Source organism: Aliagarivorans taiwanensis DSM 22990 (assembly GCF_000429505.1).
Lineage (GTDB): Bacteria > Pseudomonadota > Gammaproteobacteria > Enterobacterales > Celerinatantimonadaceae > Aliagarivorans > Aliagarivorans taiwanensis.
Window position 1 is genome coordinate 57,672 of record NZ_AUBZ01000017.1, and the last position, 53,262, is coordinate 110,933.

The following is a 53,262-nucleotide window of genomic DNA, read 5'->3' on the forward strand; positions in this document are numbered from 1 at the left end:
AGGCAGTGGCATCAAACATCACGGTAAGCGGCGCATCGCCGGAAGTGACATCGGCGCTGACTGCAGCAACCGGCGCTTGATTGGCAGGCGCGCACACATCGCCGCTTACTTCCGGTATCTCGGCGCTAGCTGTGCCTTTGGTACCGGTGAAGCCAAAGCTGACGCTGCCGCCGACCGGGATATTGTCGTTCCAGCTCACGCCACTGGCGCTGTAGGGGTTGCTTCCTGATAGTGAGACGTTCCAGCTGCTGTTGATGCGATCAACGCCCTGATAGGCCCAGCTGATGTCCCAGCCACTAATGGCAGTGTCGCCATCGTTGGTGATCACGATTTCGGCGGCGAAGCCGGAGTTCCATTGGTTGGAGATAAGGTACTCGCAGGTCGCTGCCTGGGCCGAGCCGAGTGACATCAGCCACAGGCCTCCTCCCACACAAGCGCAGCAAGTACGCCGTAGCGTGCTTAGGTTACGCGTATTACTTTCCATAATTTGCCCTCGTAATATTCCTTTAATTCAGCACACAGCGCGCGCTACCGGTTTTAATCGCAGTGGCGAATGCCTGTGCGATGGGGGAGGCGCGCGTGCTGTGTATTGGTGCTTTGGGCGTTGCCAGAGCAGAGGGAGGGCCTTAGTTTGCCGCTGATGGGCAAATTGCCTTGGTGGCCTTCAACACATGCTCAGTGCAGCCTTTGGCGCCTGTTCGCTCTGCGGATGGTGATAGCAGTAGCAGTAGCAGAAGGGGCTTGGCTGACAGCGCGTTGCTTGACGACCAGATAGAGTCGGCAACCGCCCTCTATCGAAAACCAAGTTAGCGTTGCTTCAAGTAATTACTGATATAAAGCTCACTGTCTATGTCGGAAGAAACAAACAGATAGCTGCTATTGATAAAAAAATTAATTCATTGAGGGGAAAAATGAAACTTTCAGTGGCAGTTTCCTGCAGCGGAAAAAACCTGTGATCTTAGGCAGGCTGGTACTATCTGTTGTGATGGAGGGGGAAGTACTCGATTAGCCAAGTATTTGCCTGACAACCTCCGGCAGCACCAAAAACAGAAACATGCTTCCCAAAACAATGTTGATCGCGAGTGTAACTGCTAAGCCTTTGTTCTCGAGGATGTCGAGCTGGATATGCTGGAGGCGCTCAATACCGCTGAGTTCTTTGTTGCGTAGAGTTTTAACTACCCGTTTAGCAAAGTGCCAAGTCTTTGCGTTTAGTGCCCTGTTGAGTCTGTCATTTGCTCTGTTGTACCTGACCATCGTTATTCCTCTAACTCGTTGTTTTTATTATGCCATAGCAACATCACTTTGCTATCGCAGATTAGTCAAGACGTGAGACTAGCCAGTTGTTTGGTGAGTCGTTCGCAGAGTGCGAAGCCATTTGGGTGCGAAAGGGGAGGGTGCGAAAGAGGAGGGTGGGGAAAGCTGAGAGATAAAAATGTAAGGGCGTTAGCCGCAGGTAGAAAGAAAACTCCCGCCAACGGCAACCACCGTTAACGGGAGGATAGCGCTGTTACAGGCCCTTAAAGCTCACCGCAGGCTCCAGAGAGGCAAGCTGGGCGAGCGATAGCACCGCGATGCCGTTGTCTTCGGCAATCTGCGCGCCATGCTGGAAGCTCTTTTCAATCACAATGCCCAGACCGGCCAAGGTGACGCCAGCTTGCTGACAGATCTCCTGCATGCCCAGCACGGCTTGGCCGTGGGCCAGGAAGTCATCGACAAACAGCACCCGCTCGTTGGGGCTAAAGTGGCGGCTATCCATGGTGAGGGTGTACTGGGTGTTCTTGGTAAAGCTTTTTACCTCGGTGCTTAGCAGCTCGGCGTTGTCCAAGATGGTGGCGGCTTTTTTGCCCACCACTAAGGGCAGCTCCATCGCCAAGGCCACCAAGGTGGCAATGGCGATACCACCAGCTTCGATGGTGACGATCTTATCGATCTGCTTACCCCGATAGTGCTCGGCGATGGCCGTGGCACACCAGTTCAGCAGCTGTACGTCAATCTGGCGGCTGATAAAAGCGCTCACATCCAAAGCTGCCGCGCTTTTCACCACACCCTTGTCGAGAATGGCCTGCTCCAGCGGGTTTAGCGCCCGCGTCGCTGTATCTTGTTGTTGGTATTGCATAGCGTTCTTTTTATTGCAGCCTTACAGCATAACCAGGTAGCCGATGAAGATCAGCGACAGGCCGTAGATCAGAGGGTGAACCTGCTTGCCTTTACCGGCGGCCAACATGGCGAAGGCGTAGCTGATAAAGCCCATCGCCATACCGTTGGCTGGAGAGAAGCTCAGTACGGTAAACATCACGGTAAAGAAGGCGGCGATGCGCGACTCTTTCTGGTCCCACTTGATCTGGCCCAAGCGGCCAATCATGTACACGCCCACGGTGATCATCGCTGGCGCCACAATGGCAGTGCTAAACATTGAGAAGATCGGGTAGAGGAACAGCGATACCAGGAACAACGCCGCTACGGTAACCGCAGCCAGACCGGTCTTCGCGCCTTGGGCCGAGGCAATGCCCGACTCCGAGAAGGCTGTCACCGAGGTGGTGCCTAACACGGTGCCCACTACGGTGCCGCCAGCGTCAGCAATCAGCGCTGAGCGAGCGTTCGGCACCTTGCCGTCTTTGTCGATAATGCCCGCGTCGCGGCCTACACCAACGATGGTAGACAGGCCGTCGAAGAAGTCGACGATAAAGAAGATGATCACCACGAACAGCAGATCAAACAGCTTCTCAGCGGTCATATGGCTGAAGTTGAAGATCTGACCGAAGCCCGCTGCCATGCTCGGTGGCGCTGATACCAGCTGCTCGGGGAAGGCGGCGTTGCTGGTGCCCATAAACAGGTCGGCCAGAACGGTCAGTACCATTGAGCAGATAAATGCGATAAAGGTGGCCAGCTTGATATCACGCACCATGCAGCCTAGCGCGACAAACAAGCTGATGTAAGCAATCGCCACTTGTGGCTGCAACACATCGCCCATGCTCACCAGAATAAACGGATTGGCGACGATAATGCCGGCGTTTTTCAGGCCAAGGAAGGCGATGAACATACCCAGCGAGGCTGTAATCGCTAGCTTAAGGTCTTCTGGGATCGACTCGATCATGGTCTTGCGGATTTTGGTCATCGAGAAAATCAGGTACACCACACCAGAGAGGAAGATGCCAAACAGCGCTTCGTGCCATAGTAGGGCAACCGAGCCCGAGAACAGCAGGCCTTTAAAGAAGCCGTTCATGCTCATCCCCGGCGCCAGCATCACCGGATAGTTGCCAAACACACCCATCACAAAGGTGGCGAAGGCGGCTGCCAGCGCCGTTGCGGTGAAGATAGCGCCGCCATCCATACCCGGAATATCACCCAGAATGGCTGGGTTAACTGCCAGGATGTAGCTCATGGCCAGGAAGGTAAGAAAGCCCGCATATAGCTCGGTGCTAATGGTGCTTCGACGTTCACTGATTTTGAAGGTGGCATCCAGTACAGCGCGGAAGCCAGTCGGTTTGGACAGTGTGGTTGCAGTAGTCACGGTCAGCCTGATTATCGATAGTTAAAGGGATCACTTGAGCTGGACATCAACGGATGTACATCTACCCCATTAGCATCAGAACGGTGAAATTCAGGCATTAGGCAGGTGAGGACTGTAGTCGCAGGATTCGGTCCCGCGGTAGAAACTTCCGGTCCAGATTACCGGTGATATACAGCTCAAAACTTGGTCGCGGATTATAACCATGTGGTCAGAAACTTCAATAATGCGCGCTCTTATCTGACCAAAGATTGGCAAAGTATTGATGTTGATTCGTTTAAGCTGATTGAAAGCTCTGCTTAGAGCAGCACTGAAACGGGCTGCAAGTTAGCTCAACGAAGCCCGCATCCGCTGGCTGCGTAGATAATCGCGCTCGATAAGCGCCAAGGTCAGCAGGGCGATCACCACCAAGGCCACTCGAAAGCCATAGCTTCCCATACCATGGATGATCACCATGCTCAGCGTAACGCCAGTGGGCAGCAGCAGCGATAGCTGGAACAGCAGGCGTGACAGGTGATCACGATACAGCCCGATCCACGGGTAATGAAAGCGCGCATGCTGGGCCATCAGCTTCACTAGATTGTGGTAGTGCATGGCAAAGTAGAGCTGGATAAACACCAGCACCACCACGCCCCACAGGCCGATGAGTTGGCTATCGATGCTTAGGCCAAATAGGTTAAGTGGGGCGTTGTTCTGTTGCTGTTGGGCGAGTAGGTAGCGCTCTAAGTCTGCGTAGCTGGCCGAGGCGAGTAGCTCGGTCACCTGAAACAGCTCAGGGAATAACTCTGCGCTGTTGCGCAGCCCATTTTGATAGCGAGGACTAACTTGCGTGCTCGAGTCCAGCTCTGACAGCAAGGCGTTAATCCAAGCAAATTCATGCATTTCGAACATGAAAGGTAAGTGCAGGGTTAGCGACAGATTGCCGTTGAGCGCATCCGGGTGCTCAACCGGATAGAGGCTGAGCTTGAGTTTGAGCAGATCGAAACTGCCACTAAAGCGCTCGTAGCCGATGGGGTCTTCTTCAAGGATTTGCTGGCTGTTACGGTAATCGGCACGCGAGGCCTTATCGGTGATGATCAGCGCTTGCAGGCTGGCGGTTAGCCGGGTGACTTGGTTTAGATCAAGCTGACTCAGCGTGAGCTCGGCAGGGCGGTTGATCTCGGCGATCTTGCTGCCTTCCACCAGATAACCGGGATCGAACATTGGGTTACGCAATACCTTATCAACCTGCAGAAAACGGTCGACGTACTCGCGCTGCTCGGCCAATAGCTGACCTTGGTGATACATCCAGTGCCCTGCATTGGGGTAGGCCTTCTTGCCATCAAATAGCAGTAGCGAATGGCGCTCAAACCAGTGAAAGTACTCTGGCAGCTCAGCCTCGTAATTGGGGTCATCCAAATACTCGTAGGCATAGAAGTGGAAATGCTCGAACTGGTTGGGAAGGTCGAGGGCTTCGAGGTATTCGTACAGCGCTTCTTCAACCAGCTCAGTAAGGCTCACGGTCGTTGCGGTATCGGAAGGTGCAGAGTCACTGGTAGGCAGGGCTTCAGTCAGGCTCTCGGCGGTGAGCTGTTCGCTTAAGCGATTAATATCGCGCAGCTGCACTAGCGCGGTTTCATACAGCGAGCTGCTGCTACTGAGCCCAAGTAAGATCGCGCCAGCGGTCAGCACCATGGCAAAGTGAATACTGCGTAAGTGTTGGGTAAAGTCTTTGAGCTCGTCCATAGGCTCGCCGCCATTGTTGGGCTTGGCTACTTAGTGTAGCTGGCTATGCGTAGCTCTTTGACTTGAACAGCTGTCGGTTTTAAACACTAAGGGCGCCTCCGGGCCTGCCCAGCCGGGTGGGGTGATGCGGGCTTCGCGCATAAACTCAATCCGGCAGTTGTCATCGTAGTGAATCACGTAGTCGCGCATATCGATGCTATCGAGGCGAGCGGCCACCTCAGGGTGCTCATGCATATAGTCGAGCATGGCGTCTAAGTCGCGCAGGTTTTGATAGTTGGGCGCCAGTGCCGCTGCGCTGTAGCCACTGGTAAACAGCAGTGCCGTAGCAAGCAGTGTCGTCACAAGCGGCATGCCAGATCGCTTTACTCGGCTCATTGGATCTCTCCATGCTCGACCAGAATTAGCTGCGAGGTATCAAAGCCCTTATCACGCGCCATTGTCGTGAAGCGCTCAATTAGCGCCGGGTCAACACTGGGCGTGCGCGCTAGCAGCCACAGGTAGTCGGTATCTGGCCCGGAGATAAAGGCGTACTGGTAGTCCTCTTTATCAAGCTCAAACACCACATACGAGCCATAAAACGGCCCAAAGAACGACACCTTCAAATAGCCGGTTTGGCTGTCTTGCACAAAATAGGCTTTGCCCTCGGCCTCCTTCCACTCGCCTTTCTCTGCCGAGTAGCCCCGGTTAATCACCCGCACGCCGCCGTCATCGCGCAAACTGTACTCGGCGCTCACCTGGCTAAGGCCGCGCTCGAAGGAGTGGTCGAGGCGGGCAACCTCGTACCAAGTACCGAGGTAGTTATCTAGCTCGAAGTCTGTAACCGGCTTGACTGAGTTGGGCATGCCAAGGCAGGCCGTTAGGCCAAAGAGGCTTGCTAGCACTAGCAGCTTAGTTGTTAGAAATCCTTTCATTATGCGCTCCTTGGGTCATTGCGCGGACGACTCTGGTGCTGATTGCGGCGCTCGGTTAAAGACTATGTACCGGTGAAATCTCATTAGTGATAGCGAGTAGCCAAGTTCGCACAACACGGCTGGCACTGTCGCCTTGGCTGTAATCAATGCTCGCTTCAATATACTGGCCTTTGCGTTCCAGGCGATGCCAATGGGTGCTGCCCAGCTCCTCATTAGGGGCGAGCAGTGGCTTGCTGAGCTGCTCATTTAGCGCTTTGTCTACAATACGCAGCACACCACTATCGAAGAACACACATGCGCCATCAGGCAGCACTAAAGGCGCTGACTGTCTTTGTTGATTAAGCGCTACGCCTCGCTCCATCTCACCATTTGGCAGTAGCCTGACTAAATGTGCAGTGTCGCCACTGTTGTGACGCTCCTCCTGCACCCGGATATCATCGTTGTCGGTAACGATGTAGTCGCCATAGCTAGGCCACTCACAGACGACTTCGCCGTCACGATTGAACAGGCGGGAGTCATACCAGTCGTAGCCAGAACGGCCAGTGATAAAGCGTCCGCCACTGAGTGCAGCTGCGCTTTGGCCCATCATTTCAGCGATGATTGAGCCATCTTTCATATCCAATATAAACATGGGGCCGGTGGTGCCCCAGGCGGAGTCGTAGTATCTGCTGCGTGTTGCTACTAGCAGACGGTCGTCGGAGATCCATACCTTAAAAGGGCGCGCCTCGTTCTCTTTGGGCCGTTCGTGAGGCTTACGCCAAGCGCGGCGGTAGCTAAACTCCGACATTAAGTCTTGAGTGAAGTACAAGGAGCGCTGCCACACGACTTGGCCATCCAGTCGCTGCAGGTAAAAAGAATCGTCTGAGATTATGAGTTGGTGGCTACTTGTTTCAGCCAGAATCTCAGGCTGTTGCGAGGTGCTTACTGGCTCAAAGCGGCTTGGCTTTCCGCCGCTTACGCTGTGCTCGATAATTTCACATTTATAGGCCATACCGCTACAAGCCTTACTGCAGGAACGTTGTCTAAACAGTAACTTAACTAGCGGCGAAGGTCACTCTCCGGGTATACCGAAATGTGAGCTCCCATGTGTAACGCCTAGCTGCTGATAAACTTTGCAAATTCCGCACTGGGTTCGCGATCTGAGTAGATATACACCGTGTTGCCGATGGGGTCGATGACCGAGAAGCCACGGTCGCCCCAAGGGTGGTCTTCCAGCGGCATGGCGATGGCAAGGCCCGCGCTGGTTAAGCGCGCATGTTCAGCATCCACATCTGCCACCTTAAAATTGAGCATAACGCCGGCGCCGGCAAACTCAGGCATTTCTGCTTGCGGCTCAATAAAGCTAAGCTCCGGGCCGGTTTGATTGATACTGACCGTGACATACCAGCCACAGTCAAATACCGCTTTACCAGAACACTTGGGATGGAATATTGGTTTAGGTTCTTATCGAGTTCCTACAAAAAGCGGGCTTCAGTCGTCCATAAGGGCGCTAAATAAATAGAAAAACAGCCAAGGGGCACAAACCGCTTGGCTGTTTGTTGTTTCAAATGATAGCGAAGGCTATGCGGTGCGAGCGTAGTCCAATTTGGTACTGGCTAGCTCGGTCTTCAGCCCCATCAGCAGGGTGACGCACATCAGCATTAGCACAAAGGTGAACGGCAAGCCGGTTGAGATGGTGCCGGCTTGCAGCGCCTCGATGGTCTCAGTGCCACCTACCCATAGCAGGGTTGCGGCAATCACGCCTTCGGTGGTCGCCCAAAAGACCCGCTGAGGTACTGGTACATCCACCTTACCGCCAGCGGTGATGCTGTCGATCACCAGCGACGCCGAATCCGATGAGGTGATAAAGAACACCATAATCAGACACACCGACAGCATCGACAGCAACGCACTTAGCGGCAATGCTTCGTAGGTGTAGAACAGCGCTAGGGTGATATCGGTCAGGCCGTGTTGGCCCAGTTCGCCCACTTTGTTGGCGATTTGGTCGATGGCTGCACCGCCGAAGGCCGACATCCAGAACAGGGTGATAAGGGTTGGCAGTACAATCACCGCGATCAAAAATTCACGGATGGTGCGGCCCTTAGAGACTCGCGCAATAAACATACCAACGCAAGGTGACCACGAAATCCACCACGCCCAGTAGAACACGGTCCAGCCGTGCATCCAGGCTTCGTCTTCGCGCCCGTATGGGTTACTCAGCGGGATGGCGTACTCCATGTACGAGCTCCAAGTGGTCGCAATAGAGTCAAAGAAGATGGCAATGCTGGCGATAATTACAAACACCAACAGTGCGAAGGCAGCGCCCAAGTTAATGTTACTCAGCACCTTCACGCCGCCGTGGATACCACGAACCACCGACACCACCGCTAGTGAGGTAACAAACAGCACGATGCCCAGTTGAACCCCAATCGATGACTCAAAGCCAAATACATGACCCAAGCCGCTTGCCGCCTGCTGCGCACCTATCCCCAGCGAGGTCGCCAGACCAAACAAGGTCGCCAGTACCGCCAGAATATCGATGATATGGCCCGCCCAGCCCCAAGTTCTGTCGCCTAGCAGCGGGTAGAACACCGAGCGGATCGACAGCGGTAAGCCCTTGTTGTAGGCAAAGAAGGCGATGGAGAGTGCCACAACCGCGTAGATCGCCCAGGCATGGAAGCCCCAGTGGAACATGGTCGCGCCCAGCGCAGCGCGTTTCGCCTCTTCACTAAACGGCTCTATATTAAGTGGGGTTTCATACCAGCCAGTAAAGTAGGCGGCAGGCTCTGCAACGCCGTAGAAGATTAGTCCAATACCCATGCCTGCAGCGAACAGCATCGCCAGCCATGAAATATTGGAATACTCTTTTTGAGCGTCTGCACCGCCGATGCGGATCTTGCCGTAAGGTGAGAGCACCAGGCCGATACAGAAGATGATAAAGATGTTGCCAGCCCACATAAACAAGCCATCGAACTTGGCAATAATGGCCCATTTGGCACCATCAAGGGCGGCTTTTGCGGTGGAAGAGTCGGCTATTAGCAGCGCTGCGACGAACAGGGCGATAAGCCCGGCGCTAATGCCAAAGACGGGGTTGTGAACGTCGAACCCCCATTTAGTGATGTTATCTTGTCCTACGGTGTAGTCGGTGTTTTCAATACTGTATTTGTCAATGCCTTGACTCATGGGTCCTCAAAGTGCCGATGGCACGTGAAAAATGAGCGCGCATTATAGCATTTGGTTATAAATTATCACCTTATATGATTTATAGGTTATAGAGACTATGTCATTTGAGTCTGAAACCCTAAATAAATTAGGGGTATAGACGCGTTATTAAGAACGTAGAATGCGGCTTTTTTGGGCATGTTTGGGGGGCTACAGGCGAGCCCAACAAAGATATTATTCTGCGCCGTACTATTAGCGCTCAAGCTCAAGTTGCTTCGAACGGTTTGCTGTGCTGCTCACATTTAGCCAAAATGGCCAGCTTTTCCTGATCAGACGCAGCCGACCATCTTACGATCTCATCGATATGGCGATAGCAGCCCAAGCATATGTCCTGCTCGTTGAGGCAGCAGTTCCGAACACAGGGGGACTCGACGGCGCTTGCCTGCTTATCGATGCGTATCTGGGGGAGCTGTTTAGCGTTCGCCGGCTGGCGGTCACGACTATCCATGGTGCGATGCTACAGCGATGCGCCGTCGAACACACTGATTGGCAGCTTGGTGACATCAACACCCTCAAGGCAGCCAAGGTTTGCTCGGTAGTAGCCGGGTTTGCGCAAGGTCTGGTGGAACGGGTAGATACCGCAGCGATTGCAAAAGTGATGCTTGGCGACATTGCTGGCAAACGCATAGGTCGACAGCGCACCTTCAATGGCCGTGATCGTGAGATCGCTTTGCGAAATCACAAACTCCGTCATGGTCGCGCCTTTTCTGCGACAGATAGAGCAGTTGCACGTTAAGCCTGTGGTGATCTCTGGTCCTTCAAACTCGAATGTCACCGCCCCGCAGTGACAGCTTCCTTTATGCTTCATGATTCAATCCCTGTGCAAAGACATTGGTGCTAGAGCAAGGCGTTGTAGAGTAGGCTGCCTGCCGCTAATGCGCTCAAAATCAAGGTGATTAATGTTACACCATTTGGGCCGTATAGGATGTACGAAGTTGTTGTGATAGTGGCTCGGGGTATGCTTTGACGAACACAAGAGTAGGACCATATGCAGGGCGTGAACAGTAGCGTGATGCGTGGCGAGCAAGACGATCACTCACAATCAATGAAAGTCGTTACACATCAAATCAATAGATCTCAAATGGTTTGAGGTCTAACTATTGGATATGTATAGTAATTGCTTTAATTAACCTTCTGCGGATAAGGATGTGCCGTGAAACTCAACTATCTACTCTTATCGTTACTTATTTGTTTTGGTGCCAAAGCCAGCGATTGCGGCCCGATAACCATCGCCGATATGACCTACGCCTCGGGCAGCATTTTCGCCAATATCGACCGCTTTATCTTGGAACATGGCTATGGCTGCGATGCGGAGTTAGTTCCCGGCGACACCATGCCCACAACCGCCGCCATGGTGCAAAAAGGAAAACCCGATATCGCCCCCGAGCTTTGGACTAACTCCATCGCCGATCTTATTGAGACCAATGTTGAGAACGGCGTATTGGTGATTGCTGGCAACTCCTTGTCCGATGGCGGTGAGGAAGGGCTTTGGGTACCTTCATACTTGGTTGAGGCCAATCCCGAACTGGCCACTATGGAAGGGGTAATCAAGCATGCCGAGCTGTTTACCCATCCCGAGGATGACCGAAAGAGCGCCGTCTATGGATGCCCCTCGGGCTGGAAGTGTCAGATCATCGTGGGTAATTTGTTTAAAGCCTTTGATCTCGAGGCTCGGGGCTTTGAATTGGTCGATCCCGGCTCGAGTGCGGGCCTGTCTGGCTCTATCGTCAAAGCCTATGAGCGACAAGAACCCTGGCTGGGTTATTACTGGGCGCCCACGGCAATCTTGGGCAAGTACGATATGGTAAAGGTCGACTTTCAGCACGAGTTCGATGAACAGCATTGGTACGGCTGTATCATCCAAGACGACTGTGAGCTGCCAAAAGTGTCGCCTTTCCCCGCATCTCCTGTACGGACGGTGGTAACCGCCAATTTTGACCAGCGCTATCCCAAGTTGATGGAGTATCTAAACATCCGGGGTATTGGCAATGGGGATATGAACAAGCTATTAGCCTGGAAAGACGCCGAGCAGGCGGATACCGAAGAGACGATGTACCACTTTCTTGAGCAATATTCGCACATCTGGAAGCCTTGGCTTAGTGAAGAGCGTGCGCGAAAAGTCGAAGCAGCGCTGTAGGGAAGGGGAAGCTGAGTGGTGTTCGTTACGGGCGGGGACCATGATATTACTCGGTTCCGTAATGACCGTTTGCCTAAGCACTAGTCGCTTGACCTTGTAAAGCGGCTAGCTACGCCAAAAACACCCGCAGCGTCTACAGCGCAAGCCATGTTTGTAGAAGAACAAAGGAAAGCCCAGTAACAGGAAAACCACAAATGCGGCTTTCTTCCCCTGGGTATAGGGCTCGATTTCGATGGCGCCGCAGTCGGGGCAAACCTCTGCGGTGTCGGGATACTCTTCGGCCAGTACCTCGCACAGCGCGTCAGAATGGTCCTGCTGCAACAGTTCGATAGCGCGCTTGGCATGTTCAGTTGGCGCAAGCAGGCGCACACCTCCAATAGCGTTGGAGTACAGCCACTGCATATTCACGGTATGCTCATCCGCCACAAAGGCTGGAACGCCTTCGCTTTCCAGCATGCTTCTTGCGATATGCGCCTCATGGGGGAATGAGAACCTTGCAACAACGACTAACTGACTCATACAACTCTCCTTGAGGTAGGTAACATCGTGTTGGTAAGACGTAAGTAAGCCAATACATTAACCATCACTGTTCTATGTGACTTGGCCTACCAATACACGACCTAACAGATAGCACCAATCTTGCAACTAAGGCCGGCGCCAAAATCATACATGCGGTCTTAACTGACCACACGATAAGAAGACTATCTAAGTGGTTCGGCGCTGAGGAATCTCCTGCCGGAAAGTAGAAAACAACCAGCCATACGGGGAAGGTGCAAATAGCGGTGTGGAGTTCGAACTTATCGAATACGCCTCGTTGCTTTGCCTTTTTAGCACTCGCTACCAAACCCAAGATACTCACTATCAGCGAAACTGTGGCTACTATAAATAGGGTGAAGCCAATGACCATTCCCACGATTTTTTCCTTTTGACACTACCTTACGCCGCTAGCATAGCAGCTTTATAGTTCCTTGTTTTGTAATGATTTATTCTGGATATCTAAAGTGCAAAAGCCTAGTTAAATCATCTGGAGCTAGCCATTCTCCACTCTTGGCCACTCATCCGGTATACACGCACTGGCCGATTGTGAAACTCCAGCATCGTGTAGTGTGCAAATCCGGTTTTCTCCGACACCCTGACAGAAGCGATATGCTCAGGCTCGATAATTGCCACAATCGATTCACAGCCCTTGTGGCGAAACGCATACTCAAGAACTCAATGTACAGCCTCTGTCGCCAAACCTCGATTCCAGAACTTCTGCGCTAGCCTATAACCAAGGTTGATCTCCTCTACACCCGCAATCAGCTCAGGCCCCACACCACAGAAGCCAATAAGCTCTCCAGTCTCTTTCTCAACCAATGCCCAAGGGCCGACACCATGCGACGAGTAGCATGTTAAACACCAATCGATAAACGCTTAGGTAGCAGCCTCATCGCATACTCCGCGAGCTGAATATTTCATTACCTCGGGATAGCTTAAGATAGCGGTGAGGGCTGAGAGGTCTTGATGAGACAGGGGCCTTATCGATAGTCTTTTAGTTTCGAACAACTGCATCGCATCCGTATTGAGATTGGAGCTGCTAAAGTAGCCGCGAAGGAAGGGTATAACTAAAGCTAGTGAGTCTAGCGGGTAGCCTTACTACCAAGTTGCTACCATGCGTTTTTGTGGTGGTGTTGCTTATGAACGCTCGCAGTTAAAGCTTACTCATGCTTGCCAGCAATAACGGTAACTAGCCCTATTAAAGTGATCTTCGGTCTAAAGGGGATGGGGGTGGCACCGGCTGGTATTGAAGCTAGTAACACTGGGCATCACCATTTGATTGTGGATGCGCCCACGCCCGCTGCCGGAGCACCAATCCCGGCTGATGCCAACCACCTGCACTTTGGTGGTGGACAGACTGAAACCACGATTGAGCTAGCGCCTGGCGAACACACCTTGCAGTTGGTGTTGGGCGATTTCTTGCACCGCCCGCACGATAAGGCTGTGGTGTCGGAGGTGATTACTATAACGGTTGAATAGCTATTGCTCACTCGTGTCTGCTGTCATATCTCTGCGCTTGATTGCAGGCGCATTTGCTTCCCTGCGTTGATAAGGCAATAGCGTTAACTCTTAATGCCAGAGTCCCGCTGATTAAGATATGTCCATCTATGTAGCGACCCCTCACTATGGTGACCGGCGGCTATACAGTCGTCGCTAAGTATTAGAAAATCCTGAAATTGTTTTACCTTATGGAACTTCGTACTGATGTTAATGTTGTTTAAATGGACTTTCTTTGTTCTAGTGAGTTTTGTATTACTCTTCACCCCACTATTTCCTCTGGTTATTGTGCAAATAATCTGTATGGCAACCCAAAACTCGCGCACACAAAAAGCTATGGATAAGGTGAACTCCAGTCTAATTGAAGGAGAGACCTTAGTGCATGTTGCCATTGCTAGGCGTGTATCGGCACTGTATTCGCGCCGAACTGTACTCGCCGTTACTAACAGCCGTGTGCTCGAGCTTTCTCGCGGGTTGTTGGGAGGCTTCTCAATGCGCGAGACGCAGATCAAGAACGTAGAGAGTGTTGAACTTTCACAAAGCTCCCTGCCCGCGATGTCCGGTTCTGTATTGCATGTCAACTTTGATGGCTATGATGAGATTAGCTTGCGTACCTTTTGCGATATCGCCTCTGCCATGTATTCCACCTTGCAACGCGAAGTTCATGCCTGGGAGGAGCGTAACCGAGTTCGGAAGTTGGAAGAAACGCGGGCAGAATCAGGTGGTACCTTTATCAATCAAGCAGCGAGCCCCGCGCAAGCAGGAGGAGCCAGTGGTAGTTCCATACTCGCTGAGATAGAAAAGGCTAAGAACATGCTTGAAGAGGGCATCATTAACACCGTTGAGTTTGACGAGATAAAATCAAAGCTACTTAGCAACCCCAGCAATAAAATCTAGCAGCTGCTCAATCTCTCATATCCAAACCTGAGTGTGTTCGCTGATAGTGGGCACACCACTAATCCCCGGCATTTTTAACGGGTGAATTAGTGCTATCGATAGTGATTAATCTGATACTTTGATACCGTTGATTAAGCGCGTACACTAGCCTGCATCTTCGCGAGTATCTGTAGTAAGTTCATGAAAATCCTTCACACAGCAGATTGGCATTTAGGCCACCAACTGCATGGTTACAGCCGCTATGCAGAGCATCAGTATTTCCTCGATTGGCTGTTAGAGCAGATTGAGCAGCATCAGGTGGATGCGCTGCTCATTAGTGGCGATATCTTCGACACCGCTAACCCCTCGGCGACCAGCTGGCAGCAGCTATATGGCTTCTTGGGCCAGTTGGCTAAGCAAAGCCCCGGTTGTCAGGTGGTGGTGGCTGCCGGAAACCACGACTCTCCCAGCAAGCTGAATGCGCCGCAGCATCTGCTTACCCATTTCGACCTGCATTTTGTTGGCTCGGTGCCGTATAACGATGAAGGTCATCCGGAGTTGAACCGCTTGTTGCTACCGCTGAAAAAGCGCGATGGCCAGCTGAAGGGCTGGGTTCTGGCGGTGCCATTTTTACGTAGCAGCGATCTGCGTTTAGATGGTGAGATTGCCGACTCCCAGCTGCGCTGGCAAAGTGCGATTAACGAGGTCTACCAAGGGCTGGGCGAGCTGGCGCAATCGCTACTGCAACCCGAGCATTGTCTGGTCAGCATGGGCCATGGCCATGTTACCGGTGGGCAGATATCCGAGCTCAGTGAGCGGCATGTGCAGATCGGTGGCCAGCATGCGCTGCCACTGACCATCTTCCCTGAGCGCAGTGACTATGTGGCGCTGGGGCATCTGCACTTGGCCCAACAAATTAAAGTACGTGAAGGCGAGCTAGGCGAGGTGCACTACAGCGGTTCGCCCTTGGCCTTATCGATGAGTGAGCGCCGCTATCGCCATCAACTCAAGCTGTTGAGCTGGCGCGAAGGCGAGTTCGAGGTCGAGAGCCTGGAAACGCCCAAGCTGTGCCAGATGCTGGTGGTGCCAGAAAAGCCCGCTGGGTTGGAGCAAGTATTGGCTGAGCTTAATGCGCTACCGACCCTCGATGCACCCTTCGAGCAGCGCCCCTTCCTAGAGGTACGGGTTAAGCTCGACCAACCACAAACCCAGCTGCGCGAAAAAGTGTTGGCCGCCATCGATGACAAGGGGCTGAGGCTTGCCAAGATCAGCATCTCTTATCCTGAGAAAGAGGCTGAGCAACACTTTGCCAAAGCAGGAGAGCAGTTGAGTAACCTAAAACCCGAGCAGGTATTTGAGCTTTGCCATCAGCAGCGCTTTGAGGGCAAGCCCTCCGAGGCGCTTAGCCGCGCTTTTAGTGAAGTGATGGAGCAGGTGTATGCGGAGGGCGAGCGATGAAGATCCTGGCAATCCGTGGCGAGAATATCGCCAGTTTAGCCCAACCCTTTGCGGTGGAATTCGAGCAAAGCCCGCTTAAGAATCAGGGCTTGATCGCCATCACCGGTAAGACCGGGGCGGGTAAGAGTAGCTTGCTCGACACCATGTGCTTGGCCCTGTTTGAACAAGTGCCGCGCTTTAGCGGGCGCGAGCGCAGCGTGGAGGTGGGCAGCGAGAGTGAAGCGCAAAAGCTCAAAGCCAACGATGTACGCCACCTAATCAGCCGTGGCAAAAGCGGTGGCTTGGCGGAAGTGGATTTTGTCGGTGTCGATGGCAAAAGCTACCGGGTGCGCTGGTCGGCGCGGCGAGCGCGCAACCAGGTCACCGGTCGCTGGCAGCAATCAACCCGCGAGCTGGAGGACCTGAGCTCCAACCAAGTCAGCTCTGCCACCAAGCGTGAGTTTCAAGAACAGGTCGACGCCTTGGTCGGCCTCGATTACGAGCAGTTTCGTCGGGCAGTGGTATTGCCGCAGGGCGAGTTCTCCGCGTTTTTAAAAGCCCCGGAAGAACAGCGCTCGGCACTGTTAGAGCGCATGACCGGCACCGAGCTGTACAGCCAAATCTCCCAACAGGTCTACGAGAACGCCAAGGGCAAGTTGCAGGCCTGTCAGGATCTGGAACGTCAGCTCGGCGGCACCGAACTGCTCGATGAGCAGCAGCGGGCAGAGCTGGAGGAGCAGCAAAGCGCGTTACAAGCGCAGATGCAAAAGCTCGAGCTGGCGCTCTCTCAGCAGCAGGCTTACAACCGTGGTTTGCAGCAACTCGATGACCTGCAAAACGCACTGAATCAGAACAGCGTCCAGCAGCAACAACTGCAACAGCAGCAAGCCGATAACCTCGCCTTGGAGCAAAAGCTTGCGCGCCTGCAGCAGCTTGCGCCACTGCGTGGTAATGCCGAGCAGCGCAACGAACGCCAGCAAGCACTAACGCGCTATCAGCAGCGCCAAGCCGAGCTGGCCGAGCAACACCAGCAGCTCAGCGTGCAAGCCCAGCAGTTGCAGGCGCAGCAAAGCGAGCAGGCCAAGGACTTAGAGAGCTGGCAACAACAGCAACAGCAGCAAGAGCCGCTTATCGAACAGGCGCTGAGTCTTGAGGCAAGCATTCGTGAACGGCACAAGCAGTTGAGCGAACTAAAGCTACAACATCAGCAGCGGCTGCATGGCTTGCAGCAGTTACAGGTTCGCAGCGAGCAGCATCTGCATGAGATCACTAAGCTAGAACAGCACCAGCAGCAGATCGAAAGCTGGCAGGCCCAGCATCAGGGCTTAGCGGTGCTAGCCCAACAGCCCGGTCAGTTGGAGCAGTTGATTATCAGCGCGATTGAGCAGCTTGAACAACGCGACCAGCTACACAGCAAGCGTCAGCTCAGTGAGCAGGCCCAGCGCCAACGACAAGGGGAGCTTAATCATGCCCAGCGTGCTGAGGTGGATGTGGCGCAGAAGTTGGCCGAACTTAAGCCGCAGTTACAAGCGGTTGATGAGCAAGAGCTGGAGCAGTTACAGCAGCACTACCAACGCGTCGAGCAGCAGCGCCAGCAACTTAACGACAGCTTGTCGGTCAAGCAGCAATGGGCCCAGTGTTTGGAGCAGCGCCAACAGTGTAGCGAGCAGCAGCGAGGCTTGGCACAAGCGGAGCTGCAGGCCCAGCAGCAACTTACCGTCTGTCACGATGCGCTGGAGCAGCTAAACACCCAACTAAAGGAGGCCGAGCTAGCCTACAGCAATGCCCGCTCGGTGCTCGATCTCAGCCAGTATCGTCGCGAGCTGGTCGATGGTGAAGCCTGCCCACTGTGCGGCAGCGAGCACCACCCTTATGCGGCGCAGCAGCCAGCGGTGCAGGATATTTTGCAGCAGCTTACTCAGCGTGGCGAGCAGCTGCGCCGCGAACAGCATCGTAAACTGGCTGAATTTGGCGAACTGCAGCAAAGCCAGCAATATCTAGCGCAGCAGGCCCAGCAGCTTGCCCAGCAACAGCAGCAGCTTGGCGCGGTGATCGCTCAACTGCAGCAGTGGGCTCAGGCGCAGCCCTTAGTCTTGGCAGAAGATGCCGAGCAGGCGCTCAGTGATTACCAGCAGCAGGCCGAGCAACTGCAGCAGCTCAGCAACGAGCAGCTGCAACGCTATCAGCAGATCGTGCAACTCCAGCAGCGCCAGCAACAGCAGCATCAACTGCAGCACCAGTTGAGCCAGCTCTCGGCGATGCAGGCCGATATTGAACAAGGCAAGCAGCTGGCCAAGCAGGCGATGGAACAGCTCAGTCAGCAACTGGATGAGTTAGATAGCCGCCTGCAGCAAAGCGATAAGCAACTGGCCCAGCAAAGTGAGCAACTCGACAGTGCACTGGCGCCACACAGCTGGCAGCAGTGGCTGGCCCAAGGCGGGGTGGGGCATTGCATCGAGCAGGCGCGCTTGCTTGAAAACGAATACCGCTCGGCCCAACAGCACTTAGATGCGGCTGCGGAACAGCTGGTACAGCAGCGTTTAGCCCAGCAGAAGGTGCAGGTAGAGCTGGAAAGCGAGCAGCAACATGTCCAGCAACGCAGCGAGCAGCTTGAACAGTTAGAACAAAGCTACCAGCAAGACACCACCGCCCGCGAGCAGCTGCTTGATGGCCTGCCGGTTGCCCAGTGGAAGCAAGCCCAACAGCAGCGCGGCCAGCAATTGGCAGAGCAAAAGCAGCAGCTAGACAACCAAGCCCAGCACTTGGCCAAGCAGCAAACCTCGGTGGAGAGCGAGCTACAGCATGTGCAGGTCGAGAGTGAGCAAGCCCAGCTACAGCTCGCTCAGCTGCAAGATGACTTCGCCAAACACTGCGCCGAGATGGCGGTGGGAGTCGATGAGGCGCAGGCGCTGCTCAGTCATAGCCCGCAGGAGTTGCAAGCCTGGCAACAGCAAGTGCAACAGTTCAAGCAGCGGGTTACCGAGCTGGCATCGCAGCAGGCTACCTTGAGTGAGCAACATCGCCAAGGCTTGGCGCAGGCCGAGCAACAACTGGCCGAGTTGGAAGCGCAGGCTAAGGCCTTTGGCTTGGCGCACAGCGGCCAGTTTGGCGAGCACAAGCAAGCCTTGGAGGAGCAGATTTACCAGCTGCGTAGTCAGCTGGAGCGCGACCAACTGGCCCAGCAACAGGCCAGCGAGCTGAGTGCTAAGCTGCAGGCGGCCCGAGATGAGCATGAGGTATGGGGGCAACTCAATGAGCTGATAGGCTCAGCCTCCGGCGCCAAGTTCCGCACCTTCGCCCAGCAGCTCACCTTGGAGAACCTGCTGGCCGAGGCCAACAGCCAGCTTAAGCAGATTGCACCGCGCTACTTGCTGCAACGGGTGCCAGAGTCGCAACTGGCCTTGCAGGTGATTGACCGCGATATGGGCGATGAAGTGCGCTCCATATCCAGCATCAGTGGCGGTGAGACCTTCCTGGTATCGCTGGCTTTGGCCCTGGCCTTATCGGGCTTGAGTGCCAGCAACTTGAAGATCCAGTCGCTGTTTATCGATGAGGGTTTTGGCTCGCTCGACCCCGAAAGTCTGGATGTGGCCTTGGCATGCTTGGATAGCCTGCAGGCCAGTGGCCGACAGGTGACGCTGATCTCCCACGTGCAAGCATTGGTGGAGCGGATTGCCGCTAAGATCCGCTTGCGGCCGCAAGGCGCTGGGCGCAGTGATTTGGAGGTGGAGCTGAGCTAGCCAAAAACCGCTTGAGAACAGCTAAAAAAGGGGCCAGCAAACGCTGGCCCGAAAAGAAAAGGAATGACTATTAAGGTATTACAATTGCGTCTTGCATTTCCGATGACAGTTACGCCTTACTTCTTGGCGTAAATGTTCTCGAAACAGTAGTTGGTCGCCTCGACAAAGCCTTCTACGCTACCGCAGTCGAAACGCTTCCCTTTGAATTTGTAGGCCATTACGCAGCCATGTTGGGCTTGCTGTAATAGCGCATCAGTCAGTTGGATCTCGCCGTTTTTACCCGGAGGGGTCTCGCGCAAGATGCTAAAGATATCCGGGGTGAGGATGTAACGGCCAATTACCGCCAGATTAGATGGCTCTTCACCCGGCGCCGGTTTCTCCACCATCGAGGTGACCCGGAACAGGTCATCGCGTAGCGCTTCGCCTTCGATGACCCCGTACTTGTGGGCTTCTTCTTTGGGTACTTCCATCACCGCAACAATCGAGCAGCGGAACTGTTCATACAGCTTGGTCATCTGCGCCAGTACTTCATCGCCTTCGCCAAAACACAAGTCATCGGCCAGTACGACACCAAAGGCCTCTTGGCCAATCAGGGTTTCGCCACACAAGATGGCGTGGCCGAGGCCCATCATCTTCTTCTGGCGGGTGAAGGTGCAGTTGATGCTGTCGATCAGTTTGCGGATGTCGGTCAGGTAGGCTTCCTTGCTGCTGCCGGCAATCTCTTTCTCTAGCTCGTAGCTAATATCGAAGTGATCGGCGATGGCGCGTTTACCACGGCCGGTAATAAAGGCCATATCCTTCATGCCAGCGGCTACCGCTTCTTCCACCCCATATTGCACCAGAGGCTTGTTCACGATGGGCAGCATCTCCTTGGGCATTGACTTGGTCGCCGGGAGAAAGCGTGTGCCGTAACCGGCAACGGGGAACAGACATTTGTGAATCATGGTCATATGACATCCTTGTGAGTTAAAGCGAATCCTGCGAACACCAGTTGTGTGTACCTGCGTTCTTTTTAACCAGTCTCTAAACGTTCATTAGCAAATCTTTCTGTTGGGAAAAGGCAGAGCAAAAGCAGTGCCGATTTGTCAGTTAGTCGTCTAACCCACTGAGCTAGCGCCGTTTTTCTGCTAATTACCGGTTTCAATGAAAATGTGAACTGCACCGCCCGTTGCACTATTTTGCGGCAAGAACTAAATCAGCCAGAGGTAATGCACCGATATGGTGCCATCGGGCTGCTGAGGTGCGGTATCACGCTCTGCTTGTGAGCGCTGATGTTCATAAGTGATTGTAAAATATGGAAATAGTCAGATAACCAAGGTTTGGCTATGGCTGGCATAGATATTGGAAAGCTATTACTAACAAGGTTATATACCCGAGCAACCTCAAGATGCTTGTTCAGCGAGAGTTTCCTGTCCCTCAGGCAAGGCACTGTTCCGCAGATCTAGTGGTCTAAATCAAGGAGCAGTATGAGGGACTGGAAAACTCGCCCTTGGGGAGGCGCTCAATGTCCATATTGCTTCGTTGAAAAAACTTGAAATGGGTGACCATTCCTTCGTATTTTCGCCTCGCCTTATGGACATTGAGCGCCTCTGAATCCTGCATCTTGAGGTAGTTCGGGTATAAACCCGGGTGAGGCTTGTTTACATTCACCCGCGCTTAAACAGATTTATTGCAGGGGAGCCAACTATGCAGCAACTTGAGGCGCTGTTAGCGCAAGTCTATGGCGATAGCGCACTTGCCGCCGACATCCTTGAACGTATCGAGAATATCCGTACCCATCACCGCCCCTGCGAGAGCTACAGCGAGAAAGACGTGGTACTGATTACCTATGGCGACAGCATCCTCAGCGACGCCTTAATGCCGCTACAGAGCCTAAAGCTGTTTTTAGAGCGCTACCTAAGCGACACCTTCAGCGCGGTGCATATTTTGCCATTCTTTCCCTTTAGCTCCGACGATGGCTTCTCGGTGATCGACTATCAACAGGTCAACTACCACTTGGGCGATTGGGAGGATGTGCAGGCGATCGGCCACGATTTTGAGCTGATGTTCGATTTGGTGATGAACCATTGCTCGCGGCAAAGCCTGTGGTTTAACGATTTTGTGAACGGCAGTGGGGAAGGGGCCGAGTACTTTATTCAGGCTAACCCCAGCTTGGACTACTCGGCGGTAACCCGCCCGCGTACCTCACCGCTGATTGTTGATGCCTACACCCGCCAAGGGCTCAAGCATGTGTGGGCGACCTTTAGCTCGGATCAAATCGACCTCAACTTTGCCAACCCCGAGGTGCTGCTTAAGTTCGTTGATATCATCCTGTTCTACATCATGAAGGGGGCGCGCTACATCCGTTTGGATGCGGTGGCCTTTGTCTGGAAGGAGCTGGGTACCAACTGTATCCATCATCATAAGACCCACGCTATTGTGAAGTTGCTGCGCTGGGTGATGGACCAGATAGACCCTAATCTGGTGTTGATTACCGAAACCAACGTGCCGCACCTTGAGAATATCTCCTACTTCGGTGATGGCGACGAAGCCCATCTGGTGTATAACTTCGCGCTGCCACCGCTGCTGTTGCATGCGCTTAACCGTGGTAATGGCCACTATCTGACCGCCTGGGCGCGGGACTTAGGCGCGCTGCCCGCCAACTGTAACTACTTTAACTTTGTCGCCTCCCACGATGGTATTGGGGTGAGGGCAGTAGAGCAGATCATCCCCCGCCACGAGATTGACGACTTGGTGGACTCGGTGCACGAGTTCGGTGGCTTTGTCAGCATGAAGTCCAACGGCGATGGCACCCAAAATCCCTATGAGCTGAATATCTCGCTGTTCGATGCGCTACAAGGTACCCGGACTGGCTCCGATCAGTGGCAGGTGGAACGTTTTTTGGTGTCGCAATGTATCTTGCTGAGTATGCAGGGTGTGCCGGGGATCTATATCCACAGCCTCACCGCCACCGCCAACGACCATAAGTTGATGGAAGAGACCGGCCGTACCCGCTCAATCAACCGCCATCGCTGGCAGCTCGAAGAGTTTGAGCAAGCCTTGGAGCAGCCGCTGAGCGGGCAGAACCAAGTGTTCTCGCGCTACTGTAAGTTGATTGAACTGCGCCGGGCGACGCCAGCCTTCCATCCACATAGCCCGCAGCGGGTCTATGACTGCGGCGATGCGCTGTTTGTGCTGCAGCGTGGCGCCCCGCAGTACCAAGCAGGCGATGAGCCGGGTGAACACGGGGTGCTGTGCGTGTTTAACCTCAGTAAGTTCCCACAAAAACTGGAACATGCCAGCCAGCTCCCAGAGCGCTTCTTGAATAGTTGTGTCGATCTTATCTCTGGAAGTACCCTTGAATTGGCAGAGTTTGAACTGGCCCCTTACCAAGTGCTGTGGTTGGCGTCTAGCCCTGTAGCCGATGAGTGATTAACGATAATGAGGTGAACCATGAGTAAATGCTGCCCCTTGTGTAAACAGGACAATCAGTGCCAGGTCGAGTCTGGTGCTTGCTGGTGTATGCAGCGTACTATTCCCTTGGATCTCCTCAGCTTGTTGCCAGAAGAGCAGCGCGGAGTGGCCTGCATCTGCCCCAATTGTGTTACGGCCTTTGAGCAAGACTCCAAGGCCTTTATCAAGTCGCTCGAGTTGGACGCATAATTTGCCAAGTTGTCTGTGCGCTGTTGGCAAATTGCAGCGCGACCAGCAAACGCTATTTACCCGCTATCAACCTTGTTAACTGCCTATTAACAAAGGGCGTTTCTGTCATTTATTTGAAATAAAAAGTCACCATAACTGTCATTTTTCCTCGGGAAAATCCTCTCACCTTTTCCTGTATCGAATGAATCATGCACATTGATCGTCGTATTCGAACTTCTATCATCGCCATCTTTGCCGATTTAGGCTTAACCCTGCTGCGCATCGGTTTAGCCGTGCTCACCGGTAGTGCGGCCTTGATGGCCGATGCCTACCACTCGGGCAGTGACTTGCTGGTATCGGTGGTGTTCTTTGGTTGTGTCCTGCTGCGGGTTTGGCAAGAGCGAAAGGGCTGCGACAAGGCCTTGCGACGCGCTAAGCGGATTGAGTCGCTGGCGGTGATTGCGGTGGCCAGCGCCATCTTGCTGTTGCCTTATCAGGTGATTATGGAAGCGGGCCGCTTGAGCGCCAACGCTATCGATAATCTGTGGCTGGGTGTGCTGGGGGTAAGCGCGATCATTCTGGCCATCTACTTTATGGCGCGCCTGAAAACCCATGTGGGCAAGCAGACCGACTCGCTGGCGCTGGAGGCCGATGGCTACCACAGCATGGTGGACTTGTTTACCTCGATTGCGGTGTTGCTGTCGCTACTGGGGATGATGATTGGTATCGACTTGGATGAGTTTGTGGCGGTGCTGATCGCCTTGCTGATTGGCTTCTCCGGTTTTGAACTGCTCATCTCTGGGATCCGCAGCCTGGTAAAAGGTGAGGAGTTTGACAAGGTGTCGTTGGGGGAATGGGCGCTGGACGCGCTGCGCAAGGTCGCCTTGGGGCGGATGTGCCACCGGCTTTTTTGCAACACGTTTGGGTGGTTTAAGGCTCATATTGGCAAGCTTTCTGCGCTCGCATTGCTGGCCTATGTCGCCAGTGGCCTGACAGTGATTCCCTATGGCGACCAAGGTATCAAGCAGCAGTTGGGCCGCACGGTACGAAGCGGCATTGAGCCGGGGTTGCACTATCATCTGCCATGGCCGTGGGGACAGATGATCCGCGTCTCCCACCAAGAGGTGCGTTCCTTAACCGTGGGTAGCGAGCGCTCGAGTTACACCCGCAGCAATGGCGACGGGTTGTGGTTCGAGATATTTGGCAGCCGGGCGCATCGCGACAACACCAACTATCTGCAAACAGGTGACGAGAATCTGATCTTTCTCGAGCTGGCGCTGCAGTATCGCTTGCTTAACGCCAGCGACATCTATCACCGCTATGACAACGTCGGCGAGCTGGTGCAGCGCATCGCGGAAGGCGCCTTATGGCAGCAGACGGCGCAGGTTAGCTACGAGCAGCTCCTTGAACAGAGCCATAGCGCCTTCTCCGAGGCCATCGCCGCGGCAATCCACAGTGAACTGGATGGCTTGGGTATTGAGAACCAAATCGTAGGCGTGCAGCTGCAAAAGATTCAGCCTCCCGCCTCGCTAGTGGAGGTGTATCGCGACGTCCTCAATGCCCACCAAGAGAGCCAAGATAGCGTCAACCAAGCGATTGCCTCCCGGCTGAACACCTTGCCGATGGCGCGCGCCGGGATTATTGCTGAGCAGGCGCAGGTGGAGTCACGGGCCGTCGAGCGAACCTTGCGCGCCGAAGGCGATGCACTGCGCTTTAGCCAACTGGCCGAGGTGCATAAGCAAAACCCCCAGGCCTTCCAATTCGAGCAGCAGCTGCGCAGCGCCGAGCTGGCCTTGAGCCAGCGCCAGTTAACGCTGGTTGACCCACGCATCGACCAGCACGATTTTCGGGTGTGGGCGCCTTGGGCGGCTTACTCCGCAGATTCTCCTTTTATTCCCTCTGTTACCAGGTAGTAGAACATGACATTTAACCGTTGGATTTTGGGCTCACTGGCACTGGTGGGTTATTTATTGAGTACCTGTTTGGTGTCGGTGGCTGAGACTGACTATGTGATCATCAGTCAGTTTGGCCGGCCGACCCGGGTTATCGAGCAGGCCGGCCTTGCTTTTAAGCTACCCGCGCCGGTGCAGGTGGCAACGCGGGTCGACAAGCGGGTACAGCTGTTGTCACTCCCTGCGATGGAGTACGGCACCCGCGACCGCCGCAATGTGGTGGTGGAGAGCTATGTGGTATGGCGAGTGAGCGATCCGATGCGCTATCTCACCAGCGTGCGTAGCCAAGATATTGCCGAGCTGCGACTCGAGGCAATGACCAATGCCGAGGTGGGTGCAGCAGTGGCCAGTGTGCAGGTGAACCGGATCTTCAGCGAAGACGCGCAGGAGCATGCAGTAGCTGAGCTTTTTGCCAAGGTATCTGAGAGCAGCACGAAACAAGCGGCCGATGAGTTAGGCATTGAGATCTTATCCGTACGACCAAACCGCTTTGGCTTTCCGGTACAGAACCTACAGGCAATCTATAAGCGGATGGAGTCTGAGTGGGAGCGTTTGGCCAAGCAATACCGGGCCGAAGGTGAAGAGGCAGCCTCGAAAATCTTGGCGGAAACCGAGCGTGAAGTGCGCGAGCTCACCGCTAAGGCCTACCGCGATGCCCAGTTGATGCGCGGCGAGAGCGAAGCAGAAGCGGCGCGTTTGTATAACGAGGCCTTTGCCAGCCATCAGCAGTACTACCAGTTCACCCGTTCGATGGAAGCCTACGGCAAGATCTTCGATGAGCAGACCCAGCTGATCCTCGCAACCGATACGCCGCTGTTCGATGCCTTGCTTAATCCCCCACTGGTGGAGGCCCAATAATGGCCCAAGTGAGCTTAAAGCAGGACTTGCTCGATACTGCTCGAGCGAGCCGCCGCATTTTGCTGGGCGTGTGTTTTGTATTGTTGCCGCTTATCTACCTGCTCAGCGGGTTTTACTCGGTGGGTGTGGAACAGCGCGCGGTGGTCACCCGCTTTGGCAAGATCACCGCCGATAACGTGCTGCCGGGGATGCATTACCGCTTGCCTTGGCCCTTTGAGTCGGTGCAGAAGCTGCGTGCTACCGAGCTGCGCTCGATCACCGTGAATTATGCCAAGGAGGCGCGCCAGCGTTACATGCCGCCGGAGCTCACCACCAAGGAGGGAGACTTGGTGGATCTGGCCTTTGAGCTGCAGTACAACATCCCGCGGCCAGGTGCGTTTCAGAGCTCTGCGGTGGATGCTGAGGCGCTGTTACGTCAATTAGCGGTGAGCGAGGCGCTTTACTATGTAAGCGGCCACGACTTTGAGAGCCTGCTGACCACCGGGCGGAATCAGTTCCAGCAACACCTGCGGCAACGGCTGCAGCAGCAGAGCGAGGAGTTAGCATTGGGCATCAATCTCACCTCGGTGTTGATCCGGCGGATGGAGGCGCCACGCTCGATCAAGCGCGCCTTTGAGAATGTGCAAAACGCCCCCGCTGAGCGGCGTAAGATTATCGAGGAGGCACAGAGTCGCCGCACGACCGCCTTAGTTGAAGCGCGCAGTAAGGTGAACAGCATCGAAGTAGAGGCTCACGCCTATGCCAGCGACACCCTGCAACAAGCGCAGGGCGACGTGGAGCGCTTTGGCGCACGTTTGTCAGCCTACCAGCAAGCGCCTGAGCAAACCTTGCAGCGAGAATATATCGATGCCGTCGAGCAGATTATTTCAAGCAGTCGCTTAAAGGTAGTGCCGATTAATTAGTTTCGATTTCACCAGTATTCAAAGTCACCTTAGGGTGGCTTTTTTTGTGCCCGCGATGTTTATCATCAGTAATAACTTGATGTTGAAATACAACAGGGTAATAATCGTGTTGATAAGGGAAATGGCAATCAATATCAATAACGTATGTTTGCTTAATGTGTAGATTGGTTGCGCTTGTAAAATAAACAAAGCTATTACTGTTATTGTTGGTTTTGATATTTACACATAGGGGTTCACCTAATTTAAACAAAGGTTTCAGCGGGATTAAGTGTTGATGTACCTATTATTAAAACTGCGCTGGATCAATTTTATTAAGCACGTTGCCAGTAATTTCATCTGCGTTTTCAAAACGCCAATGCTTAAGGAGAAAGAGATGAAATTGGCTAAGCTGAACAAACTTACCCTGGCTCTGGGTATGTCTGCGGGTATCGTGCTTACTGGTTGTGGAAGCAGCAGTAGCGACAATGACGGTGACCGCGACGTTCGCGCTAAAAACGTTATTCTGATGGTGACCGACGGTGCCAGTGATGGCGCTTGGGATATCGCCGCCTACTGGCAACATGGCCAGCTGGCAAACAGCGTTGAGCCTTACTCGCTAATCGATACCCGCTATGCGATGACCACCTTCCCACTTTACTCGGGCTCAGATCCTCATGACCGCTGTGATGAAGAAAATGGCAAGCCTCAGGTTAGCTATGATGCTAGCAAAGTATGGGATGACAGCCACTCTGATAGCCTAATCTTCAAAGGCTATGAGTACATCGACCAAGATGCTACTGACTCGGCCGCCGCTGGCACAGCCTTGGCTGCGGGTGTGAAAACCTACAACAACGCTATTTCAGTCGATTACTGTGGCCGTCCACTGAAAATCATTACTGAGTATGCCAAAGAGCAAGGTATGAGCACTGGTGTGGTTAGCTCTGTGCAGTTCAGCCATGCAACGCCAGCGGCGTTTGGTGCTCAGCACGTTACCCGCCGAGATATGGCAGAAATCGGCGACAAGATGCTCACTAGCGGTTACCTGGACCTGATCATGTCTACCGGTCACCCTTACTATGATGCCGATGGCGTTGAGCGTAGCCCAACCGACTACAACCTATACACCATGGGCGAAGAGTCTTGGAGCCAACTGCTTGATGGTGAGCTTTACGCAGCTGGCGCCGAAGAGCCTTGGGCCTTCTTCGACAGCAAGGCTGACTTTGAAGCGCTGGCGAATGGCAGTGCTGATTATCAATATCTGCGCGCACCGCTAATTGCGTTGGCACAAAACGACAGTACCTTACAGCAAGGCCGTACTCACTGTGCAGACACCGACGTGGCGTTTGCCTGCCCGCAAGTGGCCAATGTACCTAGCCTTGAAACCATGACCAAAGGTGCCTTGAACTACTTGTCACAGAATCCAAATGGTTTCTTCGTGATGGTTGAAGGTGGCGCGGTGGATTGGGCTGCTCATGCTAACCACACTGCACGCATCATCGAAGAGCAGATCGACTTCGATGATTCGGTTGCTGCCGTTATCAAATGGGTAGAAGAGAACAGCAGCTGGGATGAGACCATGCTGATTGTGACCACCGACCACGGTAACTCTTACGTGCTAGGTGAAGCGTCAGACCAAGTTGCCTACGCAGCGGTAGAAAGTGCAGGTCAAGGCAAAATGCCGGAAGTGAAGTTCTACAGCACTGACCACACCAACGAGCTGGTTCGTGTTTACGTGAAGGGCGTTGGCGAAGATATGTTCGCCCAGCACTTTGACGGCAAAGATGAGAAGTACGCCGAAATGTACCAAAACGAAGGCGCTACCGGTGACTACTTCGACAACACCAACATCTTCGATGTAATGAAAGAGTTCATCATCGACTAAGCGGATTTCCGGGTGCTTATCCACCCTGAGTCTGAAACGAAAACAGCGGCCTCGTGCCGCTGTTTTGTTTGTATGGAGCGCGTGACTGCTGCTCTTAGGTAGTACTCTCGTTAAGCAAACTTCACCTTGTTTCGACCATGCTCCTTGGCTTGATAGAGCGCGGTATCAGCGCGTGAGCTGAGCGTTTCGAAGGTATCACCGGGCTCAATCATACTCACCCCAAGGCTAGCGGTACGCTTGCCAACATGGGCAAATTCATGCTGCTCGATGGCATTGCGAATACGCTCGGCCAGGCTGATGGCGCGATCTTTACTGGTATTCGGGCAGATCACCATAAACTCTTCGCCACCCCAGCGTCCCAATATGTCGGTCTCGCGCACGGTGTGCAGGAACAGGGCTGCAGATTCTTGCAGCACACTGTCGCCCACATGGTGGCCGAAGTTGTCGTTCACCTGCTTGAAGAAGTCGAGATCAATCATCACCAAGGCGAAGGGCTGCTGATAGCGTTGGTAGCGCTCGAACTCTTTTTCCAGTTCGATATCTAGCTTGGCGCGGTTATAGACATCTGTGAGTTTGTCGGTAATCGACATTCGCTCCAGCTGGATGTTTTTTTCGTGAAGCTCCTCAGTGCGCTCGGCGACGCGTTGCTCCAGGTTTGCGTTTAGCTGAGCCAGTTGATCGCGGGCTTCGGTGAGCTGACCAAAGGATTGGGCCAGTGCCGATTGCATACCGTTGAAGGCATGCGACAGTGCGCCCAGCTCATCGCGTGAGGTGATATTGATCTTGGATGAGAAATCGCCCTTCGATACCTGCTTAACGTGATTCACCAACTGCCTGATGGGCTTAGTAAAGTGGCTGGAGATCGCCACAATCAGCAGCAAACCGACCAAAAATGAGCCCAAGCCGTTGACCAGCATCTGTCGCTGCATCTGCGCGATGGATTGCTCTTGGTTCTTGTAATTAAATAGAAAGTGCACGAAGTATTCTTTGCCGCCGTACTCGCCTTCCATGGGGTAAAGGATGTCGATTACCTCATGGCCGCGGTAGAGGCTGCTTTGGGTTGAGGGCTCGCCGGATTGCATGCGAGCGATGAGTGCCTCGCCTGCGGTTTCCAAATCGCCCACCAACGCTTGGCGCTGGGCAAAGGAGTGCGGAGTCACCACCAGCTGGTTGTGCTCGTTGATAACATAGATGGCTTCGATATCGCGGTTCTTTTGTAAGATGCCGTCCATCAGCGCGAATAGCTCTTGCTGCTGGGGATCGTCGTCTTCGCCATAGTATTCAACGATTTCTTCCGCGTTGTACTCGGCGAATAGTAGGGCATTGAAAAGAATGTCTTCAGCGATCTCTTGTTGGCGGGCGTTAACCAGCGTCAAGCCGTTGATCAACTGGGTGACAACAACCAATAAGGTCATCGCCAGATAAAACTTAGTCTTGACCGATGAGAAGGTCAGTAGGTCTCGCATTCATTCGTCCCTGAATTATGTGATTTGCAGCATTTGGCCTTGTTAGTGCCCATTGCGGCCACGCACTTTGCCTGTTTCGTGAGCGATAATCAACCCTGAGGGACTCAGGGTTGAGGGCTGCGGGTAGTGATATCAACCAACATTGTCAGTTACAAAGTGATTTAGTTTTGCTAGTGAGTTGATGATATGTAACGACTTTCCAGCTGATAGCTGCTCCAGTCGCGCGCTGAAATCGGCATTCCAAAATTTAGGACAAAGCCTGAGTGTTTTATAGCTCTCGATGGAGCCTTTGACTATCGAACTCCCCTCGGGCCAGCCTTCGGGCGTGACAAACAGCCCTTTAGCAAAGCGTTTGGTGACCAGCCAATAGCTGAGTGGGTAGGGCAGGTCGATGTAGATAAGTGTATCGGCATGCTCAAGACGTTGATAAAACGAGTCGATGGGGCCAAAGCCGTCGATGATCCAGCGTTCGCTGTTTAATATCTGCATGTGCGCGGCGTCGTAGTCAGGCCTTGCGACTCTCTCGCCATTGGGCTTAAACACGATGGCGTCGAGCGGGTGCAAGGGGATGCCACTGGCACTTGCCAGTGCTTTACTCAATGTCGATTTACCGCTGCCCGGTTTACCAAATACGGCGACTTTTTTCATACTACCTCCCTGAGATTTACACGTTACCCCGAGGCAGAAACAACAAACCCACCTCTAGGGTGGGTTTGTATTAAGCGTACATAAGCTCCCACCATTCCTAAGGAATGATGATAATTCGTGCTTGCTGTGGCTTAAGGTGTCTGTTCATAAGGGCATAGTGTTACATCGGCCCGCGGCTGTCAACACGTGCTAAGACGCTTGGCGCAGGCCTTGTTGTGGGCGCGCAGCTTCTTGATTGCCCACTCGTAGTGGCTCGATAGTGCCGACACACAGTAACTGCCCAGGGTAGTGCTGCCGGTCCAATCAAAGTATTGCTTGGTGAACAAGGCTTGATCGCTGAAGGTCTCGATATGCTCAAGTGCCTTGGCATGGCTTACTGTCACCAGCTCGATGGCGACATCAAGCGACGTGGCTTGGTGCTGCTGCCAAAAAACAAGATTCATCTCGCCATAGGTCTTCCAGTTGTAGGGCGGCGGGAGAAAAGGGGCGCGCTCTCCGGCTTGATTGCGCTCTATCCAGTTAATCAGCAATTGGTGCCACTCGTACAGATGAGTGAGCACATCGCGCAGGTTGCGATCGCGCTGCCAGTGGGCTTCTTTCTTAGATGGCTGGTCGGAGAAATCGAAAGGGGTACTAAGTACCTGCGGCTCCATGCCATCAATGGTTTGCCATAGCTTATCGAAGCTGGTCTGGGCTGCCTCGAGCAGCGCTGTTTTATTGGTCGGTCTGGCCATGCTCGCGTCCTTGAGCTTACTTGATTCATCCTTGGTAACCTCAAGTTAGCGCGGGGAGCTTAGGTCTGTGTTGATCTCTGATAGCAATTAAAGTGATTGAGTATCTGACTCACCTCATCGATACGCCGCGCCAGGCTGCCCTTGCAGGCGCGCTCGTTTGTGGTAAGCAATCGCTTCCACCCACCGATAAGCCCGTTTGACGGAGTGAAGCTTTACGGCGGGGCGGATGAGTACACCTATGACAACTTCGGTAATCCGAACATCCCCGCGTACTACGCGGTGTTCAGCTACGATCAGGTGCCAATGTACTCCACCCCGGCATTGATTCACTTCAGCACCGAGGAGACACTGGTAATCGAAGGGGTCGACCAGGAAGAGGTTGAGCTGCAAGATGGCGACAAGCCGCAGAGCGCGGGGGATGACTCGATGCGTTAGGTGGATTTGGGTTTGCCTAGAAGGAATAAAAAACAGCGGCTAAATGCCGCTGTTTTTGATGGTTTAGCTAATAAACCACTGTTACTTCGAGTAGTACTTACTCTCCAGCAATTGCTGAGGAATCGAGCTCTGTGGAACATATTTCCCGGAAGCCATTGCGCGTTGCGCGTTGCTGGTTTGATAGGGCCACGTGTTACCCCATTCAGCTTCCCACTCCGCTAGTGCTTGCTCGCCAATTGTGGCAAATACTTGCTCCCACGTCCATGGGTCTTCAACCTCGATTTCATATCCGTCTTCGCGGAAGCCCTCGAGTAAGTCTTCCAGTAGCTGGTCGCGATCAGCACCTTGCTCCTCGGCGTAAGTCATCATGTATACGCCACAAGCTGCTACGCCATTGTCCCAATAGTCTTGGAAGCTGGTGAACATAGCGGGAGTAATGTCGCCTTCCTCGCACATTGCTCCAGTAATCGGGCCTTGTCCGTCTGGATCGACCGGCAACTCCGGTAAGTCTGGTGCGGAAACAAACTGATTGATTTCGTTGACCTGCGCAACGCCGTCGGTGACGACAATGTCGAACACATGCCACAGATCAGTGCTGGTGCCAGAGCTGGCATTTGGCACAAACACGCGTGATACGTTTTCAAGTTCTAAGTTAACCCGAGCTTGGGTATCGATGCTGCCACTGCCCGCAAACAGATGAACATAGTAGCCATAAGTCCCATCAACGGGGAAGCTGGGCAGCGTGATTATCTCTGGACCAAATCCATTCACATAATCAAAATTTAAGTAGAAAACGACACCATTGACGAGCACGGTCTCATTCGCATAGTAAAGCTCTTCATAGACCCCTTCTGATGTAGGGATAAACAAGTGCGCATCGAGGTCACTAGGATTTTGTCCCCAGTTCAATGTGACTGTGCCGGTGGCGCTGCCGACTAAAACGCACTGAACTAAGTCAGTGTCGATGCTGTCTGAGATTACGCCGAGTGTCCCGCTCAATGTGGACGTCGAAGCGCGAATTAACAGCTCACTGTCTTTGCGTACTGGAATGGAGAAGAAACCATTTTCGTCTGTAACTGCTGAGGACCAACCACTATAGCTAACACCCTCTGCTGTGATGTAAGCCCCTGCTATACCTTGCTCGGTCTCATCGATCACGCAGCCGTTCATGACGACAGTGTCCATCTCAATATCGGCATTCCAGGTCGTGAAATGCGCGACATCACCAACGTAAAAGCCGTTGTCTAGAGTCGCTTCGCCCTCTTCAACCCAAAGGCCTGTTTGCGGGTCAAAATAGTAAAGAGGGATGGTTGCTGGCGGATTATTGCCCGCGGCGGGTATACGGATCTGCGCTGTTTCGCCCTCGGCAATGTTAAGCGGGTTGCCTTGCTCGTCATAGAACTCAACGGTGATCGCGCCGAATGATTCAATCGGTACCGTTTCGCCATTGGATGATTCGGTCACCATTTCACCGGGCATCAGCTCGATGTTTAGGCGAGGGTCGATAACGGTAAGGTCGACCTTCGCATTCCCTTCAACAGGGTTGCCTTGGGCGTCGACCAATACGCTGGCGGGCAGTGCAACTAGCGTTTGTCCTTGAACTTGCAAGTCGCTGGCACTGTTAGGGTCAAAGCTGACGGTTTCATGGGCTCGCTGAACTCTTAGCTGGATAGATTGCTCTAACTGCTGAAGAGAAAGGGTCTGAGCGGTCTCACCGTAACCTTGCGCGGTGGCGGACAGGGTTACTCTGCCGTCCAAGGCCGCTGAATCATAATTAATTGAAAAGTCGCCAGCGTTATTGGTCTGGCCTTGGGCGACCAATGAACCGCTGGCATACAAACTGATTTGTGCGTTCGCTACCGGTTGATCGCTATAGAACGCTTGTACAGTCCCTTTTAATGAAGGGCCATTGTCTTCATCACCGCCTGATGAGCTGCCCCCACATGCAAACAAGAGTACACACAGCAAAGAGGCAAAAATGCCCTTTAACACTCCTTTGTTCATATTCAATCCTTTAATGTATAAGTAGAGTAATTAATGAAATATAATGTTGAAAAATAACTTGATTGTCATTTGTGAAGTGAGCGTGTACTAACAGTTGGCTGTTTTGCTGACGCTAGTTTGAAGATTTCATCTGTAAGAAGGGCTAATAGATGCTGCTACAATCAAGTAAGGGCGACTGTTGTACTGAAGAGATTAAAAGGCGCCACCAGGGTAGGCCTGATGGCGCGCTCAAAGAGAGTTTGAATGCTTAACGGCAGTTATCTGCTTCCACCGCTTCGTAGAGCTTCTCCATAAACTCTGGAATGGCGCTTTGTACGCGGTTCCAGCTTGGGATAAACGGTGTCTCCGCGGGTCGCTCTAAGAAAGTTTCGCCAGCGCTCATAATCGCTTTGGCGAACAGCTCTACGGCTTTCTCTTCGGCGTGGCGGTCCAGGCGCAGGCCGTTGATCAGCGCATCGGCTTGGTAGTTCTCGATAAAGTCCAAGGCCATGCGGTAGTAAGTGGCTTTTAGGGTGCGCAGCTTGCCGGGACTGAACTCGTGTCCTTGAGTAGCCAGCTTGCGGATCACCGCTTTGGTGATGTCGGTGGCCATCTTGGCTAAGCCGCCATCAAGGCCCTCATTGCCGAGATCTTGGTGCTTATGGTCGTAAACGTCGGCGATATCCACCTGACAGATGCGGCGAGTAGAGTGGTTGCGATATATCTCCGATAACACCCCAATCTCCAAGCCCCAGTCTGAGGGAATGCGCAGGTCGTTAAGTACATCCGATTGCATGGAGAACTCGCCTGCGAGGCTGTAGCGGAAGCTATCCAGGTAATCGAGGTAGTCGTCATAGCCTTCGATCTTCTTCAGTGCTTTGAGTAGCGGCGTCACCAGCAGGCGGGCGACCCGGCCATTTAGCTTGCCATCGGCATAGCGGGCGTAGAAGCCTTTACAGAATTCGTAGTTAAACAGTGGGTTGGCCACTGGGTAGAGCAAGCGCGCCAGCATATCGCGGCTGTAGGTGGTGATGTCGCAATCGTGCAGGGCAATCGCTTTGCCCTTGCCAGAGGCCAGTGCGTAGCCAAAGCAGTACCAGACGTTGCGGCCCTTGCCGGGCTCGCGTGGCGACAGGTTGTGCTCGTTTAGCTGACCGTCGAGGGCGCGCAGGCGCGGCCCGTCGTTCCAAAGGATACGCACGTGCTGAGGCAGATCGCTAAAATACTGCTTGGCGTGCTCAAACTGCTCGGCAGTGGCCTGATCCAAGCCAATGATAATCTCACTGAGATAGGGGACCTTGGCCAGCTCCTCGACTATCTTCGCCAGCGCAGGGCGCTCTAGCTCGGAGTAGAGGGAGGGCAGAACCAGACTCATCGGCCGGATTTTCGAGAAGCTGATTAGCTCCTGCTCCAGCTCTTCGGTAGAGCGGTCGGTCAGGTTGTGTAAGGTGGTGACTATGCCATTTTGGTAAAAATCAGCCATGATTCACTCCTTTTATGCTCGAATTTAAGATTTGTTCTATGGATTGGGACCAGCCGAATGGCCCGGGATGGGGGGCCAAGATGCTGTGCATGCGGTTAATCTCTAGTGGGGCGTCGTGCTTGCGCGGGATAACAATCGCCACATCGGCATGTTCCAGCATGCGGCGGTCGTTTTCGCTGTCGCCCAAGGCCAGAGAGCGGTAGTTGCGGGCAAAGCTGGTGCTGTACTTATCGACCAGCCAGGCCATTGCGTCGGCCTTATCGAATGCGGCTTTGACGTGATAGAAGCGGCCACCGCGGGTGAGCTCTAAGCCAAGCGCCTTGAGGGCTTGTTTAAACTTGCTGAGGTTTTCGTCGCTGTCGTTCCATAGCAGCGGCTCAGAGGCCAGACGTTGTTTAGCCAGTTTGGCGCGATAGCGGTCCAGCCCGGTGTGTAGTTGTAGCTCTTCATCGCTCATATCGCTAAAGCCTTGGAAGCGGAAGTGCTGCTGGTTTCTGATTTGGCAGAGGTGCTGGCAGATATCTGGGTAGCTGGGGCCGAACAAGGCTATCTTCCAGCGGCCTTTGCCGAATTTGGTTTCGGAGAGTTCGTCGCATTGCAGCGCGCTGTCTGCCGGGATACAGATTGCCGCGCCGTTCTCCACCGCAAAAGGGTGGTGAAGATTGAGGTTGTTTTGAAGCTCGATCACCTCGACCAAGGTCTTGCTGGTGACAAAGATGATCGGCACAGCGAGTTTTTGCAGGCGCGCGATGGTAGGCAGCGCGGCTTCCGCAGAATAGTTATCATGGTCTAACAAAGTGCCGTCAAGATCGGTAAACACGAGCAGTTGCTCGGGGGAGACATAGGAGAATTGATCGTCACTGTTCGCTTTCATGTACATCACTACCGTTAAGCTAAATGTTGCCAAGAGGGTTGCAGTGGCAGTGCCAACTCGTTGATTGATATCTAAACTGGCTTATTAAGTAACTGTTTTAATGACGTTTTTATATGAACGGAAGATAAACCCCAATTCTGTTACGGGAATGTTTACGAACCAAATTGGTGCAAACTTGACTACGCCAACAATGCGCGCACTAATTTGGTGAAAAAATAAATTCAATAAGTCCTTGAATCTTCGTAAAGTCTGTCATAAATCTGTCATTCAATCGCCGCATAATTGCCACAATTCTTTTTGATAGAGATGCAAAAATGCCAAGGAAAATTCTTGTCGTAGAAGATGAAGCACCAATCCGCGAGATGCTGTGTTTCGTGTTGGAGCAGAACGGATACGAGCCTGTGGAAGCCTCCGATTTCGAAGATGCAATCGCTCAGCTAAAGGAGCCTTATCCCGAACTGGTATTAGTTGATTGGATGCTGCCCGGTGGCAGTGGAATCAACATCATCAAACACATGCGTCGTCACGATCTGACCCGCCAAATCCCGGTCATCATGCTGACCGCGAAAGGTGAAGAAGAAGACAAGGTACAGGGCCTCGAAGCCAGTGCCGATGACTATATGACCAAGCCGTTTTCTCCAAAAGAATTGATGGCTCGCGTTAAGGCGGTCATTCGCCGTGTGTCTCCCACCTCGCTGGAAGAAACCATCGAGGTTCAGGCGCTGCGCCTCGACCCAGTATCTCATCGCGTAACCATTGAGAATGAACCCTTGGATATGGGCCCCACCGAGTTTAAACTGCTGCACTTCTTTATGACTCACCCAGAGCGGGTATATAGTCGCGAGCAGCTGTTGAACAACGTTTGGGGTACCAACGTGTACGTGGAAGACCGTACCGTTGATGTGCATATTCGTCGCTTACGTAAGGCGATCGGATATCAGGGCTATGATAAGCTTATTCAAACAGTTCGAGGCAGCGGCTACCGCTTCTCTACCAGAGTGAAATAAATATCAATGTTCGTGCCCTTTTCGTGGCGACGCATCCTATGGCGAGTATGTCTTCTGTACTCGCCATTGTTTATTGCGGGCGCGCTTACCGGCTATCTTCTTGAAAGCGTCTTGGCAGCTGCGCTGCTGCACATCTTTTGGCTGTATCGCCAACAGTACCGACTTCTGCATTGGCTATACAACCAACGCAAGCTCTCACCCCCGCATGGCACCGGCAGTTGGGAAGCGGTGTTCCATGGCATCTATAACCTGCTCAAACGCCGCTTAAACCGCGAACGCGAGCTGGCCCAGCTGATGAAGTACTTCCGCCTTGGCGCGGAGGCCTTGCCCGATTCGATTGTGGTGATTAGTCAAGACCGCACCATCTTGTGGTGTAACCAGCTGGCGAGAAAGATGCTGGGGCTGCAGTGGCCGGGCGATCAGGGGCAACATCTGACCAATCTTATTCGGGTGCCGGTGTTCGTTAACTACATCAACAAGGGCGAGTTTGAGACGCCGTTGGAGATTGAGAGTACCAAGGAGCCAGGCAAGCTGCTGGAGTTCCGGGTGATGCCCTACAGCGACAAGCAACTGCTGCTGGTGGTGCGCGATGTGACCCAGTTGCGCCGTCTTGAGAAGATGCGTAAGCAGTTTGTCTCCAACGTAAGCCACGAGCTACGCACACCGCTGACCGTGCTGCGCGGCTATCTGGAGATGCTTGACGAGAATGAAGTCGAGCCGATGCTATGGCCGCGCGCGCGCGCCACCATGCTCGACCAAAGCGCACGGATGGAGAATCTGGTTAATCAGCTGTTGACGCTGGCCAAGATTGAGGCCTCGCCGATTACCCGTAGCAAGGAGAGCATCAACGTACCGGTAATCCTCCAAGGTATGGAGTCTGAGGCTCAGAGTCTGGCCAAGGACAAACAGCTGGAGATCCGCTTCGATGTGGATGAGAGCATCCATGTGCTGGGCGATCAGGACCAACTACGCAGCGCCTGCGCCAACCTGATGGTCAATGCCATCAAGTACTGCACCGAGCCCGGGGTTATCGAGATCTCTTGGCAGCGCGACGAAAAAGGCGCGATGTTCTGTGTAACAGACAGTGGTCCGGGCATTGGGCCGAAACACTTGGCGCGCCTCACCGAGCGCTTCTATCGGGTCGATAAGGCACGTTCTCGCGAGACCGGCGGCGCGGGCCTAGGGCTGTCGATTGTTAAGCACGCGCTGGAGCATCACAACAGCGAGCTGAAGATCAAATCCAAGCTGGGTAAGGGCAGTAGCTTCTACTTCGTGATCCCCAATAAGCTGCTGGTCAACAACAAGGCTTAACAAAAGGTCTAACCCTTCTTTCTTCGAACGCTCTCCTATACTTGAGGTAATTCAAGCTTTTAGGAGAGCTTCGTGCGACCTGCTCAGCATTACCTGCCATCTTTAACTACACCCTTCATCGCCTTGTTGGCGCTGCTCTGCTGTTGGCCGCTGTGGCTGCGCGCCGAGCAGGAACTGGTTGAACTGCCCTCGGCTGACCCGGAGCTCTATCCCTTTTACGTGGACGATGATTTCACCGGCGATCTTGATGCGCTGCGTGAACGCAAGGTGATCCGCGCCTTGGTCACCTACGGTAAGTCCGACTTTTACATTGCGAACGGCGAGATGATGGGTATTCAGGTTGAGCTGTTGCGTCACTACGAGGCGTTTTTAAATCAGGGGATTCGCCGTGATGTGGACAAGGTCAAGGTGAAGCTGCTGCCAGTCAATTTCGATCAGCTATTGCCCTATCTGCAGCAAGGCAAGGGCGATATTGCGGCGGCCTTTCTTACCGCCACCCCCGAGCGCAGCAAACAGGTCAGCTTCGCTCTGGGCAACGCCCAAGGGGTGAGCGAGATACTGGTGAGCAATACCAGCCAGCCCGAGGTGACGAGTTGGGGGGAGCTATCGGGTAAGGAGATCCACGTGCTTAAGGGCAGCTCTTACGTGGAGCACCTTAAGGCGCTCAACCTAACGCTACAGATAGAAGGCAAGAAACCTATAAAGATAGTGGAGGCCGACGAGCACCTGCTCTCGGAAGACTTGCTGGAGTTGGTTAACGCCGGTGTTATCCCACGCACCTTGATTGATGATTATAAGGCGCAGCTGTGGCAAAAGGTGTATCCACAGCTGCGATTAGATAGTCACCTGCAGGTGAGTCGCGAGCAGAAACTCGGTTGGGCGGTGCGCAAAGACAACCCGCAGTTATTGGATAGCGTGCAAAGCTATGTGGCCAGCAAGGCCAAGCAGGGCAGTCTACTCGGCAACATGTTGCTTAATCGCTACTTTGATCAAACTGCATGGATTGCCGATCTGGATGAGGCCCAAGCGCGTGACCGGATCCATCGCTATTTACCTTATTTTGAGAAATACGCTGAAGAGTACAGCTTCAACTCCTTGGCGCTGATTGCGCAGGCCTTCCAAGAGAGCAAACTGGACAACAGCAAGGTCAGTCATCGGGGCGCGAAAGGGATTATGCAGCTGCTGCCAGCCACCGCCAAGCAGATGGGGATAAATGATCTCAATGACCCGGAGCAGAACATCTTGGCCGGGGTGCGCTATCTCGACTGGCTGCGCGAGCACTACCTGCCCATGGAGGGGGTAGACCCCAGCGATCAGATGGCGATGCTGTGGGCAGGCTACAATGCCGGGCCGAGTAAGTTAAAACAGATGCGAAAGTTAGCCGCCGAGATGGGGCTGGATGCGAATCGCTGGTTTGGCAATGTGGAGATTGCTGCTGGTAGGATTATTGGTTCAGAAACAGTGCGTTACGTGTCCAATGTATACAAGTACTACGTAGCCTACAGCCTGGCCCTGGAAACAATAGGCGACAGTTAGTTGACCTCAGATCAGGGTTTTTTCATCGTGTCACAATTCTGAAATATAAACGAAATATGATTGTCATGACGTTGGCTGATACTTGTTCGCGTTTTTACTAAAACGCGTCATTCATGGAGAACAAAATGACACTGAAGAAACTTGTAAGCGCGGTTGCTATTTCTGCATCGCTTGTAACTACTTCTGTTCTGGCCGCAGGATTGGATGCCAACCTGCCAGAATACACTAAGACTACTGGCGTATCAGGTAACCTATCTTCTGTAGGTTCAGACACTCTGGCTAACATGATGACCCTGTGGGCCGAAGAGTTTAAACGCGAATATCCAAACGTAAACGTTCAAATTCAAGCTGCAGGTTCTTCTACTGCTCCACCAGCTCTGACTGAAGGCACTTCTCAGTTCGGCCCAATGAGCCGTCAGATGAAGAGCAAAGAGATCGAAGCCTTTGAAAAACGCTATGGCTACAAGCCTACCCCAGTTCGCGTTGCTATCGATGCACTGGCGGTATTCGTTCACAAAGACAACCCAATCGAAGGCCTGAGCCTAGCACAGGTTGACGCTATCTTCTCTTCTACTCTGAAGTGTGGCGAAAACGGTTCTGCTGAGCGTTGGTCTGACGTAGGCCTGTCTGGTGAGTGGGCTGACCGCGACATTCAGCTGTTCGGTCGTAACTCTGTATCAGGCACCTACGGCTACTTCAAGAAGAAAGCCCTGTGTAAAGGTGACTTCAAGAACACTGTGAACGAGCAGCCTGGTTCTGCGTCTGTAGTACAGTCTGTTTCTTCTTCTCTGAACGCTATCGGCTACTCAGGTATTGGTTACAAGACCTCAGGTGTTAAAGCGGTTGCACTGGCGAAGAAAGGCGATGATTACATCGAAGCAAGCCTGGACAACGCTGCTGCCGGTAAATACCCGCTGTCTCGCTTCTTGTACGTATACGTGAACAAGCACCCGAACAAGCCACTGTCTCCAATGGAGCGTGAGTTCCTGAAAATGATTCTGTCTAAGACTGGTCAGGAAATCGTGGCAAAAGATGGTTACGTACCACTTCCATCTTCAGTGGTTAAAGCTGACCTGGAAAAACTGGGCATCGAGCTTTAATCTAGCCAAACAGCTTGTAAAACCCGCCTTATGGCGGGTTTTTTCGTTTCTGGGGTAGTGCGCGGCAAGCGTGAAGTCTTCACTTTGCACTTGCTCTAGCGCCGTTTTTTTGGTCAATGCCGAAAATGGCGAGATTATGCGGTGTATATACTCGATGCATAGCCCTGTTTAGCAGCTAATTGTGCTACATGCTCTGGCTATGCCCCGCTGAAAATATTTTCAAGGAACATTTTCTGCTTTTTTCGACATTTACCGCAAACTAAACTTGAAATGTGATATGAATCACATAAAATTCTCATTGTGACTTGGATCACATTTATTGATGGCTCGCCATCGTATTCAACAACACTTTGAGGACAACACTATGTTTGATTACTTCGGTTCTATGTACGCAGCTTACTTCTTGAGCAAAGCAGACGTTTACGAATATGACGCTAAGAAATCAAAAGACCTTCACCGCTAAGCCCGGAGAAGGATTATGCAACAAACTATAACTAGTACACGGCCGACGACTTTCGCTTGTGGTGGTAGTGTATATCGACTCCCCAAGCCGAAGGAGCAAGGCAATGAGAAATCGTGATGCTGGCGCCTGCTTACAACAGGCGCTTTTTTCTTTCTAGCCTCCGATACAACTACCTTTGTTCAATCCTTACACCGCACACCCATTTAACCCCCCAGTCTTTCTGATAGAGATCAATCATCTGCCAATAGCGGGCAGATAGAACTGCAATACTTTGAGCGAACGCTAGTATAATTAGCGGATTCAGAATGAGGTCACCACCTCCAACCAATCGTTCGAAGGGAAGGCTATGTCTACTATCCAACCTGAAGTGCTTGCAGATGTTCCACTGCATGCGGGTTTCTATTCTTTCAAACTCAAACAAACCGCTGATGCACGCGCGTTGTGCGCGCAGGTCAACGCCCTGTATCAGGTAGGCAATAGCTTAATTGGCTTTGGCCAGGGCTTGCTGGATGCGCTTGAGCGGCAGATCCCCGGTTACCACGGCGCAACCGACGTGGATGGCCCTGAGCGCATCAGCCCAGCGCAGCAGTGTGATTTTTGGCTACGCCTTAGCGGTGAGGACCCGGGCCAAGTGGCGCTGTTAGAGCGTAGCTGGCTGGAGGCACTAAGCCCTTACCTTGATTTACTTGAGCGTACCTCAGGCTTTAAGCATCGCGAAGGACGCGATCTGACCGGTTATGTCGATGGCACCGAAAATCCAGAGGACCGCGCAGTCGAAGTGGTATCGATGGAAGGTGAGCAGGGCATTGCGGGCAGCACCATGCTGGCAGTACAGCTGTGGACTCACCAGCTGGATAAGTTCCATTCCCACTCCCAGGGGGACAAGGACAACATCATCGGCCGCCGTGAAAGCGACAACGAAGAGCTAGATGATGCGCCCATCTCGGCTCACGTTAAACGTACCTCGCCGAGCCAGTATCAGCCAAAAGCCTATATGCTGCGTCGCAGCCTGCCTTGGGCCGATGCCGGGCGCTGTGGCTTGTACTTTGTGTGCTTTGCTTCAAGCCTGTACCCGTTCGAGGCGCAGCTTAAGCGCATGCTCGGTTGCGATGATGGGGTGGAAGATGCGCTGTTTAAGTTCACCCACCCACAGCAGACCGCCTACTACTGGTGCCCACCAGTTAAAGATGACAAGCTCGACCTGAGCGCGGTCAGCTAAGACTCGACTTTGTAGATCACAAAGCCCCGCGCCTGATAGTTTTTCAAGGCGTGGGGATGGTCCAGATCGCAGGTGTGTAGCCACACTCGCAGGGCCTGCCACTCCCATGCACATTGCGCGCATAGCTCCAGAAACTTACCACCTAATCCTTGGCCGATGAACTTGGGCTGCAGGCCGAAGTAGTGTACCTCTACGCTGTCATCGTCGTGTCTGAGTAGCTCGAAGTAGCCGATTTCCTCACCATTGAGCATGCCAACAAAGGTGCGCAGGTTAGGCGCTTCGGCGTATTCTTGCCATTGCTGCTCGCTCCAGCTGAGTTTGTCCAACCACTGCCACGCCTCGCCGACTTGTTGATAAAGGCGGCGACTGTGGTGGGTTTGCTGCTGGGTGATTTCGCGGAGCTGAATATGCGAGTCGCGCTGCTGCGAGGGCGCGCTAAGTTGTTGAAGATAATAGATAGACATAGTTGAAAAAAGTACTGCAACGGTTTGCGTTGCAGTACTTTCGCTTAGTCTTGAGCTTTAGTCAAAGGTTTCGCTTCCAGAGACTTGAGGTAGTCGTGGGTCCAAACCTGAGAGCGGATCTTACGGCGATTGCCGCGTTTAACGTACTTGTTGGATTGCTCGGCATCGATGATGCGCGCCTTGGTGGTATCGGAGAACTGCAGGTTCAGCAGGTCGATAATCACCTGTTTCAGGTCCTCATCGTAGATCGGTGTGCCCACTTCTACCCGCTCCTCGATGTTACGGGTCATCAGATCGAAAGAGGCGATAAACACCTGATTCTCACCGCCATGATAGAAGTGAAAAACCCGCGGATGCTCCAAGAAGCGATCCACCACCGAGATCACCTGGATATTGTCGCTGATACCGGGAAGCCCGGGCACCAGTGAGCACATACCGCGGATTATCATCTTGATCTTCACCCCGGCCTTGCTGGCCGCATACAGACGGTTCACGATGCCGCGATCCACCAAATTGTTGACCTTGATGGTGATGGCCGCCTTGTTGCCGGCATTGGCTTGGTTGATCTCGTAGTCAATCAGGCTGAACATGCGGCGGCGGGTTTCGTTAGGCGACACAATCAAGTGCTGGAACTTAAAGCGGCGGTAGGGCTGGTCGATGAAGCGGAACACGTTCTCCACCTCTTGGCCGATCTCCTGATTTTTAGTGAACAGAGCGAAGTCGGTGTAGATCTTCGAGGTCTTCTCGTGGAAGTTACCGGTGCCCACATGGCTGTAGTAGACCGTCTCTCCGTCTTCTTTACGGGTGATCAACAGCAGCTTGGAGTGGACCTTCAAGGACGGTACGCCAAAGATAACCTTAACGCCGGCCTCTTGGAGGATCTGCGCCCAGGCAATGTTGGCATCTTCGTCAAAGCGCGCACGTAGCTCCACCACCACCGTGACACGCTTACCATTGTTGGCAGCATCAATCAGGGAGTTCATCAAGTGGGAATTTTTTGCAACCCGGTAGATGTTGATCTTGATGGATGAGACTTTCGGGTCAAACGAGGCCTGACGGATAAACTCTGTCAGGTAGCGGAACTTGTGGTACGGATAGTAAAGTAAAATGTCTTTATTGGTGATGGCCTCAAACACTGTCTGGAAGCTCTCAAAATAACGGCTATTCAAGGCCGGGATTTTCGGGTTCTCCAGATATTTGCGGCCGACATTCGGGAAGCCAATAAAGTCTTTGAAGTTGTGGTAGCGACCGCCACCGACTACGTGATCGAGCTTACTCATCTTGAGCATCTTACTGAGCTTGCGGACCATGCTATCGGGCATTTCCCGGTCATGAACAAAGCGCACTGGTTCTGCGGTAAGGCGTTGCTTCAAACCTTCAGACATCTTCTCCAGCAGGCCTTGGTCAACCTCGTCGGTGAGGTCATACTCTGCATCGCGGGTCATCTTGATGGAGTAGGCCGACACCGAATCAAACTCATAAAAGCCGGTCAGCAAGTCCTCGAGGCAGAAGCGAATGATGTTGTCGAGGATGATCATCGTCTTCTTGGTTTTGCTGCCATCGCTGGGTAGCTGAACAAAGCGGGGCAGGGCATCGGTTGGGATCTCAATCAGCAGATGCTGCTCTTTACTGCCCTTGAGCACCTCAACGGCTAGGTAGGTGTACTCGTCTTTTAAAAACTTAACCAGCTCGGTTTTCTTGTTCAGAACAATCGGGGTGATATGGCGCAGTACCTTGTCTTTAAAGTACTTTTTCAGCCACTTTTGCTGGTTGTCGCTCAGCTGGTCTTCGTTAATCAAGAAGATATTGCGGCGTGCTAACGCCAGCATGATGTCTTGATAGGTGGCGTCGAAGGCCTTGCCCAACTCCGCCAGTTTACTTTGGATCTGCTCAAGCAGTAGATTCGAGCCATCGTCGCGCTCGTGCATCTCGTTGAGCAGGATACGGCGTTTCACCGCGGCGACGCGGACCTTGTAAAACTCATCTTGGTTGTTGGAGAAGATACCCAGGAATCGCACCCGCTCGATAATTGGCACGTTGGTGTCTTGCGCTTCTTGCAGTACACGTTCATTGAAAGCGAGCCAGCTGAGCTCCTTTTCAATGTACAGAGGGTCACTCATGATGTCTCCTTTAGTTGGTAAAAGCGGGCTGAGATGAGGTTACATCTACCATCAAATCATCAGCCAGTGCTTCGAGGCGCTCGGTGAGTTGGTCGATACCGCTCTCATCGAGTTCGGGCAGAGTGAGAGTGGCTTGAAACAGTTGGCCGCCCCAATTGGGGGCTGGCGCCACGCCCGATTGGATCTTGTTGATGCTAATACCCATCGACAGCAATGCTTGAGTCACTTCCTGAACAATACCGGCGCGGTCGTTGGCGGTAATATTAAGGATGCACGGCTTACCTTCATCAGCGATGATCTCTTCGCTGGCTTCGACCACTTGCACATACAGATCGGCCAGTTGGCTTAGCTGCTCGCTTAGAGCGTCAACCTTTGCGGCTGGAACGGCAACTTCAACCATGCCTGCGAACTGTCCTGACAGGCGTTGCAGGCTACTTGCCAGCCAGTTACCTTGGTGCTGACTGACCAAGCTGGCAACCTGTTCCACGATGCCACAGCGATCCTTGCCGATTACGGTTAACACGAGATGTTTCATGATGACTCCTTTGTCTTTAGCGTGGTCTTGAGCTTGCATCGCAGAGCTTCTGTCCTTGACGTTATTAACTAACAACATATTATGCCAGAATAAGACCTGTAACGTCAGTCAGGACTGGCCTTACATTCTGTTTTTAAGGCACTCTACTAAATGGTTAATTTTACAGTAACAAATATGACTTATTTGTGAAAAGCGCCAGAGATTATGCTTGATTCGAGTGGGTTTTTTGCTCGCTTAGATTGATGGGTGACTTAATAGCCTAAAGTTGCGGCGAAACCAGCCATCTGAAACATTACTGTCATAAAACTGCCATATACTTGCGGCGATACAATTTGGATTTCGAGGGACCTATGACGCAATCAGTGTCATTTAAAAGTAGCGGCCAGCGATTACTTATGGACAAGTTAGCCCGCTACGGCGTTAGTGCCGGTGGCGTACTTGTGCTTATCGCGCTTCTGCTTATCTTTTTCTACTTGCTGTGGGTGGTTGCACCGGTGTTTTACGGTGCCAGCGTCAAACATAAGCAATCTATACCGTTAGTCGACAATCACGCGACCGTGATGATCGGGGTCGAAGAGCAAAACGAAATCGCTTACCGCTTTAACATGGGCGGTGAACTGCGTTTCTTCGACCTCACCGAAGAGCAACGTTTCTTCCCCGCGCACCAACTGCCGATCCGGGTGACCGCTGCTGACCGCACCGTGCCAAGCCGCGGAATGGTGGCCTATGCCGATAGCTTTGGCCGGGTCTATGTAATGGCGCCCAAATTTAAGGTGACCTACCCCAACGACCAGCGTTTGATTACTCCCACGGTGGAGTATCCGTTTGGTGAAGAAGGGGTAATGGTCGACCCCGAAGGCAAAGGCATTCGCCAACTGGCTTTTGAAGCCGGAGAGGGCGAGATGGCGGTGGCGGTAATTACTACCGACGGCCGCGCGCTGCTGACCCGCCTCGAAGGTGAGGTGAACATGTTCACCGATGAGGTTGAGTGGAGCTCAGACAACGCGGTGATCCCAGGCTTACCTGCCTTTGTCGACCAGATGCTGATTACTCCTGATCTGCGCCGTCTGTTTGTGCGCAGCGGTAACCGCTTGTCGACCTACGATATCTCGTCGATTGGCCGTATCCGCCTAATGTCGGTGGATTCTATCAACTACCAAGACGCCAACGTCACCGATGTGGCGCTGCTCACCGGTGCCAGCTCGCTGATTGTGGCCAACGACAACGGCAAGATCACCCAGTGGTTTGAAGTGGCCAAAGACGGCAAGCGTCAGTTCACCCAAATTCGTGAGTTTGATGCCGAGTCGAGCGTCAACGAGATTGCGGTGGAGTACTTCCGTAAGGGCTTTGCTGTTGCCACCGCCGATGGCTACATGGAGCTATTCCATACCACCGGTGGCAGCCGACTGCTTAAAGAAACAGTCGATGAAGGAAACACCTACACCTTGGCGTTTTCGCCGCGCGCCAATGGCCTGATTGCCCAAACCGGTAACTCACTGGAATTCTACAAGGTAAGCAACGAGCACCCCGAGGTGACGTGGAGCGCGCTATGGCAAAAGGTTTGGTATGAAGGCTACCCAGAGCCGCAGTTTGTTTGGCAATCCACCTCGGCCAGCGATGAATTCGAGCCAAAACTTAGCCTGGTACCCATATCCTTCGGTACCGTAAAAGCGGCCTTCTACGCGATGTTGTTTGCCGTACCGATTGCCTTGGCGGGCGCTGTTTACACTGCGTACTTTATGTCAGCGCCCCTGCGTAAGATTGTGAAGCCGACGGTAGAGATTATGGAAGCCCTGCCAACGGTTATCTTGGGCTTCTTGGCTGGCCTGTGGCTGGCACCGCTGATTGAGGACAACCTGCCTGGCGTTATCGCCACCATGATATTGCTGCCTACCGGATTTATTGCCGCGGCCTATGGCTGGAGCAAGATGCCGAAAGCGATCCGTCAAAGCGTGCCAGAAGGTTGGGACGTGATGCTGCTGATCCCGGTGGTACTGTTCCTCGGTTGGTTCTCGTTTGCTATCAGCCCCACATTGGAGCTATGGATGTTTGGCGGCGATGCCCGTCTGTACATCACCAACGAGCTGGGCATTAGCTTTGACCAACGCAACTCCTTGGTGGTGGGTTTGGCGATGGGCTTTGCGGTGATTCCGACCATCTACTCGATTGCCGAAGATGCGGTGTTCTCAGTGCCTAAGCACCTGAGTAATGGCTCGCTGGCGTTGGGCGCAACCCCATGGCAAACCCTGACTAAAGTGGTATTGCTGACAGCCAGCCCGGGTATCTTCTCGGCGGTCATGATGGGACTTGGCCGCGCGGTGGGTGAAACCATGATCGTATTGATGGCCACCGGTAATACCCCAGTAATGGATTGGAGCATCTTCCAGGGTATGCGCACGCTTTCGGCCAACATTGCGGTAGAGATGCCTGAATCTGAAGTGGGTAGTTCGCACTACCGGGTGTTGTTCTTGGCGGCATTTGTGCTGTTTGTCTTCACCTTTGTGTTCAATACGGTGGCTGAGTTCGTTCGTCAGCGACTACGCGATAAATACAGCTCACTGTAAAGAGGTCGGAATAAACAATGAACAAATGGTTTAAATCAGGCGCGCCGTGGATCTGGATGACCGCGGGCGCAGTGAGCATGAGTTTGGTGGCGGTAATCGGCCTGCTGTTGTTGATCGCCTCTCGCGGCTTGGTCTATTTCTGGCCCAGCCCAGTCTACGAGCTGACCGTTGAGCAGTTTGGCGAGCGAGGAACAATTATCGGTGAGCGCTATGATCGCGAGCTGGTTCCCACCGAGCGTTTAACCGCACAAGGTATCGATATCCCAGAAGAGCAGGGCGATTTTGTAGAGCGTTTCCTGTTCAAGACCGGTAACCGAGAGTTTGTGCCACTGGATTTCCGTTGGATCTTGGAAACCGACATCGTTGAAAGCACACAACCCAAAGACATTGTGGTGGTAGAACGCCTGACCAACGGTAACTTCTACGGCTATGTAGAGGCCTTGGTGCGAGATGGCGAAACCATCCCGCTGGCTGATGATCCTGAGCACGGTATCTTGTATGAGCTGTTGGCACGTTCGCGCGGGTTGTATGACCAATCAGAGCGACTGCTCAAGCGCGATATCGGTGGTGTGAACTACCAGCTAGAGCGTCTGCGTTTGCGTGAGCGCAAGTGGGAGATGAACGATAACCTGACTGAGGTGCGTGTTGCAGAGCTGGAAGAGCGCCGTGAACAGTTGCATGCCGACTACTTAGTGTTGGAAGAAGAACTGTTCGACCTGCGTCGCCAGGCCGGCCGCGACCAACTGATCATCCGCGATATGCGCGGCGAGTCAGTGACCATTGGCTTCGACAAGATTGTTGATGTGTTCTTCCCCAACCAGATGCATTTGGGGCAGAAGATCGCGCACTGGTTCCACCAACTCGGTAAGTTCATCGTGGATGACCCACGAGAAGCCAACACCGAGGGTGGAGTGTTCCCGGCGATCTTCGGTACCGTATTTATGGTGATGCTGATGGCGGTCATCGTGACTCCTCTGGGTGTGGTTGCGGCTATCTACCTGCACGAATATGCCGGTAACAATGCAGCGACCCGGATGATCCGTATTGCGGTGATCAACCTCGCCGGTGTCCCCTCGATTGTTTACGGTGTGTTCGGCTTGGGCTTCTTTGTGTACATGCTCGGTGGCAGCATCGATGCGCTGTTCTACCCCGAGAGCCTGCCATCGCCAACCTTTGGCTCGCCCGGCGTGTTGTGGTCGGCATTGACACTGGCGATTCTGACCCTACCGGTGGTGATTGTTTCTACCGAAGAGGGCTTGTCACGTATCCCAAGCGCGGTGCGTCAGGGCTCGTTGGCACTGGGTGCCACTAAGTTTGAAACCCTGTGGCGAATCGTTATCCCGATGGCCAGCCCGGCGATTATGACCGGCCTGATCCTGGCTGTGGCACGCGCCGCTGGTGAGGTAGCGCCGCTGATGCTGGTAGGTGTCGTGAAACTGGCACCGACTTTGCCACTGGATGGAAACTTCCCGTATTTCCACCTGGAGCGTAAGTTTATGCACTTGGGCTTCCATATTTACGACGTTGGTTTCCAAAGCCCCAACGTTGAAGCAGCGCGACCACTGGTGTACGCCACTGCATTTTTATTGGTCACAGTGATTATCGGTTTGAACCTGGCGGCGATTTCGATTCGAAACCGTCTGCGTGAAAAGTTCAAAACCCTGGATCAATAAGTTAGCCAAATTTAAGGAAAAAACATGATTACTCTGAACACTGATAACAATCGTGAGACTGTGCTGGATTTGGCCAACTTAAGTGCCGAGCAAACCGCGCTGGAAGTGAAAAACCTCGACCTGTACTACGGCAGCAAGCAAGCGCTGTTTGATGTATCGATGAAGGTACCAAAAGGGCAGGTAACCGCATTTATTGGCCCGTCGGGTTGTGGTAAGTCGACCTTGCTGCGTTGTATCAACCGGATGAATGACCTGGTGGATATCTGCCGCATTGAAGGCGAGATCCAGCTGCACGGTCAAAACATCTATGACAAGAGCGTGGATGTAGCGGCGCTACGTCGCAACGTGGGCATGGTGTTTCAGCGCCCTAATCCCTTCCCGAAATCAATCTACGAGAACGTGGTGTACGGCCTGCGTCTGCAAGGCATTAAGGACCGTCGCGTGCTTGACGAAGCGGTAGAACGCTCACTGCGTGGTGCTGCGCTGTGGGATGAGGTAAAAGATCGCCTTCATGAGAACGCCTTTGGCCTCTCAGGCGGTCAGCAGCAACGTTTGGTGATTGCCCGCGCCATCGCTATCGAACCAGAAGTGCTATTGCTCGATGAGCCCACGTCGGCGCTGGATCCGATCTCAACCCTTACTATTGAAGAGCTGATTAACGACCTAAAGAGCCGTTATACTGTAGTGATTGTTACCCACAATATGCAGCAGGCAGCGCGGGTGTCGGATCAAACAGCCTTTATGTACATGGGTAACCTGATTGAGTACGCCGACACCAATACCCTGTTTACGACGCCGTCGGAAAAGCAAACTGAAGACTATATTACTGGCCGCTACGGTTAAGCCTTAAGGAAGATTCATGGACAAGTTAAATATTTCCAAGCACATCTCTGGTCAATTCAATGCTGAGCTGGACCACGTGCGTAATCAAATTATGGCGATGGGCGGCTTGGTTGAAGAGCAGCTCAAAGATGCCATTCACTTGCTGAACAAGGCCGATCACGACCTTATAGAAAAGGTGATCGAGACTGACGGTAAGGTGAACGGCTTTGAGGTGCAAATTGACGAAGAGTGCACCCGCATCATCGCTAAGCGTCAACCTGCGGCGAGCGACCTGCGCGTGGTGATGGCGATTATCAAAACCATCGCCGACTTAGAGCGTATCGGTGATGCTGCCGAGAAGATTGCCCGTATGGTGCAGCGCCAGAACGATAAGCATAACAGCTCTCTGGCAAGCCTTGAGCACTTGGGGCTACGCGCAACCGCTATGTTGCGTGAGGTACTGGATGCCTTTGCCCGTATGGACGTAGATCTCGCATTTAAGGTGCACCGCGCCGACAAGAAAGTGGACAAAGAGTATGAGCGCTTTATTCGCGAGCAGATGACCTACATGATGGAAGACCCGCGCTCCATCCCGCAGATCCTCGACGCAATTTCTGTAGCGCGCGACTTGGAGCGTGTGGGTGACCGCTGTCAGAACATCGCAGAGTATGTGATCTACTTTGTTCGCGGTAAAGACGTGCGCCACCTCGGCCGCGACGAGATCAAAGAGCTGCTGTAAGGGCTGGGCACAGCCTTAAGTTGCTGCAAATGATAGGGAGGCTTCGGCCTCCTTTTTTAATTCACTATAAGAGGCGACTAATCGCTTCGAATTCTTCTATAGCTTTTCCCAGTTGTTGCTCCAATGCTACCCCTGCTGTTCGTTGTTTGCGATTTAACCCGATGAACTCCACCCACCTAGCGTGCTCATATTGCTGATAAAGGATGCCTCAAACCGGAAGCAAGCTGTGAGTTAAGTCACGCTAACTGTGCGTCTCGGTTCGGTGAATGCTCCACCTGCTGAGCGACAATTTCAAAAAGTGTGAAGTTGCGCAGGGGCAACCAACTCGGACCAGTTTTGCCGTTATTTAACAAGTCAGCCTCAGATTAATTCGACTGTAGATTTAATCTCGCCATTCCTGCCACATGCTCTTACTTAATGGAGTTCCTCAGCAAGAAAATATTACTCGCCAATTCAGAGGGTTAACTACGCCCGCAGAGCATTTACAAGCGTTCAGTCTGAGCTGATTACATTAACGTTAAGGTTAAGTCGATTTCCAGTCAGCGGAATTTTGTAGAAAAAATGAAAATAAATTACAGAAAATTAATTACGGAATGAGTTTGGAAGAAGCTGAGATCCTATCCATTACTTCGAATTTGTAGAGTAAATATACTATTTTATATTTTGCATATTTCGCTGTGACTGGTATAAAAAACAGCATCTTGAAGAAAAACATGAAACGAGCGTTTGAATTTTTCTTAAGATTTCCTGAGAAGGAAGAACAAAAATACAACAGCTAAGATAGCAATAAGGTTTCTGTACCCCTGCTTACACTTACAAAATAATTTCAAGGCAGGTGCTGACCAAAGCAAGAGCCGGTTCGCTGGCTACATGGCCCAAGGGGATGGTCTCTCCTCTGTACCCTGACCACCCCGTCCGGCCTTTCAAGCGCAGCCTTAAGGCGCGCTACTTACTCTATCAGGCTGCGGTTAACGCCGTAGGTGTAGTGGTCAAGTTAAATTGGCCACGGTTTTGTATTCAAGCCAGTACCTTCGCTCTGACTCATTGGGTGTCAGCCCGCCGTTATATTGATGCGGCCTGAGCTGACTGTAATACCCCGTTACGTATCGTGATATCTCACTCTGCGCCTCACCGATACTCCGATAGCCGGTCATCGGTATCCATTCTGTTTTTAAACTTCTGAAGAAGCGTTCCATCGGACTATTGTCCCAACAGTTACCGCGTCGACTCATGCTCTGTTTTATCCGGTAACGCCAGAGCTGTTGGCGAAAGCGGCGGCTAGTATAGTGGCTTCCTTGGTCACTATGGAACATCAGGTCTTTC

The 53,262-nt window shown here is 53.0% G+C and carries 44 protein-coding genes, 1 pseudogene and 1 riboswitch (1 of these 46 cut by a window edge); of the genes and pseudogenes, 21 read left to right on the top strand and 24 right to left on the bottom strand.

What is annotated here, in order from left to right:
• From G462_RS24765 to G462_RS0109395, 11 genes are all read right to left on the bottom strand, one after another.
• Positions 1 to 484: the 5' end (the start) of a glycoside hydrolase family 6 protein gene (locus tag G462_RS24765; RefSeq protein ID WP_211234205.1), read on the bottom strand. Its footprint begins 1,124 nt before the window's first position; the window shows 484 of its 1,608 coding nt (coding positions 1-484); it begins with the start codon at positions 482 to 484; the stop codon falls past the left edge of the window.
• A gap of 1,023 nt (positions 485 to 1,507) precedes the next feature.
• The gene (locus tag G462_RS0109345; RefSeq protein WP_051326648.1) at positions 1,508 to 2,116 is read right to left on the bottom strand and encodes a xanthine phosphoribosyltransferase; all 609 of its coding nucleotides are present in this window, start codon (positions 2,114 to 2,116) and stop codon (positions 1,508 to 1,510) included.
• A gap of 21 nt (positions 2,117 to 2,137) precedes the next feature.
• Positions 2,138 to 3,511 (bottom strand): NCS2 family permease, encoded by a 1,374-nt coding sequence (locus tag G462_RS0109350; protein WP_026958766.1) that lies wholly within the window; start codon positions 3,509 to 3,511, stop codon positions 2,138 to 2,140.
• Between the two features lie 95 nt (positions 3,512 to 3,606).
• A riboswitch (purine riboswitch) is annotated at positions 3,607 to 3,706 on the bottom strand.
• A 129-nt stretch (positions 3,707 to 3,835) separates the two neighbouring features.
• Entirely contained in the window at positions 3,836 to 5,233 is a 1,398-nt protein-coding gene (locus tag G462_RS0109360) for a hypothetical protein (RefSeq protein WP_026958767.1), read from the bottom strand.
• A 30-nt stretch (positions 5,234 to 5,263) separates the two neighbouring features.
• On the bottom strand, positions 5,264 to 5,608 hold the full coding sequence (locus tag G462_RS22315; protein ID WP_051326649.1) for a ssr3402 family protein: 345 nt from the start codon (positions 5,606 to 5,608) through the stop codon (positions 5,264 to 5,266).
• A complete protein-coding gene (locus tag G462_RS0109370) occupies positions 5,605 to 6,144 on the bottom strand; it encodes a lipocalin family protein (protein ID WP_035477379.1) in 540 nt (179 codons plus the stop codon). The genes G462_RS22315 and G462_RS0109370 overlap by 4 nt, the downstream gene beginning before the upstream one ends.
• Positions 6,145 to 6,199: 55 nt before the next feature.
• Positions 6,200 to 7,135, bottom strand: a complete 936-nt coding sequence (locus G462_RS23910) for a hypothetical protein (RefSeq protein ID WP_051326650.1) — start codon at positions 7,133 to 7,135, stop codon at positions 6,200 to 6,202.
• A 104-nt stretch (positions 7,136 to 7,239) separates the two neighbouring features.
• The gene (locus tag G462_RS24480; RefSeq protein ID WP_342664477.1) at positions 7,240 to 7,575 is read right to left on the bottom strand and encodes a VOC family protein; all 336 of its coding nucleotides are present in this window, start codon (positions 7,573 to 7,575) and stop codon (positions 7,240 to 7,242) included.
• A gap of 129 nt (positions 7,576 to 7,704) precedes the next feature.
• Positions 7,705 to 9,306: a BCCT family transporter gene (locus G462_RS0109385; protein ID WP_026958770.1), complete on the bottom strand. Its 1,602-nt coding sequence runs from the start codon at positions 9,304 to 9,306 to the stop codon at positions 7,705 to 7,707.
• Positions 9,307 to 9,550: 244 nt separating this feature from the next.
• Positions 9,551 to 9,793: a DUF1289 domain-containing protein gene (locus G462_RS0109390; protein ID WP_084405001.1), complete on the bottom strand. Its 243-nt coding sequence runs from the start codon at positions 9,791 to 9,793 to the stop codon at positions 9,551 to 9,553.
• Between the two features lie 9 nt (positions 9,794 to 9,802).
• On the bottom strand, positions 9,803 to 10,153 hold the full coding sequence (locus G462_RS0109395; RefSeq protein WP_026958772.1) for a GFA family protein: 351 nt from the start codon (positions 10,151 to 10,153) through the stop codon (positions 9,803 to 9,805).
• A 345-nt stretch (positions 10,154 to 10,498) separates the two neighbouring features.
• Between G462_RS0109395 and G462_RS0109400 the strand changes: the two genes are divergently transcribed.
• Positions 10,499 to 11,482 carry an ABC transporter substrate-binding protein gene (locus tag G462_RS0109400; protein WP_026958773.1) on the top strand — a complete coding sequence of 328 codons (984 nt, stop codon included), beginning with the start codon at positions 10,499 to 10,501 and terminating at the stop codon, positions 11,480 to 11,482.
• Between the two features lie 105 nt (positions 11,483 to 11,587).
• Here G462_RS0109400 and G462_RS0109405 read toward each other — a convergent pair whose 3' ends face one another.
• The gene (locus G462_RS0109405) at positions 11,588 to 12,001 is read right to left on the bottom strand and encodes a putative signal transducing protein (RefSeq protein WP_026958774.1); all 414 of its coding nucleotides are present in this window, start codon (positions 11,999 to 12,001) and stop codon (positions 11,588 to 11,590) included.
• Between the two features lie 501 nt (positions 12,002 to 12,502).
• A pseudogene (locus tag G462_RS25095) lies at positions 12,503 to 12,889 on the bottom strand (GNAT family N-acetyltransferase).
• Positions 12,890 to 13,222: 333 nt separating this feature from the next.
• On the opposite strand from G462_RS25095, the gene G462_RS22325 reads away from it, so the two are divergent.
• The 4 genes from G462_RS22325 (at position 13,223) to G462_RS0109430 (ending at position 19,569) form a co-directional block, all read left to right on the top strand.
• Entirely contained in the window at positions 13,223 to 13,498 is a 276-nt protein-coding gene (locus G462_RS22325) for a DUF4399 domain-containing protein (protein ID WP_425393729.1), read from the top strand.
• A 225-nt stretch (positions 13,499 to 13,723) separates the two neighbouring features.
• A complete protein-coding gene (locus G462_RS0109420; protein ID WP_026958776.1) occupies positions 13,724 to 14,413 on the top strand; it encodes an SHOCT domain-containing protein in 690 nt (229 codons plus the stop codon).
• Positions 14,414 to 14,593: 180 nt separating this feature from the next.
• Positions 14,594 to 15,850, top strand: coding sequence for an exonuclease SbcCD subunit D C-terminal domain-containing protein (locus G462_RS0109425; RefSeq protein ID WP_026958777.1), 1,257 nt, complete (start codon positions 14,594 to 14,596; stop codon positions 15,848 to 15,850).
• Positions 15,847 to 19,569 carry an AAA family ATPase gene (locus G462_RS0109430; protein ID WP_026958778.1) on the top strand — a complete coding sequence of 1,241 codons (3,723 nt, stop codon included), beginning with the start codon at positions 15,847 to 15,849 and terminating at the stop codon, positions 19,567 to 19,569. Before G462_RS0109425 ends, G462_RS0109430 begins: the two co-directional genes overlap by 4 nt.
• 116 nt (positions 19,570 to 19,685) lie before the next feature.
• On the opposite strand, the gene galU is transcribed toward G462_RS0109430, so the two are convergent.
• Positions 19,686 to 20,513, bottom strand: a complete 828-nt coding sequence (gene galU, locus G462_RS0109435; protein ID WP_026958779.1) for a UTP--glucose-1-phosphate uridylyltransferase GalU — start codon at positions 20,511 to 20,513, stop codon at positions 19,686 to 19,688.
• 742 nt (positions 20,514 to 21,255) lie between these two features.
• Between galU and G462_RS22330 the strand changes: the two genes are divergently transcribed.
• From G462_RS22330 to G462_RS0109470, 6 genes are all read left to right on the top strand, one after another.
• Positions 21,256 to 22,980 carry an alpha-amylase family glycosyl hydrolase gene (locus G462_RS22330; protein ID WP_035477382.1) on the top strand — a complete coding sequence of 575 codons (1,725 nt, stop codon included), beginning with the start codon at positions 21,256 to 21,258 and terminating at the stop codon, positions 22,978 to 22,980.
• A 21-nt stretch (positions 22,981 to 23,001) separates the two neighbouring features.
• A complete protein-coding gene (locus G462_RS24230) occupies positions 23,002 to 23,211 on the top strand; it encodes a cysteine-rich CWC family protein (protein ID WP_026958780.1) in 210 nt (69 codons plus the stop codon).
• A 188-nt stretch (positions 23,212 to 23,399) separates the two neighbouring features.
• Positions 23,400 to 25,103 (top strand): cation efflux transmembrane domain-containing protein, encoded by a 1,704-nt coding sequence (locus tag G462_RS0109450; protein ID WP_026958781.1) that lies wholly within the window; start codon positions 23,400 to 23,402, stop codon positions 25,101 to 25,103.
• A 6-nt stretch (positions 25,104 to 25,109) separates the two neighbouring features.
• A complete protein-coding gene (hflC, locus tag G462_RS0109455) occupies positions 25,110 to 26,000 on the top strand; it encodes a protease modulator HflC (protein ID WP_026958782.1) in 891 nt (296 codons plus the stop codon).
• Positions 26,000 to 26,902 carry a protease modulator HflK gene (gene hflK / locus G462_RS0109460; RefSeq protein WP_026958783.1) on the top strand — a complete coding sequence of 301 codons (903 nt, stop codon included), beginning with the start codon at positions 26,000 to 26,002 and terminating at the stop codon, positions 26,900 to 26,902. The genes hflC and hflK overlap by 1 nt, the downstream gene beginning before the upstream one ends.
• A 373-nt stretch (positions 26,903 to 27,275) precedes the next feature.
• The gene (locus tag G462_RS0109470) at positions 27,276 to 28,763 is read left to right on the top strand and encodes an alkaline phosphatase (RefSeq protein WP_026958784.1); all 1,488 of its coding nucleotides are present in this window, start codon (positions 27,276 to 27,278) and stop codon (positions 28,761 to 28,763) included.
• A 110-nt stretch (positions 28,764 to 28,873) separates the two neighbouring features.
• On the opposite strand, the gene G462_RS23915 is transcribed toward G462_RS0109470, so the two are convergent.
• The 3 genes from G462_RS23915 to G462_RS0109485 form a co-directional block, all read right to left on the bottom strand.
• On the bottom strand, positions 28,874 to 30,229 hold the full coding sequence (locus tag G462_RS23915) for a sensor domain-containing diguanylate cyclase (protein WP_051326652.1): 1,356 nt from the start codon (positions 30,227 to 30,229) through the stop codon (positions 28,874 to 28,876).
• A gap of 132 nt (positions 30,230 to 30,361) precedes the next feature.
• Positions 30,362 to 30,877 carry a P-loop NTPase family protein gene (locus tag G462_RS0109480; RefSeq protein WP_026958785.1) on the bottom strand — a complete coding sequence of 172 codons (516 nt, stop codon included), beginning with the start codon at positions 30,875 to 30,877 and terminating at the stop codon, positions 30,362 to 30,364.
• 179 nt (positions 30,878 to 31,056) lie between these two features.
• Entirely contained in the window at positions 31,057 to 31,611 is a 555-nt protein-coding gene (locus tag G462_RS0109485) for a ClbS/DfsB family four-helix bundle protein (protein ID WP_026958786.1), read from the bottom strand.
• Positions 31,612 to 31,770: 159 nt separating this feature from the next.
• Between G462_RS0109485 and G462_RS24485 the strand changes: the two genes are divergently transcribed.
• Complete coding sequence (locus G462_RS24485; protein WP_211234206.1) at positions 31,771 to 32,046, top strand: hypothetical protein; 276 nt, start codon at positions 31,771 to 31,773, stop codon at positions 32,044 to 32,046.
• An 81-nt stretch (positions 32,047 to 32,127) separates the two neighbouring features.
• Here G462_RS24485 and G462_RS0109495 read toward each other — a convergent pair whose 3' ends face one another.
• The 3 genes from G462_RS0109495 to G462_RS0109505 form a co-directional block, all read right to left on the bottom strand.
• The gene (locus G462_RS0109495) at positions 32,128 to 34,050 is read right to left on the bottom strand and encodes a carboxypeptidase regulatory-like domain-containing protein (RefSeq protein ID WP_026958788.1); all 1,923 of its coding nucleotides are present in this window, start codon (positions 34,048 to 34,050) and stop codon (positions 32,128 to 32,130) included.
• Between the two features lie 247 nt (positions 34,051 to 34,297).
• Positions 34,298 to 35,512 (bottom strand): glycosyltransferase family protein, encoded by a 1,215-nt coding sequence (locus G462_RS0109500; RefSeq protein ID WP_026958789.1) that lies wholly within the window; start codon positions 35,510 to 35,512, stop codon positions 34,298 to 34,300.
• Positions 35,505 to 36,386 carry an HAD-IIB family hydrolase gene (locus tag G462_RS0109505; RefSeq protein WP_051326653.1) on the bottom strand — a complete coding sequence of 294 codons (882 nt, stop codon included), beginning with the start codon at positions 36,384 to 36,386 and terminating at the stop codon, positions 35,505 to 35,507. The genes G462_RS0109500 and G462_RS0109505 overlap by 8 nt, the downstream gene beginning before the upstream one ends.
• A 314-nt stretch (positions 36,387 to 36,700) precedes the next feature.
• On the opposite strand from G462_RS0109505, the gene phoB reads away from it, so the two are divergent.
• The 5 genes from phoB to G462_RS0109535 all read left to right on the top strand — a co-directional run bounded on the left by phoB (position 36,701) and on the right by G462_RS0109535 (position 43,022).
• On the top strand, positions 36,701 to 37,393 hold the full coding sequence (phoB, locus tag G462_RS0109510) for a phosphate regulon transcriptional regulator PhoB (RefSeq protein WP_026958791.1): 693 nt from the start codon (positions 36,701 to 36,703) through the stop codon (positions 37,391 to 37,393).
• 6 nt (positions 37,394 to 37,399) lie between these two features.
• Positions 37,400 to 38,704 carry a phosphate regulon sensor histidine kinase PhoR gene (gene phoR, locus G462_RS0109515; RefSeq protein ID WP_026958792.1) on the top strand — a complete coding sequence of 435 codons (1,305 nt, stop codon included), beginning with the start codon at positions 37,400 to 37,402 and terminating at the stop codon, positions 38,702 to 38,704.
• Between the two features lie 72 nt (positions 38,705 to 38,776).
• A complete protein-coding gene (locus tag G462_RS22340) occupies positions 38,777 to 40,240 on the top strand; it encodes an MltF family protein (protein ID WP_051326654.1) in 1,464 nt (487 codons plus the stop codon).
• A 125-nt stretch (positions 40,241 to 40,365) separates the two neighbouring features.
• Positions 40,366 to 41,340, top strand: coding sequence for a PstS family phosphate ABC transporter substrate-binding protein (locus G462_RS0109525; RefSeq protein WP_026958793.1), 975 nt, complete (start codon positions 40,366 to 40,368; stop codon positions 41,338 to 41,340).
• 809 nt (positions 41,341 to 42,149) lie between these two features.
• A complete protein-coding gene (locus tag G462_RS0109535) occupies positions 42,150 to 43,022 on the top strand; it encodes a Dyp-type peroxidase (RefSeq protein ID WP_026958794.1) in 873 nt (290 codons plus the stop codon).
• Here the strand turns inward: G462_RS0109535 and G462_RS0109540 are convergent.
• The 3 genes from G462_RS0109540 to G462_RS0109550 are packed head-to-tail and all read right to left on the bottom strand — an operon-like array spanning position 43,019 to position 46,141.
• Complete coding sequence (locus tag G462_RS0109540) at positions 43,019 to 43,486, bottom strand: GNAT family N-acetyltransferase (RefSeq protein ID WP_026958795.1); 468 nt, start codon at positions 43,484 to 43,486, stop codon at positions 43,019 to 43,021. The two genes, G462_RS0109535 and G462_RS0109540, sit on opposite strands and share 4 nt — an antisense overlap.
• Before the next feature lie 44 nt (positions 43,487 to 43,530).
• Entirely contained in the window at positions 43,531 to 45,606 is a 2,076-nt protein-coding gene (gene ppk1, locus G462_RS0109545; RefSeq protein WP_157378594.1) for a polyphosphate kinase 1, read from the bottom strand.
• 10 nt (positions 45,607 to 45,616) lie between these two features.
• Positions 45,617 to 46,141 (bottom strand): glycine cleavage system transcriptional repressor, encoded by a 525-nt coding sequence (locus tag G462_RS0109550; RefSeq protein WP_026958797.1) that lies wholly within the window; start codon positions 46,139 to 46,141, stop codon positions 45,617 to 45,619.
• A 395-nt stretch (positions 46,142 to 46,536) separates the two neighbouring features.
• On the opposite strand from G462_RS0109550, the gene G462_RS0109555 reads away from it, so the two are divergent.
• The 4 genes from G462_RS0109555 to phoU are packed head-to-tail and all read left to right on the top strand — an operon-like array spanning position 46,537 to position 51,939.
• A complete protein-coding gene (locus G462_RS0109555; protein WP_425393728.1) occupies positions 46,537 to 48,705 on the top strand; it encodes an ABC transporter permease subunit in 2,169 nt (722 codons plus the stop codon).
• Positions 48,706 to 48,722: 17 nt separating this feature from the next.
• Positions 48,723 to 50,378 carry a phosphate ABC transporter permease PstA gene (gene pstA, locus G462_RS0109560; protein WP_026958799.1) on the top strand — a complete coding sequence of 552 codons (1,656 nt, stop codon included), beginning with the start codon at positions 48,723 to 48,725 and terminating at the stop codon, positions 50,376 to 50,378.
• Positions 50,379 to 50,402: 24 nt separating this feature from the next.
• A complete protein-coding gene (gene pstB, locus G462_RS0109565) occupies positions 50,403 to 51,221 on the top strand; it encodes a phosphate ABC transporter ATP-binding protein PstB (protein WP_026958800.1) in 819 nt (272 codons plus the stop codon).
• 16 nt (positions 51,222 to 51,237) lie between these two features.
• The gene (gene phoU, locus G462_RS0109570; RefSeq protein WP_026958801.1) at positions 51,238 to 51,939 is read left to right on the top strand and encodes a phosphate signaling complex protein PhoU; all 702 of its coding nucleotides are present in this window, start codon (positions 51,238 to 51,240) and stop codon (positions 51,937 to 51,939) included.
• 989 nt (positions 51,940 to 52,928) lie between these two features.
• Here phoU and G462_RS24235 read toward each other — a convergent pair.
• On the bottom strand, positions 52,929 to 53,262 hold a 334-nt coding region (locus tag G462_RS24235; RefSeq protein WP_157378595.1), incomplete at its 5' end, for an integrase core domain-containing protein.

Bases quoted from the DNA above. Each gene is read 5' to 3' on its own strand.
- G462_RS0109385 (WP_026958770.1), bottom strand. From the start codon at position 9,306: ATGAGTCAAGGCATTGACAAATACAGTATTGAAAACACCGACTACACC.
- hflC (WP_026958782.1), top strand. From the start codon at position 25,110: ATGACATTTAACCGTTGGATTTTGGGCTCACTGGCACTGGTGGGTTAT.
- ppk1 (WP_157378594.1), bottom strand. From the start codon at position 45,606: ATGAGTGACCCTCTGTACATTGAAAAGGAGCTCAGCTGGCTCGCTTTC.
- G462_RS23915 (WP_051326652.1), bottom strand. From the start codon at position 30,229: ATGCGAGACCTACTGACCTTCTCATCGGTCAAGACTAAGTTTTATCTG.
- G462_RS24230 (WP_026958780.1), top strand. From the start codon at position 23,002: ATGAGTAAATGCTGCCCCTTGTGTAAACAGGACAATCAGTGCCAGGTC.
- G462_RS0109395 (WP_026958772.1), bottom strand. From the start codon at position 10,153: ATGAAGCATAAAGGAAGCTGTCACTGCGGGGCGGTGACATTCGAGTTT.
- G462_RS0109480 (WP_026958785.1), bottom strand. From the start codon at position 30,877: ATGAAAAAAGTCGCCGTATTTGGTAAACCGGGCAGCGGTAAATCGACA.
- G462_RS0109370 (WP_035477379.1), bottom strand. From the start codon at position 6,144: ATGAAAGGATTTCTAACAACTAAGCTGCTAGTGCTAGCAAGCCTCTTT.
- G462_RS0109470 (WP_026958784.1), top strand. From the start codon at position 27,276: ATGAAATTGGCTAAGCTGAACAAACTTACCCTGGCTCTGGGTATGTCT.
- G462_RS0109550 (WP_026958797.1), bottom strand. From the start codon at position 46,141: ATGAAACATCTCGTGTTAACCGTAATCGGCAAGGATCGCTGTGGCATC.
- G462_RS0109405 (WP_026958774.1), bottom strand. From the start codon at position 12,001: ATGAGTCAGTTAGTCGTTGTTGCAAGGTTCTCATTCCCCCATGAGGCG.
- G462_RS0109535 (WP_026958794.1), top strand. From the start codon at position 42,150: ATGTCTACTATCCAACCTGAAGTGCTTGCAGATGTTCCACTGCATGCG.
- G462_RS22330 (WP_035477382.1), top strand. From the start codon at position 21,256: ATGCAGCAACTTGAGGCGCTGTTAGCGCAAGTCTATGGCGATAGCGCA.
- G462_RS22315 (WP_051326649.1), bottom strand. From the start codon at position 5,608: ATGAGCCGAGTAAAGCGATCTGGCATGCCGCTTGTGACGACACTGCTT.
- phoU (WP_026958801.1), top strand. From the start codon at position 51,238: ATGGACAAGTTAAATATTTCCAAGCACATCTCTGGTCAATTCAATGCT.
- pstA (WP_026958799.1), top strand. From the start codon at position 48,723: ATGAACAAATGGTTTAAATCAGGCGCGCCGTGGATCTGGATGACCGCG.
- phoB (WP_026958791.1), top strand. From the start codon at position 36,701: ATGCCAAGGAAAATTCTTGTCGTAGAAGATGAAGCACCAATCCGCGAG.
- galU (WP_026958779.1), bottom strand. From the start codon at position 20,513: ATGATTCACAAATGTCTGTTCCCCGTTGCCGGTTACGGCACACGCTTT.
- G462_RS23910 (WP_051326650.1), bottom strand. From the start codon at position 7,135: ATGGCCTATAAATGTGAAATTATCGAGCACAGCGTAAGCGGCGGAAAG.
- G462_RS0109450 (WP_026958781.1), top strand. From the start codon at position 23,400: ATGCACATTGATCGTCGTATTCGAACTTCTATCATCGCCATCTTTGCC.
- G462_RS0109500 (WP_026958789.1), bottom strand. From the start codon at position 35,512: ATGGCTGATTTTTACCAAAATGGCATAGTCACCACCTTACACAACCTG.
- G462_RS0109425 (WP_026958777.1), top strand. From the start codon at position 14,594: ATGAAAATCCTTCACACAGCAGATTGGCATTTAGGCCACCAACTGCAT.
- G462_RS0109525 (WP_026958793.1), top strand. From the start codon at position 40,366: ATGACACTGAAGAAACTTGTAAGCGCGGTTGCTATTTCTGCATCGCTT.
- G462_RS0109430 (WP_026958778.1), top strand. From the start codon at position 15,847: ATGAAGATCCTGGCAATCCGTGGCGAGAATATCGCCAGTTTAGCCCAA.
- G462_RS0109390 (WP_084405001.1), bottom strand. From the start codon at position 9,793: ATGGATAGTCGTGACCGCCAGCCGGCGAACGCTAAACAGCTCCCCCAG.
- G462_RS0109495 (WP_026958788.1), bottom strand. From the start codon at position 34,050: ATGAACAAAGGAGTGTTAAAGGGCATTTTTGCCTCTTTGCTGTGTGTA.
- G462_RS0109540 (WP_026958795.1), bottom strand. From the start codon at position 43,486: ATGTCTATCTATTATCTTCAACAACTTAGCGCGCCCTCGCAGCAGCGC.
- G462_RS0109360 (WP_026958767.1), bottom strand. From the start codon at position 5,233: ATGGACGAGCTCAAAGACTTTACCCAACACTTACGCAGTATTCACTTT.
- G462_RS0109555 (WP_425393728.1), top strand. From the start codon at position 46,537: ATGGACAAGTTAGCCCGCTACGGCGTTAGTGCCGGTGGCGTACTTGTG.
- pstB (WP_026958800.1), top strand. From the start codon at position 50,403: ATGATTACTCTGAACACTGATAACAATCGTGAGACTGTGCTGGATTTG.
- G462_RS0109420 (WP_026958776.1), top strand. From the start codon at position 13,724: ATGTTAATGTTGTTTAAATGGACTTTCTTTGTTCTAGTGAGTTTTGTA.
- G462_RS0109505 (WP_051326653.1), bottom strand. From the start codon at position 36,386: ATGAAAGCGAACAGTGACGATCAATTCTCCTATGTCTCCCCCGAGCAA.
- hflK (WP_026958783.1), top strand. From the start codon at position 26,000: ATGGCCCAAGTGAGCTTAAAGCAGGACTTGCTCGATACTGCTCGAGCG.
- G462_RS0109345 (WP_051326648.1), bottom strand. From the start codon at position 2,116: ATGCAATACCAACAACAAGATACAGCGACGCGGGCGCTAAACCCGCTG.
- phoR (WP_026958792.1), top strand. From the start codon at position 37,400: ATGTTCGTGCCCTTTTCGTGGCGACGCATCCTATGGCGAGTATGTCTT.
- G462_RS0109485 (WP_026958786.1), bottom strand. From the start codon at position 31,611: ATGGCCAGACCGACCAATAAAACAGCGCTGCTCGAGGCAGCCCAGACC.